At 70.4% G+C, this 57,078-nt stretch carries 49 protein-coding genes (2 of these 49 only partly in view); 24 read left to right on the plus strand and 25 right to left on the minus strand.

The features are described from left to right. Positions 1-30: the start of a hypothetical protein gene (locus tag ABZ906_RS17075; protein WP_361189286.1), read on the minus strand. 507 nt of this gene lie to the left of the window's left edge; the window shows 30 of its 537 coding nt (coding positions 1-30); the start codon lies at positions 28-30; its stop codon lies off the left edge, out of view. Between the two features lie 243 nt (positions 31-273). On the opposite strand from ABZ906_RS17075, the gene ABZ906_RS17080 reads away from it, so the two are divergent. Further along, positions 274-2,163 (plus strand): APC family permease, encoded by a 1,890-nt coding sequence (locus ABZ906_RS17080; RefSeq protein ID WP_361382761.1) that lies wholly within the window; start codon positions 274-276, stop codon positions 2,161-2,163. A 69-nt stretch (positions 2,164-2,232) separates the two neighbouring features. Here the strand turns inward: ABZ906_RS17080 and ABZ906_RS17085 are convergent, their stop codons facing one another. After that, complete coding sequence (locus ABZ906_RS17085) at positions 2,233-2,742, minus strand: DinB family protein (protein ID WP_361382764.1); 510 nt, start codon at positions 2,740-2,742, stop codon at positions 2,233-2,235. Positions 2,743-2,934: 192 nt separating this feature from the next. On the opposite strand from ABZ906_RS17085, the gene ABZ906_RS17090 reads away from it, so the two are divergent. Both ABZ906_RS17090 and ABZ906_RS17095 read left to right on the plus strand, forming a co-directional pair. Next, complete coding sequence (locus ABZ906_RS17090) at positions 2,935-7,377, plus strand: RHS repeat-associated core domain-containing protein (RefSeq protein WP_361382767.1); 4,443 nt, start codon at positions 2,935-2,937, stop codon at positions 7,375-7,377. A 10-nt stretch (positions 7,378-7,387) separates the two neighbouring features. After that, entirely contained in the window at positions 7,388-7,954 is a 567-nt protein-coding gene (locus ABZ906_RS17095) for a hypothetical protein (RefSeq protein WP_361382770.1), read from the plus strand. A gap of 139 nt (positions 7,955-8,093) precedes the next feature. Here the strand turns inward: ABZ906_RS17095 and ppdK are convergent, their stop codons facing one another. From ppdK to ABZ906_RS17125, 6 genes are all read right to left on the minus strand, one after another. Further along, complete coding sequence (ppdK, locus tag ABZ906_RS17100) at positions 8,094-10,787, minus strand: pyruvate, phosphate dikinase (RefSeq protein WP_361189723.1); 2,694 nt, start codon at positions 10,785-10,787, stop codon at positions 8,094-8,096. Between the two features lie 568 nt (positions 10,788-11,355). Then, positions 11,356-12,606 carry an FAD/NAD(P)-binding oxidoreductase gene (locus tag ABZ906_RS17105; RefSeq protein ID WP_361382773.1) on the minus strand — a complete coding sequence of 417 codons (1,251 nt, stop codon included), beginning with the start codon at positions 12,604-12,606 and terminating at the stop codon, positions 11,356-11,358. Positions 12,607-12,612: 6 nt separating this feature from the next. Next, positions 12,613-12,804, minus strand: coding sequence for a ferredoxin (locus tag ABZ906_RS17110; protein WP_361382776.1), 192 nt, complete (start codon positions 12,802-12,804; stop codon positions 12,613-12,615). Positions 12,805-12,842: 38 nt separating this feature from the next. Then, positions 12,843-13,697, minus strand: a complete 855-nt coding sequence (locus tag ABZ906_RS17115; protein WP_361382779.1) for a fumarylacetoacetate hydrolase family protein — start codon at positions 13,695-13,697, stop codon at positions 12,843-12,845. Then, positions 13,694-14,629, minus strand: coding sequence for a catechol 1,2-dioxygenase (locus tag ABZ906_RS17120; RefSeq protein ID WP_361382782.1), 936 nt, complete (start codon positions 14,627-14,629; stop codon positions 13,694-13,696). Before ABZ906_RS17120 ends, ABZ906_RS17115 begins: the two co-directional genes overlap by 4 nt. Then, on the minus strand, positions 14,622-16,145 hold the full coding sequence (locus tag ABZ906_RS17125) for an aldehyde dehydrogenase (RefSeq protein WP_361383254.1): 1,524 nt from the start codon (positions 16,143-16,145) through the stop codon (positions 14,622-14,624). Before ABZ906_RS17125 ends, ABZ906_RS17120 begins: the two co-directional genes overlap by 8 nt. A gap of 186 nt (positions 16,146-16,331) precedes the next feature. On the opposite strand from ABZ906_RS17125, the gene ABZ906_RS17130 reads away from it, so the two are divergent. Further along, positions 16,332-17,861: an aldehyde dehydrogenase gene (locus ABZ906_RS17130; protein WP_361382785.1), complete on the plus strand. Its 1,530-nt coding sequence runs from the start codon at positions 16,332-16,334 to the stop codon at positions 17,859-17,861. Continuing rightward, on the plus strand, positions 17,846-18,688 hold the full coding sequence (locus ABZ906_RS17135) for a gamma-glutamyl-gamma-aminobutyrate hydrolase family protein (RefSeq protein ID WP_361382788.1): 843 nt from the start codon (positions 17,846-17,848) through the stop codon (positions 18,686-18,688). The genes ABZ906_RS17130 and ABZ906_RS17135 overlap by 16 nt, the downstream gene beginning before the upstream one ends. 51 nt (positions 18,689-18,739) lie before the next feature. Here the strand turns inward: ABZ906_RS17135 and ABZ906_RS17140 are convergent, their stop codons facing one another. Beyond that, positions 18,740-19,312: a MarR family winged helix-turn-helix transcriptional regulator gene (locus ABZ906_RS17140; RefSeq protein ID WP_361382791.1), complete on the minus strand. Its 573-nt coding sequence runs from the start codon at positions 19,310-19,312 to the stop codon at positions 18,740-18,742. Positions 19,313-19,571: 259 nt separating this feature from the next. Here ABZ906_RS17140 and ABZ906_RS17145 point away from each other — a divergent pair, with 259 nt between their 5' ends. After that, positions 19,572-21,056: an APC family permease gene (locus ABZ906_RS17145; RefSeq protein WP_361382794.1), complete on the plus strand. Its 1,485-nt coding sequence runs from the start codon at positions 19,572-19,574 to the stop codon at positions 21,054-21,056. Positions 21,057-21,077: 21 nt separating this feature from the next. On the opposite strand, the gene ABZ906_RS17150 is transcribed toward ABZ906_RS17145, so the two are convergent. After that, positions 21,078-21,875 (minus strand): acetoacetate decarboxylase family protein, encoded by a 798-nt coding sequence (locus ABZ906_RS17150; RefSeq protein ID WP_361382797.1) that lies wholly within the window; start codon positions 21,873-21,875, stop codon positions 21,078-21,080. Positions 21,876-22,557: 682 nt separating this feature from the next. On the opposite strand from ABZ906_RS17150, the gene ABZ906_RS17155 reads away from it, so the two are divergent. Together ABZ906_RS17155 and ABZ906_RS17160 are read left to right on the plus strand one after the other, a co-directional pair. After that, the gene (locus ABZ906_RS17155) at positions 22,558-23,856 is read left to right on the plus strand and encodes a glutamine synthetase family protein (RefSeq protein WP_361189720.1); all 1,299 of its coding nucleotides are present in this window, start codon (positions 22,558-22,560) and stop codon (positions 23,854-23,856) included. 39 nt (positions 23,857-23,895) lie between these two features. Then, entirely contained in the window at positions 23,896-25,170 is a 1,275-nt protein-coding gene (locus ABZ906_RS17160) for a cytochrome P450 (RefSeq protein ID WP_361382800.1), read from the plus strand. A gap of 9 nt (positions 25,171-25,179) precedes the next feature. Here ABZ906_RS17160 and dusB read toward each other — a convergent pair whose 3' ends face one another. Then, a complete protein-coding gene (dusB, locus tag ABZ906_RS17165) occupies positions 25,180-26,310 on the minus strand; it encodes a tRNA dihydrouridine synthase DusB (RefSeq protein WP_361382803.1) in 1,131 nt (376 codons plus the stop codon). Positions 26,311-26,359: 49 nt separating this feature from the next. Further along, positions 26,360-27,334: a helix-turn-helix transcriptional regulator gene (locus ABZ906_RS17170; protein WP_361382806.1), complete on the minus strand. Its 975-nt coding sequence runs from the start codon at positions 27,332-27,334 to the stop codon at positions 26,360-26,362. Positions 27,335-27,351: 17 nt separating this feature from the next. Here ABZ906_RS17170 and ABZ906_RS17175 point away from each other — a divergent pair, with 17 nt between their 5' ends. The 3 genes from ABZ906_RS17175 to ABZ906_RS17185 all read left to right on the plus strand — a co-directional run bounded on the left by ABZ906_RS17175 (position 27,352) and on the right by ABZ906_RS17185 (position 31,073). Next, on the plus strand, positions 27,352-28,893 hold the full coding sequence (locus tag ABZ906_RS17175; protein WP_361382809.1) for an MFS transporter: 1,542 nt from the start codon (positions 27,352-27,354) through the stop codon (positions 28,891-28,893). Positions 28,894-29,178: 285 nt separating this feature from the next. Further along, positions 29,179-30,648, plus strand: coding sequence for an MFS transporter (locus ABZ906_RS17180; RefSeq protein WP_361382812.1), 1,470 nt, complete (start codon positions 29,179-29,181; stop codon positions 30,646-30,648). Further along, on the plus strand, positions 30,645-31,073 hold the full coding sequence (locus ABZ906_RS17185; RefSeq protein ID WP_361382815.1) for a protein-tyrosine phosphatase family protein: 429 nt from the start codon (positions 30,645-30,647) through the stop codon (positions 31,071-31,073). The genes ABZ906_RS17180 and ABZ906_RS17185 overlap by 4 nt, the downstream gene beginning before the upstream one ends. A gap of 34 nt (positions 31,074-31,107) precedes the next feature. Here ABZ906_RS17185 and ABZ906_RS17190 read toward each other — a convergent pair whose 3' ends face one another. Beyond that, the gene (locus tag ABZ906_RS17190) at positions 31,108-31,314 is read right to left on the minus strand and encodes a hypothetical protein (protein WP_361189233.1); all 207 of its coding nucleotides are present in this window, start codon (positions 31,312-31,314) and stop codon (positions 31,108-31,110) included. A 96-nt stretch (positions 31,315-31,410) separates the two neighbouring features. Continuing rightward, positions 31,411-32,790 carry a glycine--tRNA ligase gene (locus ABZ906_RS17195; protein WP_361189231.1) on the minus strand — a complete coding sequence of 460 codons (1,380 nt, stop codon included), beginning with the start codon at positions 32,788-32,790 and terminating at the stop codon, positions 31,411-31,413. Positions 32,791-32,958: 168 nt separating this feature from the next. Between ABZ906_RS17195 and ABZ906_RS17200 the strand changes: the two genes are divergently transcribed. From ABZ906_RS17200 to ABZ906_RS17215, 4 genes are all read left to right on the plus strand, one after another. Next, positions 32,959-33,957, plus strand: a complete 999-nt coding sequence (locus ABZ906_RS17200) for a metal ABC transporter substrate-binding protein (protein WP_361382818.1) — start codon at positions 32,959-32,961, stop codon at positions 33,955-33,957. A 32-nt stretch (positions 33,958-33,989) separates the two neighbouring features. Beyond that, complete coding sequence (locus tag ABZ906_RS17205; RefSeq protein WP_361382821.1) at positions 33,990-34,790, plus strand: metal ABC transporter ATP-binding protein; 801 nt, start codon at positions 33,990-33,992, stop codon at positions 34,788-34,790. Between the two features lie 2 nt (positions 34,791-34,792). After that, positions 34,793-35,686, plus strand: coding sequence for a metal ABC transporter permease (locus ABZ906_RS17210; RefSeq protein WP_361383257.1), 894 nt, complete (start codon positions 34,793-34,795; stop codon positions 35,684-35,686). 79 nt (positions 35,687-35,765) lie between these two features. Next, on the plus strand, positions 35,766-36,179 hold the full coding sequence (locus ABZ906_RS17215) for a transcriptional repressor (RefSeq protein ID WP_190081029.1): 414 nt from the start codon (positions 35,766-35,768) through the stop codon (positions 36,177-36,179). A gap of 78 nt (positions 36,180-36,257) precedes the next feature. Here the strand turns inward: ABZ906_RS17215 and ABZ906_RS17220 are convergent, their stop codons facing one another. The 3 genes from ABZ906_RS17220 to ABZ906_RS17230 all read right to left on the minus strand — a co-directional run bounded on the left by ABZ906_RS17220 (position 36,258) and on the right by ABZ906_RS17230 (position 39,424). Further along, positions 36,258-37,079, minus strand: a complete 822-nt coding sequence (locus ABZ906_RS17220; RefSeq protein WP_190081028.1) for an isoprenyl transferase — start codon at positions 37,077-37,079, stop codon at positions 36,258-36,260. Between the two features lie 43 nt (positions 37,080-37,122). Next, a complete protein-coding gene (recO, locus tag ABZ906_RS17225) occupies positions 37,123-37,875 on the minus strand; it encodes a DNA repair protein RecO (protein ID WP_361189220.1) in 753 nt (250 codons plus the stop codon). A gap of 76 nt (positions 37,876-37,951) precedes the next feature. Further along, complete coding sequence (locus tag ABZ906_RS17230; protein WP_361383260.1) at positions 37,952-39,424, minus strand: membrane-associated oxidoreductase; 1,473 nt, start codon at positions 39,422-39,424, stop codon at positions 37,952-37,954. Between the two features lie 107 nt (positions 39,425-39,531). Here ABZ906_RS17230 and ABZ906_RS17235 point away from each other — a divergent pair, with 107 nt between their 5' ends. After that, positions 39,532-40,209: an AIM24 family protein gene (locus ABZ906_RS17235; RefSeq protein ID WP_361189218.1), complete on the plus strand. Its 678-nt coding sequence runs from the start codon at positions 39,532-39,534 to the stop codon at positions 40,207-40,209. Here ABZ906_RS17235 and ABZ906_RS17240 read toward each other — a convergent pair. The 3 genes from ABZ906_RS17240 to ABZ906_RS17250 are packed head-to-tail and all read right to left on the minus strand — an operon-like array spanning position 40,206 to position 41,336. Continuing rightward, positions 40,206-40,835, minus strand: coding sequence for a DUF1266 domain-containing protein (locus tag ABZ906_RS17240; RefSeq protein ID WP_361382824.1), 630 nt, complete (start codon positions 40,833-40,835; stop codon positions 40,206-40,208). The two genes, ABZ906_RS17235 and ABZ906_RS17240, sit on opposite strands and share 4 nt — an antisense overlap. A 16-nt stretch (positions 40,836-40,851) precedes the next feature. Then, positions 40,852-41,088, minus strand: a complete 237-nt coding sequence (locus ABZ906_RS17245; protein ID WP_361189713.1) for a hypothetical protein — start codon at positions 41,086-41,088, stop codon at positions 40,852-40,854. Beyond that, positions 41,085-41,336 carry a hypothetical protein gene (locus ABZ906_RS17250; protein ID WP_361189213.1) on the minus strand — a complete coding sequence of 84 codons (252 nt, stop codon included), beginning with the start codon at positions 41,334-41,336 and terminating at the stop codon, positions 41,085-41,087. The genes ABZ906_RS17245 and ABZ906_RS17250 overlap by 4 nt, the downstream gene beginning before the upstream one ends. 119 nt (positions 41,337-41,455) lie before the next feature. Between ABZ906_RS17250 and ABZ906_RS17255 the strand changes: the two genes are divergently transcribed. Continuing rightward, the gene (locus ABZ906_RS17255) at positions 41,456-42,289 is read left to right on the plus strand and encodes a helix-turn-helix transcriptional regulator (protein ID WP_361382826.1); all 834 of its coding nucleotides are present in this window, start codon (positions 41,456-41,458) and stop codon (positions 42,287-42,289) included. Beyond that, a complete protein-coding gene (locus tag ABZ906_RS17260; protein ID WP_361382829.1) occupies positions 42,271-42,471 on the plus strand; it encodes a DUF397 domain-containing protein in 201 nt (66 codons plus the stop codon). Before ABZ906_RS17255 ends, ABZ906_RS17260 begins: the two co-directional genes overlap by 19 nt. A 2,062-nt stretch (positions 42,472-44,533) precedes the next feature. Here the strand turns inward: ABZ906_RS17260 and ABZ906_RS17265 are convergent. Then, positions 44,534-45,019, minus strand: coding sequence for a GNAT family N-acetyltransferase (locus ABZ906_RS17265; protein ID WP_361382832.1), 486 nt, complete (start codon positions 45,017-45,019; stop codon positions 44,534-44,536). 303 nt (positions 45,020-45,322) lie between these two features. Here ABZ906_RS17265 and ABZ906_RS17270 point away from each other — a divergent pair, with 303 nt between their 5' ends. Further along, the gene (locus ABZ906_RS17270; RefSeq protein ID WP_361382835.1) at positions 45,323-46,342 is read left to right on the plus strand and encodes a nitroreductase/quinone reductase family protein; all 1,020 of its coding nucleotides are present in this window, start codon (positions 45,323-45,325) and stop codon (positions 46,340-46,342) included. 12 nt (positions 46,343-46,354) lie between these two features. Here ABZ906_RS17270 and ABZ906_RS17275 read toward each other — a convergent pair whose 3' ends face one another. Beyond that, positions 46,355-48,232 (minus strand): beta-galactosidase, encoded by a 1,878-nt coding sequence (locus tag ABZ906_RS17275; protein WP_361382838.1) that lies wholly within the window; start codon positions 48,230-48,232, stop codon positions 46,355-46,357. A 59-nt stretch (positions 48,233-48,291) separates the two neighbouring features. Beyond that, the gene (locus ABZ906_RS17280; protein ID WP_361383263.1) at positions 48,292-49,020 is read right to left on the minus strand and encodes a FadR/GntR family transcriptional regulator; all 729 of its coding nucleotides are present in this window, start codon (positions 49,018-49,020) and stop codon (positions 48,292-48,294) included. A 160-nt stretch (positions 49,021-49,180) separates the two neighbouring features. On the opposite strand from ABZ906_RS17280, the gene ABZ906_RS17285 reads away from it, so the two are divergent. The 5 genes from ABZ906_RS17285 to ABZ906_RS17305 are packed head-to-tail and all read left to right on the plus strand — an operon-like array spanning position 49,181 to position 55,798. Further along, on the plus strand, positions 49,181-50,830 hold the full coding sequence (locus ABZ906_RS17285) for an ABC transporter substrate-binding protein (RefSeq protein WP_361382841.1): 1,650 nt from the start codon (positions 49,181-49,183) through the stop codon (positions 50,828-50,830). Between the two features lie 30 nt (positions 50,831-50,860). Then, positions 50,861-51,820, plus strand: a complete 960-nt coding sequence (locus ABZ906_RS17290) for an ABC transporter permease (protein WP_361382844.1) — start codon at positions 50,861-50,863, stop codon at positions 51,818-51,820. After that, the gene (locus ABZ906_RS17295) at positions 51,820-53,820 is read left to right on the plus strand and encodes a dipeptide/oligopeptide/nickel ABC transporter permease/ATP-binding protein (protein WP_361382847.1); all 2,001 of its coding nucleotides are present in this window, start codon (positions 51,820-51,822) and stop codon (positions 53,818-53,820) included. The genes ABZ906_RS17290 and ABZ906_RS17295 overlap by 1 nt, the downstream gene beginning before the upstream one ends. Further along, complete coding sequence (locus ABZ906_RS17300) at positions 53,817-54,863, plus strand: ABC transporter ATP-binding protein (protein WP_361382850.1); 1,047 nt, start codon at positions 53,817-53,819, stop codon at positions 54,861-54,863. Before ABZ906_RS17295 ends, ABZ906_RS17300 begins: the two co-directional genes overlap by 4 nt. Further along, positions 54,860-55,798, plus strand: coding sequence for a dihydrodipicolinate synthase family protein (locus ABZ906_RS17305; protein WP_361382853.1), 939 nt, complete (start codon positions 54,860-54,862; stop codon positions 55,796-55,798). Before ABZ906_RS17300 ends, ABZ906_RS17305 begins: the two co-directional genes overlap by 4 nt. A 55-nt stretch (positions 55,799-55,853) precedes the next feature. Here ABZ906_RS17305 and ABZ906_RS17310 read toward each other — a convergent pair whose 3' ends face one another. Then, complete coding sequence (locus tag ABZ906_RS17310; protein ID WP_361189186.1) at positions 55,854-56,531, minus strand: response regulator transcription factor; 678 nt, start codon at positions 56,529-56,531, stop codon at positions 55,854-55,856. After that, on the minus strand, positions 56,528-57,078 hold the end of the coding sequence (locus tag ABZ906_RS17315) for a histidine kinase (protein WP_361383266.1). It continues 649 nt past the right edge of the window; only the last 551 of its 1,200 coding nucleotides appear in the window; its start codon lies off the right edge, out of view; it ends in the stop codon at positions 56,528-56,530. The genes ABZ906_RS17310 and ABZ906_RS17315 overlap by 4 nt, the downstream gene beginning before the upstream one ends.

A 57,078-nucleotide genomic window follows, 5' to 3' on the forward strand; every position in this document is an offset into this window, starting at 1 on the left:
CCGCACGTCCCCGCGCCTGTCCATTGCCATGTGCGGCACCGTAGGACGGCAGCCGCGCCACGTCACCGGCGTTGACGGCCCGAATACTCCGCCCACGCCTTCCTTTACGTACCGCTGACACTCCGGCGGCACCCGCGGCCCCCGCCCGTCAAAGGGACGTGAAGATCCACCCCGTACGCGCCAAGGAGCCGACAAGGGGGCGCGCGGGCCGTCCGGGTCCCGCCCAGGCTGGGCATCGCTCAAGCGAACGAACCCGCCTGGAGGGGCCCGCCCATGACCACCGTCTCCGCCGTTTCCGAGACCCCGGACCGCCCCGCGGGCACCGGCCGGCCCCCGGGCAGCGGCGCCAGGGCGAGCGCCGAGGAGCGGCACCGGCTGACGGCCGTCCAGGGGCTCGCCGCGCTCTCGCTGGACGCGATGGCCTCGGTGGCCTACGGGCCCGAGGCCATCGTCCTGGTCCTCGCGGCGGCGGGCGGGTACGGACTCGGCTTCACGCTGCCGGTGACCCTGGGCATCGCCGCGCTGCTCGCCGTGCTCGTCGCCTCCTACCGCCAGGTGATCGCCGCCTTCCCCGACGGCGGCGGCAGTTACGCCGCGGCCAAGGCCCGTCTGGGCCGCCGGGCGGGCCTGGTCGCCGCGGCCTCGCTGGTCCTGGACTACGTCCTGAACGTCGCCGTCGCCGTCACCGCGGGCGTCGCGGCGCTCACCTCCGCCTTTCCCGGCCTGTACGGCGACCGGGTGTGGATATGCCTCGCCGTCCTCGGCGTCGTCACGGCGGTCAACCTGCGCGGCATCGTCGACTCGGCGCGTGTCTTCATCGCACCGACCGCCGTGTTCGTGGGCGCGATCCTGACCATGATCGTGGTCGGCCTGTTCCGGGAAGGGCCGGTCAGCACGGCAGCCGCCGAGGGGCACGCGTCGGTCCTCGCGGACAACGCCACGACCGTCGGTGCGCTGCTCCTCCTGAAGGCGTTCGCGTCGGGCTGCTCGGCCCTCACCGGCGTCGAGGCCATCGCCAACGCCGTGCCGTCCTTCCGCGCCCCGCGCGTCAGGCGCGCCCAGCACGCTGAGGTCGCGCTCGGCGCGCTGCTCGGCGTGATGCTGATCGGCCTGTCCGTGCTGATCTCCCGCTTCGGGCTCCAGCCGGTCGAGGGCGTGACGGTACTGGCGCAGCTCGCGGATGCCTCACTCGGTCACAACTGGGCTTTCTACGTCGTGCAGTTCGCGACCATGATCCTCCTCGCGCTCTCCGCCAACACCTCCTTCGGCGGCCTGCCGGTCCTGATGAGTCTGCTCGCCCGCGACAACTACCTCCCGCACGTCTTCGCCCTGAAGGCCGACCGGCAGGTCCACCGGCACGGCGTCCTCGCGCTCGCCGTCGTCTCGGCCGGGCTGCTCGTCTTCTCCGGCGGCGACACGAACACGCTCGTGCCGCTCTTCGCGATCGGCGTCTTCGTCGGCTTCACGCTCTGCCAGACCGGGATGGTCCTGCACTGGCGCGCGGCGGGCAGGCCCGCGAAAGCCCTGCTGAACGGCTTCGGAGCCGTCCTGACCGGCGTCTCGGCGATCGTCGTCACGGCCACCAAGTTCACCGAGGGCGCCTGGCTGATCGTGCTCGCGCTGCCCGCGATCGTGCTCTGCTTCGAGGCCGTGCACCGCGCCTACCGCAGGATCGGCGAGGGCCTGGACCTCGGCCGCGTCCCGGAGACCCCGCACCGCGACCACTCCCTGGTCATCGTCCCCGTCTCGAACCTGTCCCGCCTCACCGGCGAGGCCCTGAACGCCGCGGTGTCGCTCGGCGACGAGGTGCGCGCCGTCACGGTCACCCACCCCGGCGACGAGGACCGGCGCGCCACCGAGGCACTGCGCCGCGACTGGGAGCTGTGGAACCCGGGGGTCGACCTGGTGGAACTGTCCTCGCTGACGCGCGCGGTGGGGCGGCCTGTGTCGGCGTACGTACAGAAGATCTACACGTACCACCCCGCCACCCGCGTCACCGTCCTGATCCCGGAGGTGGAGCCGGCCCACGTCTGGCAGCGGCTGCTCCAGAACCAGCGCGGCGCGGTCCTCGCGCACGCCGTGCGCAGGGACACGGACGCGGTGATCTGCCGCCTGCGATTCCGCCTCACGACGAGCCGGAGCCACTTCCAGCGCCGCCCCTGAGCGGATCGCCGGACGGCGCGGGCCACGAACTCGGGCCACCGACTCAGGCCGCGTGCTCAAGCCACGTACTCAGGCCCCCACCGTCCCGTCGACGCCCTCCCGCAGGAAGTCCGCGTGCCCGTTGTGGCGGCCGTACTCCAGGAGTACGTGCACCATCACCATCCGCAGCGAGACCTCCTCGCCCCATCTCGGCTGATTCCCGGTCAGGTCGAGGGAATCGGCCTTCCGCTCGACGCGGCGCGAGTTCTCCACCTCGGCCTCCCAGGCGGTGAACGCCTCGGCCCTGGTCGACGCGCTCGCGTCGTACGCCGCCTGGAAATCGATCTTGTCGGACCAGACCATGGGCGCGTCGTTGTCCTCGAACACCCGGCGGAACCAGGCGCGCTCGACCTCCGCCATGTGCCGCACGAGAGCGAGCAGCGAAAGCGTGGACGGCGGCATCGACCGCTGCCGCAGCTCCTCGTCGCTCAGCCCCTCGCACTTCATGGCGAGCGTCGCGCGGTGGTAGTCGAGGAAGGCCCGCAACGTGTCGCGCTCGCCTCCGGCATGGGGCGGATCAATGCGGGCGTCACTGGTCATGGGCGGTGCTCCTCGTCCGTGCGTGCAGAGGGAGCCAGTATCCCCATCTGCCGGAGGTGACGGCGCTGTTCGGCGATCAAGATCAGGACCGGGAACAGAAGGCTCGTTATTCTTTCGCTTGACCGGACACCGTCAGCCGAGCTGCCGGTGCGTCCCGGGCGCAAGAGAACGACATAACGGGGGAATGTTTCGGTGTCGAACCGTCCGGCCGACTGGCACATACTCGACTTGGACAAGGATCCAACTCCGGGAGATCCGCACCGGGTTCGGAGCCTCGCCAAGAACTTGCACGACTTCGCCGACGACGTGTCGAAAGTCCTCCGCGACATCAAGGGGATGGCGGGTGAGGACGCCATCCTGACCTGGGCGGGCAAGACCGCCGAGTCGTTCACGGCGGAGTTCGAGGACGCGCCGGGCAAGCTGAAGAAGCTCAAGAAGAGCTACGAGATGGCAGGCGACGCCCTCTCCTCCTACTGGCCCGAGCTCGAACGCTCCCAGGCCATGGCCGACAAGGCCCTCGCCCAGGGCCGCGAGGCGCAGACCAGCCTCTCCGCCGCCCAGTCCCGCCTGACCTCCGCCGACTCCTGGGTGGACCGCGCGGGCAAGGAGGCCGACAAGTACAAGGAAGACAAAGACAGCGGCAAGGACGTTCCCAAGCCGGACCCGGACAAGGTCAAGGCCGCCACCCGTAACGCGAATTCCGCCGAGAAGGCCCAGACGGCGGCCAAGTCGGACGTCACCGCCGCGCAGGGCAACCTCGATGCCGCGAAGAAGATGGCGGAAGACGCCCGCAAGATGCGCGAGAACGCGGCCGGAACAGCGAAGAAGAAGCTCGAAGAGGCCTCCGACGCGGGCATCCAGAACCGTAAGTGGTGGGAAGAGGTCGGCGACTGGGTCACCGACAACTGGGACACCATCGTCGCCGTCTGCAAGGTCGTCGTCGCCGTACTCGGTGTCATCGCGATGATCGTCGGCGGTCCCATCCTCGCCGCGATCGTCCTCGTCGCCGCCCTGGTCGTCCTCGCCGACACCCTCCATAAATACGCCAACGGAGAAGCAGGCCTGCTCGACGTCGCCTTCGCCGCCCTGGACTGCATCCCCGGTATGAAGGGCCTCACCTCCGTCGCCAAGCTCGCCAAGGGCATGAAGGGCCTCAAGTCCGCGGCCCGCGGACTGCGCTCCGCGGGAGGGGGACTCCGCAAGGCTCTCTCGGGCGGCATGAAGAAGCTGGCCGGCAAGGGCAAGTCGGCCAAGGGCCGCTGCAAGAACGGCGACCCCATCGACATGATCTCCGGCGAGATGCTCATGGAGCACAGCGACATCGCTCTGCCGGGGCTGCTCCCGCTCGTTCTTCGGCGCACGCATCTGTCCACGTACCGCTGGGGCCACTGGTACGGCGACTCATGGGCATCGACGCTGGACGAGCGGGTCGAGATCGACGACGAGGGTCTGGTCTACGTCACCGAGGACGGCCAGCTGCTGGCCTACCCCCACCCCGAACCCGGCGGTCAACCGGTGCTGCCCGCCCACGGCCCCCGCTGGCCGCTGAGCATCGACGACGCGGGCACGGTCACGGCCGCCGACCCGTACACCGGCCGCACCCGCCACTTCTCCCCTCGGCCGGACACCGCCGCCGAAGAAGGGCACGCGACCCTGCCCCTGCGAGCCATCACCGACCGCAACGGCAACCGCATCGACATCGACCACGACCCCACCGGCGCGCCCACGGCGATACGCCACACCGGCGGCTACCACCTGAAGGTGGACACCGACGACCACCGCGTCACCGCGCTGCGTCTGCTCGCCCCAGACAGCGACACCCTCGTGGCCGCGTACCGCTACGACGAGGTCGGCAATCTGGCCGAGGTCCACAACTCGTCCGGTCCGAGGCTGCTCCTCGACTACGACGACCGGGCCCGCATCACGTCCTGGACCGACAGCAACGACACCTGGTACCGCTTCACCTACGACGACGAAGACCGCTGCGTCCGCGGCGAGAGCACCGCCGACCACCTGGCCTGCACCATCGACTACCGCCCCGACGAGCAGGAAACCCGCTACACCGACGCCCTCGGCCAGACCACCGTCTACCGCTACAACGACCTCAGCCAGCTCCTGTCCGAGACGGACCCGCTGGGCGGCACCGTCCACACCGAGTGGGACAGCTGGAACAACCTCCTCGTCCGCACCGACGCGCTGGGGCACCGCACCGAGAACACCTGGGACGAGCACGGCAATCTGACCGCGACACGCGCCCCGGACGGCACGTGCGCCAGTGCGGTGTACGACGACCTCCACCTGCCGGTCGAGCTCGTCGGCCCGGACGGCGCCGTCCAGCGCCAGACGTGGGACGAACACGGCAACCGTACGAGCGCGACCGCCCCCGACGGGATGACCCACCACTTCACCCACCACGCCACCGGAGCCGTCGCCACCATCACGGACCCCCTGGGCCACACCACCGAGCTGGCCTGCGACGCGGCGGGCCTGCCGCTGGAGGTCACCGACCCGCTGGGCGCGGTGACCCGCTACGGCCTCGACGCCTTCGGCCGCGCGCACACGATCACGGACCCGACGGGCGCGGCCACGCGCTTCGAGTGGACGGTGGAGGGCAAGTTGGCGCGGCGCACGGAGGCGGACGGGTCGTCGGAGTCGTGGACGTACGACGGCGAGGGCAACTGCGTCTCGCACACGGACGCGATGGGCGCGACCACGACGCACGAGTACACGCACTTCGACCTGATCGCGGCCCGCACGGACCCCGACGGCGCCCGCTACGAGTTCGTCCACGACACCCAGCTCCAGCTCCGCGAGGTCACCGACCCGCAGGGCCTGACCTGGAGTTACGAGTACGACCCGGCGGGTCGTCTGGTGGCGGAGACGGACTTCGACGGCCGTGCGCTGACGTATACCTACGACGCGGCGGGCGGGTTGACGACCCGCACGACGGCCGCGGGAGACCTGATCGCCTTCGAGCGGGACGTGCTCGGCCGGACGGTCACGAAGAACGTGGCGGGCGGGGCGATCACGCGCTACACCTATGACGCGACAGACGCTCTCACCGAGGCGGTCAGCCCGGACGTGACCCTGACCCTGACGAGGGACAGGTCGGGCCGCCTGCTCTCCGAGACGGTCAACGGCCGCACCCTGACCCACACCTACGACGCACTGGGCCGCCGCACCGCCCGCACCACGCCGTCCGGCGCGACGAGCACCTGGACGTACGACGCGGCGGGCAGAGTCACCGAACTGACCGCGTCCGGGCGGCGGCTGGCGTTCAAGCACGACGGGGCGGGCCGGGAACTCACCCGCACGGTCGGCGAAGCCCTGACGCTGTCGAACGTGTACGACGTCGTGGGCCGCCTGTCGAAGCAGGAACTGGTGGGCCCGGCCGGCGCACGCATACAGGACCGTGCCTACACGTACCGTGCGGACGACCATCTGACCGGCGTGGAGGACCGCCTCGGCGGCACCCGGCACTACGACCTGGACGCGGCGGGCCGGGTCACCGCGGTCCGCGCGGCGGGCTGGACGGAGACCTACGCCTACGACGAGGCGGGCAACCAGACCGACGCGTCCTGGCCGTCCCGCATGCCGGGCCAGGAGGCGACGGGCCCCCGCACGTACACCGGCACCCGTATCACCTCGGCGGGCCATGTCCGTTACGAGTACGACACCGCGGGCCGCACCACCCTGCGCCAGAAGACCCGCCTGTCCCGCAAACCCGACACCTGGCACTACGAATGGGACGCGGAGGACCGCCTCACGTCCGTGGTGACCCCCGACGGCACGAGGTGGCGCTACCTGTACGACCCCCTGGGCCGCCGCGTGTCCAAACAGCGCGTGACGGAGCAGGGGGTGGCGGAACAGACCGACTTCACCTGGGACGACATGACGCTCTGCGAACAGACGAGCCACGCCCCCGGCGCACCGGAATCAATGACCCTCACCTGGGACCACGACGGTCTGTGCCCCCTGGCCCAGACCGAGCGCAAACACCTCACCGACGGAGACGTGGACGCCCGCTTCTACGCCATCGTCACCGACCTCGTCGGCACCCCGACCGAACTCCTCGACGAGCACGGCGACATCGCCTGGCGCACCAGAACCACCCTGTGGGGCACCACGGTCTGGAACCGAGCCGCCACCGCCTACACACCCCTGCGCTTCCCCGGCCAGTACTACGACCCCGAGACGGGGCTGCACTACAACTACTTCCGGCACTACGACCCCGAGACCGCCCGCTACCTCACCCCGGACCCGATCGGTCTCGCCGGTGGCTTCGCGCCGCACAACTACGTGCCCAACCCGTTCATGTGGATCGACCCGCTCGGCCTCTCCCTCCTCGACGTCAGCAAGAATGGCGTGAAGATCGTCGTGCACGAGTACGACGTCGACAAGCCGGCGCACGCCCATGTCACCGGTGGCGGCGGTCGCGAGGTCAGAATCGGGGCGAACGGCAAGCCCCTGCACAACCAACCGGAGCTTTCGAGCAAGCAGCGACAGGCGGTGGAGCACTTCAAGCCGCAGATCAGGACCGCCGTCAGGAAGCTCGGCAAGCGGAGCCAGGCGGAGGAGCGGGCCGCGAAGGAACAGCGCGACGCCGCCGACGCCGCCAAGAAGGGCTGCAAGTAGGGATGAAGCGATGACATTGCGTTCTGATGTGGCCGAGTTGCTGGCGGAGGCCGGCATCAACGACGTGGACGTCGACGAAGTCGTCGCGGACGATCACGCCCGGACGTCCGCGTACCTTCGCGTCGTCTCGGCGATCGCTTCCTCGCCGAACCGCGACCGGGACCGGGACCGGGACCGGGCGATCGTGGCCACGATCCTGCGCGACCCCGACGAATCGGGAGCCAAGACGGCGGTGGTCGCCCTCGTGGACGAGATCGCATGGAAGGTGACCGGTCCTGACGAGTTCCGGCAGTGGGCGGACGGACTGCTGCCGGAGATCGAACGGCTCAAGACGGAGTCGTTCCGCGAGTTCATTCGCCAGCGCATCAAGGACTGGCTGTTCTGGCTGTCCGTCGAGGACGGCCACGTGCCGACACCGGACGAGTTGGCAGAGGTCACCGACTGGATGCAGCGCCATCTCGCCGAGTGGTCGAAGTCGCCCGCGGTACTCGCCGTGGTCGCCGAGTCGGCCCGCACCAAAAAGACACGGAACATCGCGAAGAACCGGGCGGGCAGCCGCGAGCTGAGAGCGGAATGAGCCGGTAGCGGCATGCCGAAGGGGCAGCTCCCCCGCACAGGGAGCTGCCCCTTCGTGGTGAACCGGGGCCGTCGTCGCATCGGTGAGGGTCGGGGACACGACGACGGCCCCGGAGTTCGCCCGGTGGCCCTGAGGGGGCCTACCGGTGGTCGCTGCCCGCCGACTCCGAGGCGGCGCGGCCCGCTTCCAGGCGGGCGACCGGGATACGGAACGGGGAGCAGGAGACGTAGTCCAGGCCCACCTCGTGGAAGAAGTGGACGGACTCCGGGTCGCCGCCGTGCTCGCCGCAGACGCCGAGCTTGAGGTCGGGGCGGGTGGCGCGGCCGGCCTTGACCGCGTCCTTGACCAGCTTGCCCACGCCGTCCTTGTCGATGGTCTCGAAGGGCGACACCCCGAAGATGCCCTTCTCCAGGTACGCCGTGAAGAAGCTCGCCTCCACGTCGTCGCGGGAGAAGCCCCAGACGGTCTGCGTGAGGTCGTTCGTGCCGAAGGAGAAGAACTCGGCGGCCTCCGCGATCTGGTCCGCCGTGAGCGCGGCACGCGGCAGCTCGATCATGGTGCCGAGCGCCAGCTTCAGGGCCACGCCGGTGGTCTCCTCGACCTCCGCGATGACCTGCTCGGCCTCCTCGCGGACGATCTCCAGCTCCTGGACGGTGCCGACGAGCGGAATCATGATCTCCGCACGCGGGTCGCCCTTGGCCGTCTTGCGCTCGGCAGCGGCCTCGGCGATGGCCCGTACCTGCATGGTGAACAGGCCGGGGATGACCAGGCCGAGGCGTACGCCGCGCAGGCCCAGCATCGGGTTCTGCTCGTGCAGGCGGTGCACGGCCTGGAGCAGGCGCAGGTCGTTCTCGTTGTTGTCCTTGCGGGACTCGGCGAGGGCGACACGGACGGAGAGCTCGGTGATGTCCGGCAGGAACTCGTGCAGCGGCGGGTCCAGGAGGCGGACGGTGACGGGCAGGCCGTCCATCGCCTCGAAGAGCTCCACGAAGTCGCGCTTCTGGAGCGGAAGCAGCTCCTCCAGGGCCTTCTCGCGCTCCTCGTCCGCGTCGGCGAGGATCAGCCGCTCGACCATCTCGCGGCGCTCGCCGAGGAACATGTGCTCGGTGCGGCACAGGCCGATGCCCTGGGCGCCGAAGCGGCGGGCACGCAGTGCGTCCTCGGCGTTGTCGGCGTTGGCGCGGACACGCAGGCGGCGCACCCGGTCCGCGTACGCCATGATCCGGTGCACGGCGCCGACCAGCTCGTCGGCGTCGTCGGCGCCCGCGTGCATCCGGCCCTCGAAGTACTCGACGACCGGCGAGGGGACCACGGGCACCTCGCCCAGGTAGACCTTGCCCGTCGAGCCGTCGATGGAGACGATGTCGCCCTCCTCGACGACCGCGCCGCTCGCGGAGGTCAGGCGCCGGCGCTTGGTGTCGACCTCGATCTCCTCGGCGCCGCAGACGCAGGTCTTGCCCATGCCGCGGGCGACGACGGCGGCGTGCGAGGTCTTGCCGCCGCGGGAGGTGAGGATGCCCTCGGCCGCGATCATGCCGTCGAGGTCGTCGGGGTTGGTCTCGCGGCGGATGAGGATGACCTTCTCGCCCGAACGCGACCACTTGATGGCGGTGTACGAGTCGAAGACCGCCTTGCCGACCGCGGCACCGGGTGACGCGGCGATGCCCCGGCCGAGCTGCTCGCCCTTCGCGGTCTCGTCGAAGCGCGGGAACATCAGCTGCGCGAGCTGGGCGCCGTTGACGCGCTGGAGCGCCTCGGCCTCGTCGATCAGGCCCTGGTCGACGAGCTGCGTCGCGATGCGGAAGGCGGCACCGGCGGTGCGCTTGCCGACGCGGGTCTGGAGCATCCACAGCTGGCCGCGCTCGATGGTGAACTCGATGTCGCACAGGTCCTTGTAGTGCGTTTCGAGGGTTTCCATGATCTGCATGAGCTGGTCGTACGACTTCTTGTCGATCTGCTCGAGATCGGCGAGCGGGACGGTGTTGCGGATGCCCGCCACGACGTCCTCGCCCTGCGCGTTCTGCAGGTAGTCGCCGTACACGCCCTGGTGGCCGCTGGCCGGGTCGCGGGTGAACGCGACGCCCGTGCCGGAGTCCGGGCCGAGGTTGCCGAAGACCATGGAACAGATGTTGACGGCGGTGCCCAGGTCGCCGGGGATGCGCTCCTGGCGGCGGTAGAGCTTGGCGCGGTCGGTGTTCCACGACTCGAAGACCGAGCGGATCGCGAGGTCCATCTGCTCGCGCGGGTCCTGCGGGAAGTCGCGCCCGGCCTCGGTCTTGACGATCTTCTTGAACTTCGTGACCAGCTTCTTCAGGTCGGCGGCCTCGAGGTCGGTGTCGACCGTGACCTTCTTGGCGGCCTTGGCGGCCTCCAGGGCGTCCTCGAAGAGCTCGCCGTCGACGTCCAGGACGGTCTTGCCGAACATCTGGATGAGGCGGCGGTAGGAGTCCCACGCGAAGCGGTCGTCGCCGGACTGCTTGGCCAGGCCCGTCACCGACTTGTCGGAGAGCCCGATGTTCAGGACGGTGTCCATCATGCCGGGCATGGAGAACTTGGCGCCCGAGCGGACCGAGACGAGCAGCGGGTCGTTGGCCTGACCGAGCTTCTTGCCCATCGTCTTCTCGAGGGCGTCGAGGTGCGCACTCACCTCGTCGCGCAGCTCGACCGGCTCCTCGCCGCTGGCGAGGTAGGTCTTGCAGGCCTCTGTGGTGATCGTGAAGCCCGGAGGGACGGGCAGCCCGAGGTTGGTCATCTCGGCGAGGTTCGCGCCCTTTCCGCCGAGGAGGTCCTTGAGGTTCCTGTTGCCCTCGGTGAAGTCATAAACGAACTTCACGGCCGCATCGCTCGCATCGCTCTCGTCGTTCTGCGCTACGTGGGGAACTTTGTTTTCCGACACGGGTCTCGACTCCTCGAGGACTCGGTGGCTGCCCTGACGGCGAGGAACATACCCAGATCGAAGGCACCTGGGTACGTCCACTTGCGCGTCATACGGCTGTAACCACCCGTCCGCCAGTAGATCGAAAGTAACTGAGCGGTAGCCGGTCCGGAGATTATTCGTTCAACTCTTGAAGACTCCACCCCCGTAGACCCTGCTATTTGCTCAGATGAGCGTGCGATCTTCAGATGTGAGTTCACCTCATGAATGATCGAGCAGTGGCACTGAGTGCCACCCCTTGAAGAAGCGGAGTCGCCCTTGATCCGCTCATCTGAGCGCAACCCCTATCAGGGGTGGCGAGAATCACGCCGTTTGAAGCGGCCGGATGTCAGCATCCGGACGCGGATCGAGACGGATGCGGGGCGACGACCTCCGCCTGAGCGGTGAAGGGCCGCACGCGGCGCGCGGAGCCCTCCGCGCGCCCCCGGCGATGAGCGGAGTGTTCCGGCCAGATCTCCCGCGATCATCAGAACACCGGCGATTTCCGGGCCTCGTCCGGCAGCTCCATCAGCTCCCCCCGATAGCGCGCCGCCAGAGCCGCGGCCCTGGACCCGCCCAGGGACACCACCCCCACCATCCGCTCGCCCCGGTAGTAGCCGTAGACCACATCCCCCTCCCCGGCCCCTCTCCCGTCCCCCGCACCGGGCTCCCCCGCCAGCAGCCGGACCTCGTCCCCCGCCCCCGGCAGCCCGAACGACTGCACCCGCACATCGAACTGATCGCTCCAGAACGACGGCAGCGGCGCGAACGGCGCCAGGCCGTGCTCCCTGCCCCCGAGCCCCGCCACAAGCACCCGCGCCCCGTGCCGCGCGCAGTCCGAAGGCATCGACCAGTGCTCGACCCGCCGCGCGAGCCTCCCGTAGCGGGGGTTCGGGAAGCGCGCCACGTCCCCCACGGCCACCGCGTGCGCGAGCCCCCCGATCCGCAGATGCGCGTCGCACAGGACGCCGTCCGTCAGATCGAGGCCCCCGGCCCCCGGCCCCGCCCGCAGCCACTCCACGTTCGGCAGCGAACCGACCGCCTCGATGACGACATCGGCCGCGCACGCGCTGCCGTCGTCGAGCACCGCGCCCCCGGCCACGAGACCGGCGACGAGCCGCCCCATCCGGAACCGCACCCCCCGCGCCTCGTGGCGCCGTCGCAGCACCCGCCCCGGCTCCGCCCCCACCGCGAGCATCATCGGCTCGGCCTCCGGCGCGACCACCGTCACCTCGCAGCCCGCCTTGCGGGCCGTGGCCGCCACCTCGCAGCCGATGAACCCCGAGCCGATCACCAGGACCCGTACGCCGTCCGCGAGCTCGGTGCGCAGCGCCGCCGAGTCCTCAAGGGTCCTCACGACGTGCCGGGGCGGGCCCCCGGTCAGGGGAAGCCTGCGTGGCCGCACCCCTGTGGCGGCCACCAGGCCCTCGTACCCGTGGACCGAACCGTCGGCCAGGGTCAGCGTGCGCGCGGACAGATCGGCGGACTCGACCGGCGTGCCGAGCCGCCATTCCACGTCGTCGGTGCTGGGGCGCCGGCGCAGGGCCGTGACGGCGGCGGGCGCCTCGCCCGCCAGGACCTCCTTGGACAGCGGGGGCCGGTTGTACGGCAGGTGGGGCTCGTCCCCGTACACCGTGATCGCCCCTTGCCACCCCGCCGCGCGCAGCTGTTCGGCCGCCCGCAGGCCGCCGAGCGACGCCCCCACGACGGCGATGCCCGCCGCTCCCGCCGGTGCCACGGCGGGTCAGCCCTCGACCCGGATGGCCTGGAGCGGGCAGACGTCGGCGGCGTCCTCCACGTCGGCGCGCAGGGCCTCGTCGGGCGTTTCCGCGTACGCGAGACGGCCGTCCTCGTCGATCCTGAAGACGTCGGGCGCGGCGAAGACGCACTGTCCGTGGTCCTGGCAGACGTCCAGATCGACGGTCACCTTGAGCATGTGGAACTCCTTCAGCAGTGGGGGGCGGCAGTGGGGGGTCAGCGGCGGGGAGGCCGCCGGCCGCGGAACTCCCAGTCGCCTCCGAGGGCCGTCGAGACGACCTCCTCGGACTCCGTGGGCTGCGCGCCGACGTCGGCGCGGACGGCCGTGGGGCCGGTGACGATGCGGTTCATGAGGCGGCCCAGGCCCTCGGCCTCGACCTCGACGACGTCTCCCGGCCGGACGGGCCGGGAGTTGGCGGGGGTGCCGGACAGGAGCACGTCGCCCGGCTCCAGCGTGATCGTGCGGGCGATGTCGGCGACGAGATAGTGCATGTCCCACCGCATCTCGTCCGTCGAACCGTCCTGTACGAGCTCGCCGTTGACGTACGTCCGCAGGTATTTGGAGCGGAAGTCCCAGCCGGTGACGAGGCCCGGGCCCAGCGGGCAGAGCGTGTCCGAGCCCTTGACCCGGAGCATCGAACCGGCGTCGGTGTCGCGGAAGTCGTGCAGACCGTAGTCGTTGGCGACGGTGTAGCCCGCGATGTACGCGCCCGCGTCGGCGGGGGCGACGTTGCGGCAGGTGCGGCCGACGACTATGCCGATCTCGCCCTCGTAGTTGAGGTACTTGCAGCCCTCGGGGCGGACGACCGCGCCGCCGTGCGCGTTCAGCGCGGAGACGGGCTTGTGGAAGTAGGTGGGCGCGGGCGGCAGGCTCACGCCGAACTCCTCGACCCTGCTGCGGTGGTTGAGGTGGACGGCGATCACCTTGGAGGGGAGTACGGGAGGGAGGTGGTGTGCCTCGGACGCCTTCACGCGGCGCCCGTCGGCGGCGACCAGCTCGTCCCCTTCCCGCACGACCCGGGTTGTGGCGCCTTCGAGGAGGATGCGGCGGTACTCGACGGTCTTCGTCATGTGAGGGAGGCCTCACTCTCGGTGTGCCGGGCTCGTTCGTGCAGGGGGCCGGTCCAGCCGTCGGCGGGGCGGTCGAACCACAGGTGCATCTGGCCGGTGCCGACGGAGTTCTCGTAGTCGCTGAAGGGGCGGCCGGGTGCGGAGCACCGCTCTTCTCCGAGAGCACCGATCATCATCAGGTAGTGGCCGAAGCGTGCCTCGGGCTTGTGGGTGAGGAATTCCGGCATGGTGCGCAGGACTTGCGCGTGGTCGCCGTCCTCGAGCCATGCGATGCGCTGTTCGTCGGCGGCCCGCGCCTCGGGCGTGCGGATGTGGGACGGCTCGCTCGACTCGTGGGCGCGCAGCTGCCGCAGCGGCCAGAAGGTGTGCGAGAGCGCTCCGGAGGCGATGAGCAGGACCCTGCGGCCGGGCAGTGCGGCGATCCCGTCCGCGAGCGCGCGGCCGAGTCGCAGATGGTCCTCGGTGTCGCCGGTCTGGCAGACGCCGACGGAGAGCCACTTCTTGTCCGGCAGTCCTTCGCCCAGGTACTTCCAGAGGTTGATCGTGGCGTAGTGGACCGGCAGGAACGGGTCGTCGACCGGGGTGATCCAGGTCTCGTGCCGGTCGGCGAACTCCGCCATGGAGGCGGCCAGTTCAGGGTCTCCGGGATAGTCGTACGGCATCCTGCACATGCCGCGCGGCAGCTCCTCCGAGGTGAAGAGGCCGGCGCGGCGCGCGTGCGCGGAGACGACGAACTCGACCGTGGTGGCCCAGTGCGAGTCGAGGACGACGACGGTGTCGTGGTCGACGGTCTCGAAGACCTCTTCGCGCAGTCGCCGCAGTCCGGGGACGAGGCTGATCTCGCGGCCTTCGTTGAGCTCTTTGCGGGTCTCCTCGGGCAGCACGATGGTGGGCACGTGGGCGAGGAGCCCCGCCCCGACGGTCTCACCCATGGCGGGCCCATCCCTTCGGCGCGGTCACGGTGTTCTTCAGGTCGCAGTAGAAGTCGAAGGACCAGTCGCCGCCCTCGCGCCCGATCCCGGAGACGCGTGAGCCGCCGAAGGGCGCGGAAAGGTCGCGTACGAAGAAGCAGTTGACCCAGACCGTGCCGGCGACGAGCCGTGCGCTGATCCGGCGGGCGCGCTCGCGGTCGCCGGTGGCGAGGGTGGCGGCGAGGCCGAAGCGGGTGTCGTCGGCGAGGCGTACGGCCTCGTCCTCGTCGCCGTCGGGGAAGGTCTGGAGGGTGAGGACGGGCCCGAAGACCTCTTCCTGCACGATCTCGGAGTCCTGCGCGACGTCGGTGAGGAGCGTGGGGAGGTAGTAGTTCCCGCCGAGGGCGGTGTTGCGGCCGCCGCCGGTGACGGCCTTCGCGCCCGCGTCCAGGGCGCGCCGCACGAATCCGTCGACGCGCTCGATGTGCCGGGGATGGATGTTGGGCCCGACGCCGGTGGCCTCGTCGCGCGGATCTCCCTGGGTCAACTTCGTGACCCGGTCAAGAAAGTGACCGAGGAACGCATCGCGTACGGACTCCTCGACCAGGATGCGGGTGGCGGCCAGACAGACCTGCCCCGCGTTGTCGAACTGCTCGACGGCGAGATCGGCCGCGAGCTCCAGGTCCGCGTCGGCGAAGACGAGCAGCGGGGACTTGCCGCCCAGTTCGAAACTGCACGGCACGAGGTGCGCGGCCGAGGCGGCGGCGATCCGCCGGGCGGTGGGCACGGACCCGGTGAAGCTGATCCGGCGCACGTCGGGGTCGGCGACAAGGGGCTCGCCCACCTCCGCGCCGTACCCCTGCACCACGTTGAAGACCCCGGCGGGCAGCCCCGCGTCGTGCGCGATGTCCGCGAAGAGCGAGGCGGTCAGCGGGGTCCACTCGGCGGGCTTGAGCACGACGGTATTCCCGGCGGCGAGCGCGGGCGCGATCTTCCAACTGGCCAGCATCAGCGGGGCGTTCCACGGCGTGATGAGCACGGCCGGGCCCGCCGGGTCCCAGCTCACGTGGTTCGTGTGACCCCGGGTCTCGAAGTCGTCGTGGGCGAGGGCGAGGAGGCGGTCGGCGAAGTAGCGGAGGTTGTGGGCGACGCGGGGCATGACGCCGCGGCGGTGGGAGCGCAGGAGCGCGCCGTTGTCGGCGGTCTCGACGGCGGCGAGGTCCTCGGTGCGGGCCTCGACTCCGTCGGCGACGGCGTGCAGGAGCCGGGCGCGCTCGGCGGGCGGGGTGGCGGCCCAGCCGGGAAAGGCCGCGCGGGCGGCGGCCACGGCCGCCCGCGCCTCCGCGGCACCACCGCGGGCGATCTCGGCGAGGGGGGCGCCGTCGATGGGCGAGTGATCGGTGAAGGTGGCGGACGCGGTGGCGGAGGCGGACGCACCCCCGACGGCAGAGGCATCCCCGGCGCGAGAGGCGGAAGCGACGCGCTCTCCGCCGATCCAGTGCCGGGTGTCGACGGGGACTCCGGCGACGGTCGCCATGTGCGAGGGAGGCGGGGAGTGCGGGGGATTCACCGGTGGCGCGGGGGCGGGGGGAGCCATGACGTCCTCCAGTTCGTTTGAACCCAAACAACATTAGGAGCGGCGGCACGACGGGGTCAACCCCTCGATCAGACCGCCCGGTTCGGATACCGTTTGAACTCAAACGAGATCCCCCGGGAGGCCTCCATGCCGGACGACGCCCTGGCCACCAACACCAGCACCAGCACCAGCACCAGCAGCCACCAGGACTGGACACACCGGGCCGAAGCGATCGCGCTCCCCACCCGGCACCGCATCGCGGGCGCCGACGCCGACGGCTCGGGAAGCACGTTCCCCGTCGTCTCGCCGCGTGACGGCCGCACGCTCGCCCTGGTCGCGGACGCGGGTGAGAAGGAGGTGGACCTGGCGGTGGCCGCCGCCCGCCGCGCCTTCGACACGGGCCCCTGGCCGCGCCTCTCCCCCGAGGACCGGGGCCGGACCCTCCAGCGGATCGCCGCTCTCGTCGAAGAGCACCGCTCCGCCCTCGCCCTCACGATCACTCTGGAGAACGGCAAACCCATCACGGAGTCGTACGACATCGAGCTGCGCGCCCTGGCGTACACCTTCCGCTGGTACGGCCAGCTCGCCGACAAGCTGACCGACACCGCCCCGCACACCGAGCCCGGCGCGCTCGCCCTCGTCACGCGCGAACCGTCCGGCGTCGTCGGCGCGGTCGTCCCGTGGAACTTCCCCCTGACCCTGGCCGCCTGGAAGATCGCCCCGGCCTTGGCGGCCGGCTGCACGGTGGTCCTGAAACCCTCCGAACTCACGCCCCTGTCCGCACTGTTGCTCGGCCGGATCGCCGACGAGGCGGGGCTGCCGCCCGGCGCCCTGAACGTCGTCGCGGGCGGCGGCCCGACCGCGGGCCGCGCGCTCGGCAGCCACCCCGACGTGGACGTCATCGCCTTCACCGGCTCCACGGCGGTGGGCCGCCGCTTCCTCCACTACGCGGCCGACTCCAACCTCAAGCGCGTCTGGCTGGAGCTGGGCGGCAAGTCCCCCAACATCATCCTGCCCGACGCCCCCGACCTCGCGACGGCGGCGGCCACCGCCGCCTGGGGCATCTTCTTCAACCAGGGCGAGATGTGCACGGCGCCCTCGCGGCTCCTCGTCCACGAGTCGGTTGCGGAGGAAGTGACGGCGGCGGTCGTGGAGCGGGCCGGGACCCTGCGGGTGGGCGATCCCCTGGACCCCGCCACGGAGATGGGCGCCCTCGCGGGTGCGGCCCGGGCGGACTCCGTCCAGGAGCACGTACGACGGGGCGAGGCGGGCGGCGCGCGGCTGCGCGCCGGTGGCGTACGACGCGAAGTCGTCCCCGGCGGCAGCTACTTCGCGCCGACCGTGTTCGACCGGGTCACCCCGGACATGCCGCTCGCCCGCGAGGAGATCTTCGGCCCGGTCCTCTCCGTCCTCACCTTCGGCTCGCTCGACGAGGCGGTCGCCCTCGCCAACGACACGGAGTACGGGCTCGCGGCCGGCCTGTGGACCTCGGACCTGTCGACCGCGCACACGATGGCGCGGCGCCTGCGGGCCGGGACCGTGTGGGTCAACTGCTACGAGGAGGGCGACATGTCGGTGCCGTTCGGCGGCTACAGGCAGTCGGGGAACGGGCGGGACAAGTCGGTGCACGCCATGGAGAAGTACACGGAGCTGAAGACGACGTGGATCCGGCTTTGAGGCGGCCACGCCCGCTCATCGCCCTGCCGCAGCGCCATGCGGCGTCGACTTCCGCGCTCCGGTACGAGGCGGTGGTGACGGCGCGGGCGCTCGCGGAGGCGGTGTTCCGTGCCGGGGGCGAGCCGTTCATGATGCTGCCGGGCCCGCCGGGCGAGGCGGCGGCCAGGCTCGCGCGCTGTGACGGGCTGCTGCTGCCGGGAGGCGGGGACTTGGCGCCGTGGCGGTACGCGGAGGGCGGGGCGGAAGGCCGCGGGGAAGGCGGCGCGGAGGGCGCTTCCGAGGTGCACGAGGCCGTGTACGACGTGGACGACGCCCAGGACGCGTTCGACCTCGCCCTCGCGCGGTCCGCGCTGGCCTGCGGCCTGCCTCTGCTGGCGGTCTGCCGGGGGTTGCAGGTGGTGAACGTCGCGCTCGGGGGGTCGCTTCGGCAGGACATGGGCGGGGCGGAGGGATCGGGAGCGGGGGGATCGGGGACGGGGGGATCGGGGACGGGGGCGCATCGGCATGTGGTGCACCCCGTGCGGGTGGCGTCCGGTTCCGTGGTGGGGCGTGCGCTGGGCGGCGCGGAGACGGTGTACGTCTCGTGCTTCCACCACCAGTGCGTGGAGGTGATGGGGCGGGGGCTCACGGCCACGGCGTGGGCGGCCGACGGGACGGTGGAAGCGCTCGAACTCCCCTCTGCACAGGGATGGTTCGCCGCGATCCAGTGGCACCCGGAGGACACGGCAGCGTCGGATGCGGCCCAGCAGGGGCTGTTCGGGGCGCTGGTCCGGGCGGCGGTGACCCGAGCGGCGCTGACGGAGGATTTCAGCCCGTCCGGCGTCTGAGGACGAACTCGGCGGAGCCGGTGATCGACGGCGCCAGGAGTCCGGGTCTGCTTACCCCTTGGCGCGGCGCCCGCTGCGGCGAGGCGTCGGCTCCTCGCCGTCAAGAAGCTCCAACCGCCGCTCCTCCCCCCGCTCCTCCGTCTGCACGACGATCTTCCGCAGCAGATCCGCCAGCGTCCTGCACTCCTCGTCCGTCAGACCGTCGGCGACGAACGCCTCCTCCGCGTTGAAGGCGGGGAACACCTTCTCCATCAGCCGCTCCCCCTCCTCGGTCAGCCGCAGCAGCGCGAGCCGCCCGTCGTCCGGGTGGCCCCGGCGTTCCAGGAGCCCGCGCCCCGCCAGCGTGCGGGCGACCCCGGTCAGGGTGCCCTTGGAGATGCCCGCCTCCTCGGCGACGTACCGCGTCTCCATCTCCCCCCAGATCCAGACGACGTAAAGCACCACGAACGACGTCCACGTCAGCTCGGCCCCCCGCAGCACGGAGTTCTCGAAGTGCTGCCGGACGGCCGACGCCGCGCGGTAGATGTTCGAAACGGCGGCCATCTGCTCGTACTTGACGGGGGTGCCGCCGAGCTTGGCCCGGACCGCCTTCTCGGTCTCGCGGATGGTGCGGTAGCCCGTCACGTCCGTATCTCCTCGTTCCTGTGCGTCGCCTGCGCGTTGCCCGCGCGGCGCCCGTGCATTGACCGCGCCGCGCCCGTGCGCCGCCTGCGCCTGGCGCGCCCGCTCGCGTCTGCTGTGGTTCCGGCCGACGGCCACAGTCTGCCAAGACCTCTTGCCGGGGCGCATACGCGTCCGTACCATCAGCGCCACTCGAATTCGTACGGGCTCAAACGATAACGCGTTTCCGCTGGATACGCCCTCCCCTCCCCGGAGTCCCGGTATGGCCATCGATCACCACGGCACGCCCGCGCCCGCGCCGCCCCTCTCCTCCGCCTCCGCACCCGAACGCCGCATCGGCGTCACCGGCATCGTCTTCTTCGTCGTCGCGGCCTCGGCCCCGCTCACCGTGGCCGCGGGCGGCGTACCGCAGTCCCTCGGCGTCACGGGAATCCTCGGCATACCCCTGCTCTACCTCCTCATCGGCGTCGTCCTCGCCCTCTTCAGCGCGGGGTACGCGGCCATGAGCCGGCGCATCACGGGCGCCGGGGCGTTCTACGCGTACACGGCGCAGGGTCTCGGCCGCACCGCCGGTGTCGGCGCGGCCTTCGTCGCGCTGCTCGCGTACAACGCCATGCAGATCGGCATCGCGGGGCTCTTCGGGGCGACGACCGCGCAGTTCATCGACTCCAAGACCGGCGTCGCCATCCCCTGGTGGGCGCTCGTCCTCGCGTGCACGGTCGTGGTGGGAGCGCTCGGGTACCGGCGCGTGGATCTGGGCGTGAAGGTGCTCGCCGTCCTGCTCGTGTTCGAGTTCGGCACCGTGCTCGTCTTCGACGTCGGGCAGTTCGCCGACGCCCCGCAGGGGGTCTCCACCGCACCGCTCACCTGGGGCGCCGCCACGGACGGCGCGCTCGGCGTCGCGCTGTGCTGCGTCTTCGCCGCGTACATGGGGTTCGAGTCGGCGGCGCTCTACAGCGAGGAGTGCCGTGATCCGCGCCGTACGGTGGCGCGCGCCACCTATATCGCCGTCGGGCTCATCGGGGTCTTCTACGCGGCCACCGCCTGGGCCATGATCAGCGGCGCGGGCACCGGGCAGGCCACGAAGGTCGCGGCCGAGCAGGGGCCCGAGATGCTGTTCTTCCTCGGTGACCGGACCAGCGGCCTGGGCCCGGCCTTCTCCGACTTCGCGCAGCTCTTCCTCATCACCAGCCTCCTTGCCGCGCTGCTCTCCTTCCACAACGCCGTTGCCCGGTACGTCCGTTCACTCGGCCGGGAGGGCGTGCTGCCGCGCGGGCTCGGAGTGATCCACCCGCGGCACGGGTCTCCGCACCGGGGATCGCTGCTCCAGACCGCCCTCACGCTCGTCGTCATCGGCGTCTTCGCGCTCGCGGGGCGCGATCCGGTGATGGACGTCTTCACCTGGCTGACCAACCTCGGCGCACTCGGCGTGATCCTGCTGCTGCTCGCCACGTCCGCTTCGGTCATCGCCTACTTCGTCCGCCGGCGCGAGCTGAACGAGTCCAGCGAGCCCCTGTGGAACCGGCTCGTCGCGCCACTCCTGTCGGGTGCCGCGCTCGCCGTCATCTTCTGGCTCGCCCTGACCAACTTCAGCGTCCAGCTGGGAGTTTCGTCCGGCAATCCGCTGCGGTGGATTCTGCCTTCCCTGATCCTCGTCGTCGCCGCGGCGGGGGTGTTGTGGGGGGTGTGGCTGCGGAGGTGCCGTCCGGAGACTTATGCGGGGATCGGGTCGGCGGCGGGGAAGTAGGGCGGGGCTCGTGCTTCGCTTCTACAAGCCCCGCTCCAGCAGCGTCCCGCCGTTCCAGGTCACCCCCACCTGCCGGTAGTACGCGCCGATCGGCTCCTCGATCGTCAGGGCGGCCAGTTCCTCCGTGGGTACGTCGAAGAGGTCGAGTTCGGCCTCGCCCGACCAGGGCTGACCGCCCTCGAAGGAAGCGGCGCCGGATGCGATGAGCTCGTCCAGGGCCAGGCCCTTCCCCTCTATGGCGGGGAGTTGGCGGTGGTGGGCCATGGGGTGGGCGTTGACGAAGCCGTTCGCCTCAGCGGGTTCGCGCAGGGTGACCGTCGCCTGGGCGATGCGGCGGTCGGCGGCGGCGAGGGTGGCCCCGAAGGCGGCGCCCGCCTCGATGCGGGGGGCGGGGCCGAAGGGGTGCGGCCGGGTGAGGTGGATCGAGCCGAGCTTCTTCGGGTAGCCCTGGTGGATGCCGCGGGCCACGGCGAAGTCCTTGTCGACCCAGATGTAGACGCAGCGGGAGTAGGTACGGCCGCGGTAGCCGCACCGCACGACGGCGAAGCACTCCTTGTACTGGGCCCGTACGGGGTCGAGCAGCTCTTCCCTGGAGTCCCCGCAGGACTGCCAGTCGGCCCAGATGAGGGCGACGGCGCCGGGGTCGTCGGGGGCGAGGTCGAGTGGCGCGGGGAGGAGTTCTCGGATCCTGGCGGGGTCCGTGCGGTACTCGACGGTGAGGAGGTCTCCCGAGTAGTGCCAGGGCGGGGCCGGGATGAGCGAGGAGCGGCCCGTCGCGGTCCTGGGCGGGAAGAATCCTTGAACGCGAACTCCGGCCATGAGGCTGCTCCTTCGGACGCGACGAACTTTCCTTGTCGTTTGGGCCCGTACGATAGACCTCTGGGGGTTCTAGCGCTATGGGGGCGGGTGCGGGGCGTTCCGGGTGCGGGTGCGGGTCGGCCGGGTGCGGTGCGGGGCGTTCCGGCTGCGGGTGCGTCCGGGTGCGGTGCGGGTTCGTCTGTGGGTGCGGGGGCGCGCCGGTATGTCCGTCCTCGCCATCCGCCTCTGGTCGCCTGTCTTCTTCGCCTCGGGAGCGCCGCGAACCGTGCTCCGGGCGGAAATACCGACACACCCCCTCCCGTCTCGATGCCGGGTGCGGGCCGTCACCAACCGGGCCGTTCCTACGCCCCGGTCCTACGCCCCGGGTCGAACCCGGCGAGTCGGGCGGGTGGGCGGGAAAGGTCCTACGGGGTCTATGGCGGGGGTGCGCCGATATCCCGCCGGTGGCGCGCACCCCGGCGGGGAGGCTCACCGCGGGGTCCAAGGCATTGGACAGCGGGCCCAGTTGCCCCCAAACCCCCCGTAGGGGCTTGCGCAGCCCCGCGTGGGTTCCTATCGTTTGGTCTCAAACGATAACCGCAGAAAGGCTGGACTCCGGGTGAGTGAAACCAGCGCAACCCCGAGGAACAAGGCCACCCGAGTAGCGGAAACCGTAGAAGCGCTCCGCGCCCAAGGCACCGACGTGATCCGCGTCGTCTACCCGGACCTCCTCGGCGCCGACCGGGGAAGAGACATCCTCGTCACGCATCTGCCGAGCGCCTGCGAACACGGCCTCTCCTTCTGCCGCGCCGTCTACCACACCACCCCCCGCGGAGACGTCGTCCCGGTCACGGGCGGCCTCGACGCCGGGCTCCCGGACGTCGCCGTACGACCGGATCTGTCCACCCTGCAACCGCTGCCCTGGGAGCCCGGCGTCGCCTGGTGCCTGGGTGACACCCTCGACCCCGCGACCGGCGAAGCCGCCCCGGAGTCGCCACGCGCCCTGCTGCGGCGGGTACTAGAGAGCGCCGAGGAGTACGCCGACGGCGCCGTCACCCCGATCGTCGGCCCCGAGCTGGAGTACTTCCTGTGCGAGGCCGACCCCGCGACCCCCTCCGGATGGTCCGTGTACGGCGGCGCCACGGGCAACGTGTACAGCGCGGGCCGGCGCGGCGACCCGGACGGCCACCTCCTGCGCACCCTGCGCACCCTGGGCGACCTCGGCATCGGCGTCATCGCAGGCAACCACGAGTTCGACGGCGGGCAGTTCGAGATCAACCTCGACCACTCCGAAGCCCTGGACGCCGCCGACCGCGCCTTCCGCTTCAAGGCCGCCGTCAAGGAGACGGCCCGCCGCGAGGGACGGCTCGCGACCTTCATGGCCAAGCCGTTCAACGGCCTCGGCGGCTCCGGCTTCCATCTGCACGCCTCGCTCGTCGACGCCGCGGGACACAACGTCTTCGCGGACGCGGGCGCCCCCGACGGCCTCTCCGCCACTGCCCGGCACGCCATCGCCGGACTCCTGCGCCACGCCCCCGCGCTCAGCGCCCTCCTCAACCCCACCATCAACTCGTACAAACGGTTCGGCCCCGACACCCTCGCCCCCTGGCTCATCGACTGGGGCCACGACAACCGCAGCGCCATGCTCCGGATACCGCCCGAGAGGGGCGCGGGAACCCGCCTCGAACTCCGGCTGGGCGACGCCTCCGCCAATCCCTACCTCGCCGTGGCCGGCGCCGTCGCCGCCATCCTCCTCGGCATCCGCGACAAACCGGAGCCGCCCGCGCCCCTGGAGGGCTACGGCTACCAGGAGGACTCCGCCCCCGGCCTCCCCGGCACGCTCGGTGCCGCGCTCGACGCCCTGGAGGCCGACACGGCACTGACCGGGCTCCTGGGCGCGGAGTTCACCGACGCCTTCCTCACGTACAAGCGCAACGAGATCGAGCGCTTCCAGCAGCACGTCACGGAATGGGAGTTCACCGAGTACGCCTTCCTCATCTGACCCTCTCGCCCGACTCCCGAGAACCGAAGGATTACGTCCATGAGTACGGTCACGGGGTCCGCGCCCCTCGCCCTGTCCGACGTCGACCTCGCCGACAACGACAAGTTCACCGACGGCACGCTGCCCTGGCGGATGTTCGACGTGCTGCGCCGCGATGACCCCGTCCACTGGCAGCCCGAGCCCGCGCCCAACTCCGGTTTCTGGGCGATCACCCGGCACGAGGACATCGTGCGCGTGGACCGCGACCCGGAGACCTTCACCTCGACGCGGTTCACCAACCTCGAAGAGGTCGACGAGGACCAGATAGCCCTGCGCCGCTCCCTCCTGGAGACGGACGGCATGCGGCACCGCGCGATGCGGCTGATCCTGCAGAAGCAGTTCACGCCGCGCGCGGTCGCCACGTACGAGACGTTCCTGCGGGGGCTCACCGCCCGCACCCTCGACGCCGCCCTGCCCAAGGGGACCTTCGACTTCGTGCGGGAGGTCTCGGCCGACTTCCCCATCAACGTGCTCGCCCGGATGCTCGACGTCCCCGAGGAGGACACCCAGCAGCTCATCGACTGGGGCAACCGCATCATCGGGAACACCGACCCCGACTACGCCGACGTGCTTCTGGAGAGCGCGGAGAGCGAGCAGTACCGCGATCTGCCCTTCCGCTCCCCCGCCGCGCTCGAAGTCTTCGAGTACGGCAGGAAGCTGGCCGCGAAACGGCGCGGCGGGAGCGGTACGGACCTGGTGAGCACCCTGGTCAACAACTCGCCCAAGGACGGCATCCCGCTCTCCGACACCGACTTCGACAACTACTTCCTGCTGCTCGTCGTCGCGGGCAACGAGACCACCCGGCACGCCATTTCGCACTCCATGCTCGCGCTGATCGACCACCCGGCCGAGCGCGCCAAGCTCACCGCCGATCCCTCGCTCGTGCCGGGCGGCGTCGAGGAGTGCCTGCGCTGGGCATCGCCCGTCTACCACTTCCGGCGCACGGCGACCCGGGACGTGGAACTCGGCGGCAAGCTGATCAAGGAGGGCGACAAGGTCGTGCTGTGGTTCGCCTCGGGGAATCGTGACGAGGACGTCTTCCCCGACCCGTACCGCTTCGACGTCACCCGCCAGAACATCGACCACGTCACCTTCGGCAAGGGCAGCCCGCACTTCTGCCTGGGCAACTCCCTGGCCCGCCTGGAGATGCGGATCATGTTCGAGGAGCTGCTGCCCCGGTTGGCGGACATCCGCCTGGCCGGTGAGGTGCGCCGCGTCCGCTCCAACTTCGTGAACGGGATCAAGGAACTCCCCGTCACGGTGACCCTGGCGTAGGGGCCCGTATCAGCCCCCGGACGTGTCCAGTTCCGCGTCCTCGCTGATGCCCGCGCAGTCGTACGGGTCCTTCAGCCAGCCGTCCGGCAGGACCACGCGGTTGTTGCCCGACGTACGGCCGCGCGGCCCGTCCGCGCCCGTCGGCCACGGCTGGTCGAGGTCCAACTCGCCGAGCCCGTCTTCGAGTTCGGCGAGGGACGAGGTGATCGCGAGGCGCTTGCGCATCTCCGAGCCGACCGCGAAGCCCTTGAGGTACCAGGCGACATGCTTGCGGAAGTCGATGACACCGCGCGCCTCGTCGCCGATCCACTCGCCGAGCAGCGTCGCGTGGCGCAGCATGACCTTCGAGACCTCGCGCAGGTCCGGGGCCTTGGGCGCGCCCGTGCCCTCGAAGGCGGCCACCAGGTCACCGAAGAGCCAGGGGCGGCCGAGGCAGCCGCGGCCCACGACGACGCCGTCGCAGCCGGTCTCCTTCATCATCCGCTGCGCGTCGGCGGCGGACCAGATGTCGCCGTTGCCGAGGACGGGGATCTCGGGGACGTGCTCCTTGAGGCGGGCGATGGCGTCCCAGTCGGCGGTGCCGCCGTAGTGCTGGGCGGCGGTGCGGCCGTGCAGGGCGATCGCCGTGACGCCCTCCTCGACGGCGATGCGGCCCGCGTCGAGGAAGGTGATGTGCTCGTCGTTGATGCCCTTGCGCATCTTCATCGTGACCGGCAGGTCACCCGCCCCCGCGACCGCCTCGCGGAGGATCGCGCGCAGGAGGGGCCTCTTGTACGGGAGCGCGGAGCCGCCGCCCTTGCGGGTGACCTTGGGGACGGGGCAGCCGAAGTTCAGGTCGATGTGATCGGCGAGGTTCTCCTCGGCGATCATGCGGACCGCCTTGCCGACCGTCGCCGGGTCGACGCCGTACAGCTGGATGGACCGGGGCTTCTCGGTCTCGTCGAAGTGGATCAGCTGCATGGTCTTCTCGTTGCGCTCGACCAGGGCGCGCGTGGTGATCATCTCGCTGACGAAGAGGCCCTTGCCCCCGCTGAACTCGCGGCACAGCGTCCGGAACGGCGCGTTCGTGATGCCCGCCATGGGCGCGAGCACGACGGGCGGCCGCACGGCGTGCGGGCCGATCTGAAGCTGGGGCTCCATGGCGCGGGATTCCTCCGGGACGAACGGGGCTGGGACGAGGGCAGACCTCTTATTGTCCCTCATCCGCGGGACTGCCCGTGCGGCTGCCCGTATGACCGCCCGTGCGGCTGCCCGTATGACCGTCCGTACGGCTGCTCGCGGGACTGCCCGCGCCGCTGCCCACACGCCCCGCCTTCACCAAGCGGTACAGCTCCTCCGTGGCCGCCTGCGAGCGGGCGTCCGCCGGGACGTACGTGCCCAGGCGCGGCCCCTCGGCCGGACCGAGCCACAGGCCGTGGTACGTGAAGTGCAGCGGGCCCACGACGGAGTTGTTGAACCGTTTCGACTGGTCGACGGCCTGCATCACCTCATGGCGTTCCCACAGTTCGCAGAAGACCGGTGACGCCTTGCGCATCCTCCTGAGCAGCGTCTTCCACGCCGGGTCCGCGAGATGCCCCGCCATCCGCGCCCGGAACCGCGCCACCATCCGGCGCATCGTCTCGTCCCGGTCCTCCATGGCGGCCTGCCAGGCGGGATGCGTGAAGGTCAGCCACATGCAGTTGCGGTCCTCGGGCGGCAGCACGTCCAGGTCCGCGAGGAGATTTCCGTACGTGGCGTTGTAGGCGAGGATGTCGTAGCGGGCGTTCTGGACGCAGGCGGGGTACGGCTCCAGCTGCGTGACGATCCGCAGCAGGCCCTGCGGGACCGACGCGATCTCGGCGGCCGGGGACGGGTCGGCGGTGCCCGCGAGCTGAAAGAGATGGGCGCGCTCACCGGAGTCGAGCATCAGGGCGCGGGACAGCGCGTCGAGCACCTGGGCCGACACATGGATGGCGCGGCCCTGCTCAAGCCACGTGTACCAGGTGACGCCGACCGTCGAGAGATGCGCGACCTCCTCGCGGCGCAGACCCGGCGTACGGCGGCGGGGGCCGCGCGGCAGGCCCGCCTGCTCCGGCGTGATGCGCTCGCGGCGGCTGCGCAGGAAGTCGGCGAGCTCGCTGCGGCGGATGCGGTCGCCCGTCCGGGCAGGCGCTGCGGTGTCCATGAGGACAGCTTGCCCGGATGCCGACCCTGTTTCCAGGTAGTACAGGTACCAGGATAAAGCGACTCTGGTACCAGGCTGAAAGTTCGACGAGCGTCGTACTCGTGAACCTGACGAACTCCACGGCCCGCGTCCTGAAGCCCGCCCCGGCGGCCCGGTCCGCCACCGCCGGCGAACACCCCGCCCTGACCCCGCTCGGCCTCGTCACCATCCTGCTCGGCGCCGCGCTCCCGATGATCGACTTCTTTATCGTCAACGTCGCCCTGCCCAGCATCGAACACGACCTGCACGCCTCCCCCGCCACCCTGGAGATGGTCGTCGCGGGCTACGCCGTCGCGTACGCGGTGCTGCTCGTGCTCGGCGGGCGGCTCGGCGACACGTACGGTCGCCGCAGGCTCTTCCTCTGGGGTGTCGCCGCCTTCGGCGTGACCTCGCTGGCCTGCGGGCTCGCGCCCGGCGCCTGGTGGCTCGTGGGGGCGCGCGTGGCCCAGGGCGCGGCGTCCGCGCTGATGCTGCCGCAGGTCCTCGCCACCATCCACGCGACGACGCGGGGCGAGCGGCGCTCGAAGGCGGTGGCCCTCTACGGCTCGGTGGGCGGCATCTCCGTCATCCTCGGCCAGGTGCTCGGCGGCGTCCTGGTCTCCGCCGACCTGGCGGGCACCGGCTGGCGCGCGGTGTTCCTGGTGAACGCGCCCGTGGCGGTCGCGGCGCTGCTCTGCGCGGTGCGTTCCGTGCCGGACAGCCGTGCCGGGCAGCCCACCCGCAGCGACATCGGCGGCACGCTGCTGTTCGCCGCGACCCTGATCGCGCTGCTGCTTCCGCTGACCGAGGGCAGGGCCGCGGGCTGGCCCCTGTGGTCGGTGCTGCTCCTGGTCGCCTCGCCGTTCCTGGCGCTTGCCTTCGCCCGCGTGGAGCTGCGGGCCGAACGCACCGGCGGCAGCCCGCTGCTGCCTCCCTCGCTGCTTCGTGAGCCCGGCGTCCGCAGGGGCCTGGCCCTCGGCGTGCCCATCTTCACCGGCTTCGCCGGGTGGATGTTCGTCAGCGCGGTCACGCTCCAGCAGTGGCTCGGCTTCGGCCCGCTCAAGGCCGGTCTGACGCTGATCCCCATGGGCGTCGCGCAGTTCGCGGCCTCGATACTGGCCCCGCGCCTGGTGACGCGGATCGGCAGCCGGGCACTGACGCTGTGCGCGCTGGCCCACGGCTCGGGCCTCGCGCTCCTCGCCCTGACGGTCCTGTGGACGCCGTACGCCTCGCTGACCCCGCTCACCCTCGCTCCCGGCCTGGCCCTGTGCGGCCTCGGGCAGGGCGTGCAGCTCGCTCTCTACTACCGCATCGTGCTCGCCGCGGTACCGGCGGCGAAGGCGGGCGCGGGTAGTGGCCTCGCGGCGACGGTCCAGCAGTCCTGCCTGGCCTTCGGCGTCGCCACCCTCGGCTCGCTTTTCCTGGCGTTGGTTCCGGCGGCGGGGATGCGGGATGCGTTCGCGGTGGTCCTTGGCGTACAGCTGACGGGCCTGATCGCCCTGGCTCTCCTCAGCCTGCGGTTGCCTCGGCGGCTGACGTGACGCGGGGCCGGCCCTTCAGCGGGGGGGGCGGCTGCTCTTGGTGCGGGTGCGCTGTGGTTGCCCGCGCAGTTCCCCGCGCCCCTGACGGGGCCCCGGCCGACCGTCGTCACGTGCGGGTGCGCTGTGGTTGCTCGCGCAGTTCCCCGCGCCCCTGACGGGCGCCCCCGGCCGGTCGTCAGCACGTGCCGGTTCGTCGTGGTTGCTCGCGCCGTTCCCCGCGCCCCTATCGGGGCTCCCTGTCGTCCGTGGACGCAGCTCCCGGTCCGTCGGGATACCGTCGAACACATGCCCCCGCAAGAGCTGACGCACCGCCGACGCATGCTCGTCCTCGCCATCTGCTGCATGAGCCTGCTCATCGTCAGCCTGGACAACACCGTCCTGAACGTCGCTCTGCCGACCATGGCGCGGGAGTTCGACACCAGCATCTCGGGGATGCAGTGGACGATCGACGCCTACACCCTCGTACTCGCCGCGCTCCTCATGCTCGCGGGGTCGACGGCGGACCGCGTCGGACGGCAGAAGATCTTCAAGGTGGGCTTGGTGATCTTCACCGTCGCCTCCGTCGCCTGTTCACTCGCGCCCAATCTGGAGTCCCTGGTCGCCTTCCGCATGGCCCAGGCGGTCGGTGGCTCCATGCTCAACCCGGTCGCGATGTCGATCATCACGAACACCTTCACCGATCCCCGCGAACGGGCCCGCGCCATCGGGGTCTGGGGCGGTGTCGTCGGCATATCCATGGCGGCGGGCCCCATCGTGGGCGGTCTCCTCGTCGACTCCGTCGGCTGGCGCTCCATCTTCTGGATCAACCTGCCGGTCGGCCTCGCGGCCCTGCTCCTCACCATCCGGTACGTCCCCGAGTCCCGCGCCCCCAAGCCCCGCCGCCCCGACCCCGTCGGCCAGCTCCTGGTCATCGCGCTGCTCGGCGCCCTGACGTACGCGATCATCGAGGCCCCGACGGCGGGCTGGACGTCACCGCTGATCATCGCGTTCGCGGGCGCCGCGCTCCTCGCCCTCGCCGGACTGCTCCTCTACGAGCCGCGCCGCCGCGACCCTCTCATCGACCTGCGCTTCTTCCGCTCGGCGCCGTTCAGCGGGGCCACGGTCATCGCGGTCTGCGCCTTCGCCGCGCTCGGCGGCTTTCTGTTCCTCTCCACGCTCTACCTCCAGAACGTACGCGGCCTGAACGCCCTGCACGCGGGCGTGTGGATGCTGCCGATGGCCGCGATGACACTGATCTGCGCCCCGCTGTCGGGCCGCCTGGTCGGCAGCCGCGGCCCGCGTCTGCCCCTGCTGATCGCGGGGGTCTCGATGACCGTCTCGGGCGTCCTGTTCGCCGCCTTCGACGCGGAGACCGAGAACACCACGCTCTTCGTCGGCTACGTACTCTTCGGCCTCGGCTTCGGCTTCGTGAACGCCCCCATCACCAACACCGCCGTCTCCGGAATGCCCCGCTCCCAGGCGGGTGTCGCCGCCGCCGTCGCCTCCACGAGCCGCCAGATCGGCCAGACGCTCGGCGTCGCGGTCATCGGCGCGGTCCTGGCCTCCGGGGTCGGATCCTCGTCGTACGCGGCCGCGTTCACCGGGGCGAGCCGCCCCGCCTGGTGGATCATCGCGGGCTGCGGCCTCGCGGTCCTGCTCCTCGGCGCGCTGACCAGCGGCCGCTGGGCGAGGGAAACGGCACGCCGCACCGCCGAGCGCCTGGCTCCCGGAACGGAGGACCCGGCAGGCCGGCCGAGTACTACTCTCGCGCCATGACCGCGACTTGGGACCCCACAGCATCAGGCGTACTGCGACTGCCCTCGGGCCGCCTCATCCGCGGCCGCGGCCTGCGCCACCCGCTCCCGGAGGGCACGCGGCCCGAGTTCGCGCTGTACCTCCTCGGCAAGGAACCGCCCGCCGTCGCCTGGGAGTCCACGTGGCTGCGCTGGCCCGACTTCCGGCTGCCCGCCGACCGCACGGAGACGGCCGCCGCCCTGCGCGAGGCCTTGGAGCGGTCGGGGACGGAGCGGGTCGAGGTCGCGTGCGGCGGCGGCAAGGGCCGTACGGGGACGGCGCTGGCGTGCATCGCGGTACTCGACGGGGTGCCGGGCGCCGAGGCGGTCTCGTACGTGCGGAAGCACTACGCGCCGCGGGCCGTGGAGACGCCGTGGCAACGGAAGTTCGTGAAGCGCTTCGGCTGACGCCGGGGGCGCCCGTGACGCCGTTCGCGCGGGGTCACGGCACCGAGGGATCCACCGTCGCCTGGTGCTCCTCGGCGAGGTGTTCCTCCGCCTTGAGCCAGGGCAGGAACTGGACCCGCTTGCCCCAGCCGCACGTATCGCACCTCAACTGGCGCTGTACGCCGGACTTCTGCACGTGCACGACATGCTCGCGTCCATGCTGGTCCCATCTGCTGACCTTGCTCGTGGTCATCGAAGGCATGGCGAACAGTGTGCAGCAGAAGCCCCCGGTTCCCTATGCGGAACCGGGGGCTTCTTTCAACCTTCACTCAGCGAGTGCCCCTGCGGGGGTCGGGCGTCAGCAACCCACCAGGCGCGAGGCGAGGTAGCCCTCGATCTGGTCGAGGGAGACGCGCTCCTGCTTCATCGAGTCACGCTCGCGCACCGTGACCGCGTTGTCGTCCAGGGTGTCGAAGTCGACCGTCACGCAGTACGGCGTGCCGATCTCGTCCTGGCGGCGGTAGCGGCGGCCGATGGCGCCCGCGTCGTCGAACTCGATGTTCCAGTTCTGGCGGAGGGCGGTCGCCAGGCCCTTGGCCTTCGGCGAGAGCTCCGGGTTGCGGGAGAGCGGGAGCACCGCGACCTTCACCGGGGCGATGCGGTGGTCGAAGCGCATGACCGTGCGCTTCTCCAGCTTGCCCTTGGCGTTGGGGGCCTCGTCCTCGATGTACGAGTCGAGGAGGAAGGCGAGCATGGTGCGGCCGACACCGGCTGCGGGCTCGATGACGTACGGAGTCCAGCGCTCGCCGGCCTCCTGGTCGAAGTACGAGAGGTCCTGGCCCGAAGCCTTGGAGTGCGCGGAGAGGTCGTAGTCCGTGCGGTTGGCGACGCCCTCGAGCTCGCCCCACTCGCTGCCGCCGAAGCGGAAGCGGTACTCGATGTCAGCGGTGCGCTTGGAGTAGTGGGAGAGCTTCTCCTTCGGGTGCTCGAACCACCGCATGTTCTCCTCGCGCAGGCCCAGGCCGGTGTACCAGTTCCAGCGCTGCTCCATCCAGTACTCCTGCCACTTCTCGTCCTCGCCCGGCTTGACGAAGAACTCCATCTCCATCTGCTCGAACTCGCGGGTCCGGAAGATGAAGTTGCCGGGCGTGATCTCGTTGCGGAAGGACTTGCCCATCTGCGCGATGCCGAACGGCGGCTTCTTGCGCGAAGTCTGCTGGACCTGGGCGAAGTTGGTGAAGATGCCCTGCGCGGTCTCGGGACGCAGGTAGGCGACGGAGCCGCTGTCCTGCGTCGGGCCGAGGTGCGTGGAGAGCATGCCGGAGAACTGCTTGGGCTCGGTGAACTGGCCCTTGGTACCGCAGTTGGGGCAGTTGACGTCGGCGAGGCTCTCCGGCGGGCGGCCGTGCTTGGCCTCGTAGGCCTCTTCCAGGTGGTCGGCGCGGTGCCGCTTGTGACAGGAGAGGCACTCGGTCAACGGGTCGGAGAACGTCGCGACGTGACCCGAGGCCTGCCAGACCTCCGTGGCCAGGATCACCGACGAGTCGATACCGACGACGTCCTCGCGCGAAGTGACCATGTAGCGCCACCACTGGCGCTTGAGGTTCTCCTTGAGCTCGACGCCGAGCGGCCCGTAATCCCAGGCGGCACGCTGGCCGCCATAGATCTCACTGCACGGGTAAACAAAGCCACGGCGCTTGCTCAGGCTGACGATGCTGTCGATCTTGTCGGCGGCCACGGTGCTCTCTTCATTACGACGGTGGGCGAAGCGAATGACTCAGGTTACCGGCGGCATTACCCCCGTAATCAAATCGGTTCCGGTCGAGCTCCCCCGGGGGCCTCCGGGCGAGCTCCCCCGCGGACCGCTAGTTGACAATCGTTTCCAGATTTGTTGAAAATGAGTGTCATGAACGTACGTCGCCTCATACCCACCGCCGCCGTCGCCTCCGCCACGGTTCTCGGCCTCACGGCCCTCTCCGCCTGCTCCTCCTCAAGCGCCGCGGACAAGAACGGCGACGGCAAGCTGAACGTGACGGCGTCGTTCTACCCCATGCAGTACCTCGCGCAGGAGATCGGCGGCGAGCACGTCTCCGTCGACACCCTGACCAAGCCGGGCGTCGAGCCGCACGACCTGGAGCTCAGCCCGAAGCAGACCGCCTATCTCGGCGAATCGGACTTCATCCTCTACCTCAAGGGCATCCAGCCCGCCGTCGACGACGCCATCGGCCAGTCCGGCGTGAAGAACACCGTGGATGCCGCGACCCTCACCAAGCTGGAGAAGCACGGCTCCGGGGTCGGCCACGACCACGGCGGCGAAGAGCACTCCGACGAGCACGCCGACGAGCACGCCGAAGAGGAAGAGCACGGCCACGAGAGCGAGGCCGGCGCCGACCCGCACATCTGGCTCGACCCGGTGAAGTACGCCGAGGTCGCCGAGGGCGTCGGCAAGGCCCTCGAAAAGGCCGACCCCGACCACGCGGCGGACTACAAGAAGAACACGAAGGCCCTGGTCAAGAAGTTGGACGGGCTGAACACGAAGTTCGAGGACGGCCTGAAGAACGCCAAGTCCAAGACCTTCATCACCACGCACTCCGCCTTCGGCTACCTCGCCGAGCGCTACGGCCTGGAGCAGGAGAGCATCGCGGGCGTCGACCCCGAGTCGGACCCGAGCCCCGCCCGCATCAAGGAGCTCCAGGACATCGCCAAGGAGGACAGGGTCTCCACGGTGTTCTTCGAGACCCTCGCCAGCGACAAGACCGCCAAGACCCTCGCGAACGACGCGGGCCTCAAGACGGACGTCCTCGACCCCCTCGAGGGAATTACGGACAAGTCCAAGGGCGATGACTACATCGGGGTCATGGAGTCCAACCTCGCCGCGCTGCAGAAGGCTCTCGGCGCGAAGTGAACGAACGGCAAGCAGCATCGGAGGCGCACGCCATGGAAGCCACGGACGCAGCGGGGACCGCCCCGCCCGTCATATCCGTGCGGGCGGCCACGGCCACCCTCGGCGCGCGCCCCGTGCTGCGCGGCATCGACCTCACCGTCAACTCCGGTGAGGTCGTCGCCCTGCTCGGCGCCAACGGCTCGGGCAAGTCCACCGCCGTGCGCTCCGTGATCGGCCAAGTCCCCCTCACCGGCGGCGACATAAGCCTCTTCGGGACCCCCCTCAAGCGCTTCAGGCAGTGGGCCCGCGTCGGCTACGTCCCGCAGCGCACCACGGCCGCCAGCGGCGTCCCCGCGACGATCCGCGAGGTTGTCTCGTCGGGCCGCCTCTCGCGCACGAAGCTCACGAGGCTGGGCTGGACGACGAAGGCGGACCGCGCGGCGGTCGACCGGGCCATCGGGCTCGTCGGCCTCGCCGACCGCGCCAAGGACTCCGTGAGCGCCCTCTCCGGCGGCCAGCACCAGCGCGTACTCATCGCCCGTGCGCTCGCCTCCGAGCCCGAGCTGCTGATCATGGACGAGCCCATGGCGGGCGTCGACCTGGCGAGCCAGGAGATCCTCGCGCAGACCCTGCGCGAGCAGGTCGCGGCCGGTACGACGGTCCTGCTCGTGCTGCACGAGCTCGGCGCCCTGGAGCCGCTGATCGACCGCGCGGTCGTCCTGCGCGACGGCTGCGTGACGCACGACGGCCCGCCGCCCAAGGCCACAGGACAGCACGCCCTGCCCGGCCACGACCACGTACATCCGCACTCGGCCGACGAGCACGAGCCGATCCGCACGGGACTGCTGACCTGATGATGGAAATCTTCCAGACCGAATTCATGCAGCGGGCGCTGATCGCCGCCGTCCTCGTCGGCATCACGGCCCCCGCCATCGGCATCTACCTCGTCCAGCGCCGCCAGGCCCTGATGGGCGACGGCATCGGCCACATCGCCATGACGGGCGTCGGCCTCGGCTTCCTGCTCAACTCCAGCCCCGTCTGGATGGCCACGCTGGTCTCGATCGTCGGCGCGGTGACCATGGAGCTGATCAGGGCGTACGGCAAGACGCGCGGCGACATCGCCCTCGCGATGCTCTTCTACGGCGGCATGGCGGGCGGTGTCCTGCTGATCAACCTCTCGGACACCGGCTCGAACGCGAACCTCTCCTCGTACCTCTTCGGCTCGCTCTCGACGGTCTCGGACTCCGACGTCACGGCGATCTGCCTGCTCGCGGCCTTTGTGGTCCTCGTCACGATCGGCCTGCGCAAGCAGCTGTTCGCGGTGAGCCAGGACGAGGAGTTCGCCCGGGTCACGGGACTTCCGGTGCGCGCCCTCAACCTCCTCATCGCGGTCACGGCCGCGGTGACGGTCACCGTCGCGATGCGTGTCGTGGGCCTGCTCCTGGTGAGCGCGCTGATGGTGGTGCCGGTCGCGGCGGCCCAGCAGATCACCCGCTCGTTCAAGGTGACGTTCGTCCTGTCGGTGGTCATCGGCACCGCCGTGACCCTCTCCGGGACGATCACCTCGTACTACCAGGACGTGCCGCCCGGGGCGACCATCGTCCTCATGGCGATCGGCGTCTTCGTGGTCCTGACGGCGCTCGCGACTCCCCTGGCCAGGCGCCGGGCACGGGCGGCGACCGCCGCGGACGCGACCTGCACGGCGGACGTTCCCGGCGCGCGGCGCCCGGCGGACGAGGTCACCGTCTGAGAGCGAGCTGGCACAATGGCCCCACGGGATATGACAGATGTGCGGGCGATCGTGCGAGTGATCAGTTGAGGAGGCACCTGTGACAACAGCTGCGGGACCCCCGGTACGAGGCCGATCCACCCGGCAGCGCGCCGCGGTGGCGGCGGCCCTGGGCGAGGTGGACGAGTTCCGCAGTGCGCAGGACCTGCACGACATGCTCAAGCACAAAGGCGACTCGGTGGGCCTGACGACGGTCTACCGCACGCTCCAGTCCCTCGCCGACGCGGGCGAGGTCGACGTGCTGCGCACCGACGAGGGCGAGTCCGTCTACCGCCGCTGCTCCACCGGCGACCACCACCATCACCTGGTCTGCCGGGTGTGCGGCAAGGCGGTCGAGGTCGAGGGCCCCGCGGTCGAGAAGTGGGCCGAGGCGATCGCCTCCGAGCACGGGTACGTGAACGTGGCGCACACGGTCGAGATCTTCGGCACGTGCGCGGAGTGCGCGCAGAAGTGACCTGAACGCACCGCGGGCCCGCACCGGATTCGGTGCGGGCCCGCGGTGCGTTCGCAGTGCGTCCGCGGTGCGCGTGCGTCAGCTGTTCGCGATCTCTTCCTCGTTCGGGATCGCCCCGCCGAACCGGCGGTCGCGCCCGGCGTACTCCAGGCAGGCGCGCCACAGGTCGCGCCGGTCGAAGTCGGGCCACAGGACGTCCTGGAAGACCATCTCGGCGTAACTGGACTGCCAGATGAGGTAGTTGGACGTGCGCTGCTCGCCGCTCGGGCGCAGGAACAGGTCCACGTCCGGCATGTCCGGGTAGTACATGTACTTGGCGAAGGTCTTCTCGTTCACCTTCGACGGGTCGAGCCTGCCCGCGGCGACATCGCGCGCGATGGCCTGCGCGGCGTCCGCGATCTCGGCGCGCCCGCCGTAGTTGACGCAGAAGTACAGGGTCATCGCGTCGTTGTCGACGGTCTGCTCCTGGGCGATCTGGAGCTCCTGGACGACCGACTTCCACATCTTGGGCATGCGCCCCACCCAGCGGATACGGATGCCGAGCTCGTTCATCTCGTCCCGCCGGCGCCGGATGACGTCGCGGTTGAAGTTCATCAGGAAGCGGACCTCGTCGGGCGAGCGCTTCCAGTTCTCGGTGGAGAAGGCGTACAGGGAGAGGTTCTTGACGCCCATCTCCAGGCAGCCCTTGAGTACGTCCAGGACGACGCCCTCGCCCACCTTGTGCCCCTCGGTGCGCGGCAGCCCCCGCTCCTTGGCCCAGCGGCCGTTGCCGTCCATGACGCACGCCACATGCTGCGGCACCAGCTCGCCGGGGATCTTGGGCGGCCGGGCGCCCGAGGGGTGCGGCTCGGGGACCTTGTACTCACGGCGGGACCGTCCGAGGATTCCGCGTCGTGCCATGGGGGGCTCTCTCCTACCTAGCTGATCTCTGTACGTGACGTGCTTACGTGGTCTTCTCTACGTACCGCAATGAGCGGAGCCCGCGCTCCAAGTGCCAGTGCAGATAGGCGGAAACAAGCCCGCTGCCCTCCCTGACATGCCGTGCCTCGCACGCGTCCGCCGTCTCCCAGTCTCCGGTGAGCAGCGCGCCGAGCAGGCCGATGGCTTCCAACGAGGGTACGACGCTGCCGGGGACCCGGCAGTCGACGCAGACGGAGCCGCCCGCGGCCACGGAGAAGAAGCGGTTGGGGCCCGGCATTCCGCACTTCGCGCAGGAGTCGAAGCTGGGCGCGTATCCGTTCACGGCGAGGGAGCGCAGGAGGAACGCGTCGAGGATGAGATGCGGCTCGTGCTCGCCGTTGGCGAGGGTCCGCAGGCCGCCCACGAGCAGCAGATACTGCTGCACCGCGGGCTCGCCCTCATGGTCGGTGAAGCGCTCGGCGGTCTCCAGCATGGCCGTGCCCGCCGTGTAGCGCGCGTAGTCCGTGACGATCCCGCCACCGTACGGAGCGATGGTCTCACTCTGCGTGCACAACGGAAGTCCGCGGCCGATGAGTTCGCTGCCGCGCGCGAAGAACTGCACGTCGACGTGGGAGAAGGGTTCGAGCCGCGCCCCGAACTTGGACTTCGTGCGCCGCACGCCACGGGCGACGGCGCGGACCCGGCCGTGACTGCGCGTGAGCAGCGTGATGATGCGGTCCGCCTCACCCAGCTTCTGGGTGCGCAGCACGATGCCGTCATCACGGAACAGACTCATGGGCCCCATTCTCGCGTACGGGTCCGACAGCCGTGGCCGGGGTCACCGAACACCACTCCGGAACGGGCGACCGCCCCTACTGGCGGCTGATCGCCCGTGTGACGCCCGCCGCGATCGTCGTGGCCAGGGTCCAGCCGGTGACGATCAGCGCGTACGACAGCGTCTGGTACGCCCCTTCCGCGGCATACGCCTGCTCCTGGCCGAAGCCGATGATGGGGAGCAGCAGGTCCAGTGTGTAGAAGAACGGGTCGAAGTCGGGCGCTTCGTCCGGCTTCAGCGCGCGCGGGTGGTGCACCGCGTACGTGACCGATCCGATCAGGAGCAGCGAGAACAGCCAGACCGCCGCGCGCGTCGGGCGGAAGCCGTAGCCGACGGTGACGTCCTGGAGGTAGCCCCACGCCCTGGCGTACGACGGCAGCGTCGCGCGGTGGCGGCGCTCCTTGGCGAGCTGGACGCTGCGGGCCGCCGCCGCGTCACCGCCCCGGCGGTAGGCCGCGGTGAGCTGCTCGTACGCGTACGGGATATAGCCGTCGGTGTCCCGCTCAAGGACCTGGAGCCTGCGTTCGGCGGGTTCGTGCGGGCCGAGCCGCGTATAGGCCAGGCCGTCCAGGCGCACCTGGCTCGGCCAGGACTCCGGGGTGATGTGCAGCAGGTCGAACTGGGCGCCCCGCAGCGTGATGGCCCCCGCCACCGGGGGCGCGTCCTTCAGCCAGAACGACCCGGCGGTCACCCCACTGGCCCGCAGCGCCGTACCGCCCGGGTTCGAGAGGCGCGCGCCCTCCAGGTTGAGCTGTCCCGGTATGCGGGCGCCCCGCAGATTGACCCGCCCGGACGCGGTCAGCCGTGCCGCGTTCAGATCCGCGCCCGCGTTGAGGGTCGACGCGTGCAGGGCGGTGCCGCCGGGGTTGCTGAGCACGGCGTCGTCGAGGGTGATGTTCCCGGCGACGACCGCGCCCTCCAGGCGGACGAGACCGTGCGCGACCAGGCCTCCGTCGGCCTGGAGGTCGTCGTCGATGATGACGCGGTTGAGCGCGAGGACGGGCTCGTCCAGCCGCACGCCCGCCTCCCCCAGTTCCGCGTGATCGAAGAAGACCGCGCCCGAGATCCGCGCGCCGCCGAGCCGCACGGGCCCCCTGATCCGGCACCGGGTCATGCGCAGCGAGCCGTCGACGCGCAGGGCGATGGCCTGCAGCCCCGGCAGCACGGAGCGGCCCAGGTTCAGCTGCCGCAGCCGCGCCCCGTACAGATCGGGCACCTCGTCGAAGTAGCAGGCCCACAGGTGGATCGGCGCCGCGACGTCGACGTACTGGAGGTCGAGCCTGCCGGTGATCCTCGCGCCGGTGAGCCGCAGCAGCGGGGTCTCGCCGGTCTCGCGCGGCCCTTCGAGGAGCAGCAGGCGGAGCACCTCGGCGCGCACGGTCCGCTCGGGCCCCCACTGGGCCCCGGAATCGGCCTCGGCGCCGTCCGCCGGCCGGAGGTCGACGGTCCGGCCGCGCGCGTACGCCTGCCACACGCGCCGTTCGACGGCCGTCAGCTCGATGCTCTCCACCGCCGCGACGATGACGCGCACTGCCGGGGGGTGTCAACTGCCTTTCCGCGCGCCCCCGTTGCCTCCCGACCCCTGACTGAACCGCCCAGACCTGACAATATGCGCGCATGAAGAGTGAGCTGTTCTCCACGGAGTACATGGCGCAGCAGTCCGTCGCCCCCGGGATGACCCTGCAGAACGCCAAGTCCATCAAGTACGCGGTCAACGGTGAGATGCACGCGCGGCAGGGCGCGATGATCGCCTACCGCGGCGACCTGCAGTTCGAGCGCAAGGGCCAGGGCGTGGGCGGCATGCTCAAGCGGGCGGTGACCGGCGAGGGCCTGCCGCTCATGGCGGTGCGCGGGCAGGGCGAGGCGTGGTTCGCGAACGAGGCGCAGAACTGCTTCATCGTCGACATCGAGCCGGGCGACGTCCTCACCGTCAACGGCCGCAACGTCCTGTGCTTCGACGCGACCCTCTCGTACGAGATCAAGACGGTGAAGGGCGCGGGCAAGACGGGCGGCGGCCTCTTCAACAGTGTCTTCACGGGGACCGGGCAGCTCGGCCTGGTCTGCGACGGCAACCCGCTGGTGATCCCGGTCTCGCCCCAGCAGCCGGTGTACGTCGACACGGACGCGGTGGTCGGCTGGACCGCGAACCTGGACACGTCCCTGCACCGCTCGCAGTCCATCGGCTCGATGATCAGGGGTGGTTCCGGGGAGGCGGTGCAGCTGATGCTGCGGGGCGAGGGGTACGTCATCGTGCGCCCGAGCGAGGCGACCGCGCAGAAGCCGCAGCAGCACTAACGCCGACGGCCGGGGCGGGCCTGATCCGGGTGGCTGATCGCTTCCCAGGGGGCGAGGATCCACGGGCTGGTCCGGTTCGCCGGGTCGAGGAGGGCGCGGAGGTGGGCGTCGGAAACGGCCTGGGGCGCGGGAAAGTCCTGGTCCTCGGTGCCTTGCAGGCTCTCCCGCCAGACCTGCCTGCCGAGGAGGTAGTGGCCGGCGTACTCCTGCCAGGAGCCGTACGTCCCCGCGACCGTCGGCACGACGTTCTTGAGCCGGGCCCAGGTGTCGGCCTCGCTCAGCATCCCGCAGGCGAAGCCGCGCCGTGAGATGTCGACGTAGAGCGCGATGTCCCAGGCCAGGGGCGCCACGCCGAGCCTCCGCTGGGCCATGGCGCGATAACCGGTGCTCGCAAGCCCGCTCAGGCGCCCGAGCAGCTGCTCGGGCGCGGTGATCTCCCACTGCTCGGCCAGCCACTTCTCGGCCTTGCGGTCATCGATACGGGTGAACGGATACAGGGTCGTGCGGGACGCGTCCTTGTCCCGGCTGACCGGCGCGCTCAGCGACACCATCCAGAGCTGGTGCATGGTGAGCGGCGCCGGGTACTTCGACTCGACCTTCGGCTTGCTCCACTTCCATATGGCCATGCGCCCGCACCTTACGTCACGGGACTTCACCCCGGCTGCGTGCGTTCACATAGGCGGTGGCGGCGCTGAGCCGCTCCGAATCGGTGGCGGTCCTGAGCGCGTCCGGCGTGCAGTCCCACTCCCGTCCGCCGCCGAAGGGGCGGAGCTGGACGTAGGGCCCTTCGTGCCCCATGACCCTGCCGACCTGCCCGGTACGGGTGTCCACGGCGTAGGCGCCGACGGGAAGGCCCCGGGGCCCGGGATCACGGTTCAGGTCCACTTTGGATCCTCGCCTTCGACGCCGGCGCCGCGTAGCAGCGCGACGGTGAGGCGTGCGGCCGTATCAACGGAACATCCGCCCAATTCGATGCGTGGGCAGGGGGCTTCGCGGGCCCTGGATGTGGGGTCGATCCGCAATGACGGAAGAATAATTCCGGCCCTCGCGAGTGTGGAACGCAATTCCTTCACGGTGTCCTCCGCTTCTTCGACGCATAGCGCCGAGTGCCGCCTGCTTTCAGTCATGACGTGGCCTCCCCTTTCCCATCGGATTTCACGCTTCGTGTCTCGATGATGACGGGTCCGGCCTACACTCGGCAGGAGTCTGCGCCCTACAACTGCGGCGCAGCGGAGGGTGGTTGGCCATGGCCAATGGTTCACGTCAAGCAGCCTGGGAGTTCTTCGGCGCAGAGCTGAAACGCCGCCGAGAGGACGCCGGTTTCACCCAGTCGGCACTGGGGGTACAGGTATTTGTTTCCGGCGGCTACATCGGCCAATTCGAACAGGCCATTCGGAAACCACAGTTGGATGTCGCCCAGAGGCTGGACGAGGTCTTACAAACCGGGGGCTTTTTCGAGCGGATGTGGCGCAAGCTGATCGACGACAGGCGGTACGCGGATTACTTCGCGTCGGTCGTGGAGTTGGAGCGGCTGGCGACGCGAATCTGCGAGTTCGCGCCCACAGTGATTCCAGGGCTTCTGCAGACCGCCGCGTACGCGAGCGCGGTCACAATCGCAGCCAACCCCTTCGTGACCGACGCGTACGTGGAGGAGAAGGTGGCTGCCCGACTGGAGCGGGCTCGCATCCTCAACGACGCTACAAGGCCCGAGTATTGGACACTGCTGCACGAAAACGTGCTGTACATCCCGGTGGGCGGACCGACCGTCATGGCGCAGCAGCTCGAACACGTCGCCGCGCTGATGCGAGAACGACAGGTGGTGATGGCCGTGCTTCCGTACGACGCGGGAGCGCAAGCCGCGATGGCCGGGGATTTGCGGCTCATGGAGTTCGAGGACGCACCCCCAACCGCCTATACAGAGACGTCCTTTTCGGGAACTCTGATCGACGAACCAGCAGTGGTCGCACGGACAAGACGCGCATACGATCTACTCAGGGTCGCCGCGCTGTCGCCGGAGGCGTCCCTGGCCCTGGTCGAATCGGCGGCTAAGGACTACAGACGATGCGCGAGTACGACCTGAGCAACGCCCGCTGGCGCAAGAGCAGCCACAGCAACGGCGAAGGCGGCAACTGCGTCGAGGTGGCCGACGGGGTTCCCGGTGTTGTGCCGGTACGGGACAGCAAGAACCCCCAGGGTCCTGCCCTGCTCATCGGCGCCGAGGCGTGGTCCGCGTTTGTCGCGGACGTCCGCACGATCAACTGACCCGGCGGCTGAATCAGTTACCGGGGCCGTCCGGTTCTCGCGAGATTGGCGGTTCCGGGCCGGGCGTAAAGGGCGCTCCGCTGCGCTACGCGTCGGCTGCGCCGATTCCGCTGCGCTCCACCCTTGACACCCGCCCCTCCACCGCGCGAGGGAAGACGACCGGACGGCCCGGGAGCGGGACTCTCGACCAGGGACGGCCCGTCCTCCGGTCGTCTTGTCGAGTGCGGACTGGTTCGTTTGGGGTGACCGGCAGAGGGTGAGGGGCGCGCGGCCGCTCCGGGGAATGGGCACCGGTCTCGTCAAGCGTCCGCCGACCAGTTCGTCGGGGGTGACCGGGAGAGGTATCGGGGGTGGGAGGGGCAATGGGGCGCGGAGTCGGCGGTCCCTGTCGGCGGGAGGGAAGTGGCGTCCGGCGGCAAGGCGGGGAAGGGCGGCCGATTGGGCCGGTCGGAGGGCGGATTGCAGGAAAGTCCCACGCGATGGGCCGCTGAGGGTGATGGGGGCGGGACTTTCGTGCAATCGGCCTGGAGGGCCGGGGGGGGTAGAGGACCTACTTGGCAAAGTTGCGTTTCGGGGTGAGAGGGGCGCGCAGCGAGCGCGATGCGCCCACCCGGGCCCAGGTGTTCGCCCGCAGGCTGCCTCGGCGATGTGCGACCGGCTTGGAGGGGGGCGGGGGAGGACCTACTTGGCAAAGTTGCGTTCGGAGGGGATGGGGGCGTGCGGCGAGCGCGATGCGCCCTCGCGGGCCCAGGCGTTCGTCCGCAGGCTGACTTGGCGATGTGCAATCGGCCCGGAGGGCAGGGGTGGAGGACCTACTTGGCAAAGTTGCGTTTCGGGATGAGGGGGGCGCGCAGCGAGCGCGATGCGCCCGCCCAAGCTCAAGTGTTCGCCCGCAGGCTGCCTTGGGGAGCGGACGGGGCCGATGTCGACGGCGAGCACCGGTGGCGAGGCCGTGTCCCGCAGCACGCGACGGGTACCGACAAGATCTTGCAGACCTCTCGCAACCTCTCTGACCAGCGCGTCGGCGCAGGAAAGACCGCTGCGGCAACCGCTGCCACACCACGCGGCAAGGCACCGCCCACGACGGCACACAGACAAAGACCGCACCGGACAAACCGCGCCATCACCCCCAACAACCCAACCAGCCCCAACAGTCCCGACAGCCCAGGTAGCTGGTCACCGACCGCGCAGCCGTCCCACCGCCCACCGTCTGATGGACGGTCACGGACCCCGCGACCGCCGACCGTGAAGGCCGGTCACCGACCGCGCGGCCGTCCCACCGCCGACCGTCTGATGGCCGGTCACGGACCCCGCGACCGCCGACCGTCTGAAGGCTGGTCGCCGACCGTCCGACCACAGGCCGCCGTCAGCCGTCAGCCCAACGAGGCCGCTCCACACCCACCGCAACCGGGCCCCCAGCGCCCAGCCCCCAGCCTGGGGCCCCACCCCGTAAGCCTGTGGCTCCACCCCACAACCCTCAGGGCCCACCCCGTACCCCTGGGCAGGCGCACCCCGTAATACGCGCGCCCCCTTCCCCTCCGAACACAACTTTGCCAAGTAGGTCCTCCCCCCCCAAGGGCCTCCGAGCCGATTGCACGAAAGTCCCGCCCCCCATCCCCCCAGCGGCCCACCTCGTGGGATTTCCTGCAATCCGCCCTGCGACCGGTCCAACGGGCCGCCCTTCCCCGCCCCGGCCGCCGATCCCGGTCACCCCCGACGAACTGGTCGGCGGACGCTTGACGAGACCGGTGCCCATCCCCGGAGCGACCGCGCACCTCACCCTCTGACGGTCGCCCCAAACGAACCAGTCCGCACTCGACAAGACGACCGGAGGGCGGGCCTCCCCTGGTCGAGAGTCCCGCCCCCGGGCCGTCCGGTCGTCTTCCCTCGCGCGGTGGAGGGACGGGAGTCAAGGGTGGAGCGAAGCGGAATCGGCGCAGCCGACGCGTAGCGCAGCGGAGCGCCCTTTACACCCGGCCCGGAACCGCCAATCTCGCGAGAACCGGACGGCCCCGGCAACAACACCAACGCAGGACCAGAAAAGCCCCGCCGCCCCCGCACCTCAAAGCTCCCGGAAGTACCGAGCCTCCATCCGCCCCTCGGGCAGCAGCGCCACCTCTCCCATCAGGCTGAACCCCGTACGCTCAAGCACCGCCCGCGACCCCGCGTTGTCCGCGTCCGTCGCCGCCCGCAGGGCAGTCAGCCCGTAGTTCGCGGCAGCGACCCCGCATAGCTGCCGTACGGCATCCGTGGCGAGCCCGCGTCCCGTCGCGCCCTCGGCGATGCGATAGCCGAGTTCGGCCTCGCCGTCCGCCACGTCGACGAGGTTGACCCGCCCCAGGACAGCCCCCTCCGCGTCGACCAGGACGTGGAAGTGGCAGGTCCCGGCGGCCTGTTCCGCGAGGAGCGCCACGTGCCGGGTGTCGAACTCGGCGAAGTACGCGTCGCCTCGGTCGGGGACGGACTTGGCGAAGTACTCCCGGTTCTCGTGCTCGAAAGCGAATAGGGCGGGGGCGTGATCGGGCCGCAGGCGCTGGAGTTCGGGCATGGGCGAACGCTAGCTCGCCGCGTTGACAGGCGAACGCCCGATGCATGTAATAGGGGCGGTGCCGCGTGGCGCCGACCAATGAGCAGTGGGCCGGTCGGCGATCGGGCGAGCGCCCTTCACCAAGGGATCCGCCATGAGTTCATACTCCGCGCCCTGCACATGACGTAGCGCCTGCCTCCGCACGTCATTCCCTCTCTCACTTCACACATCCCGGCAGCGTTGCCGCACGTACGTATGCCGCATGCCATACGCCGCATGCCGTCCGTGCGCCATGCCCACATCTTCCGGAGACTCAGAATCCGTATGCCCGCGAACCGTATGCCCGCGAACCGTGAATCCACGAACCGTGAATCCGCGAACCGTGAATCCGCGAACCGTACGCCCGCGTCTTTCAATGAATCCGTCATCGAGGAGTTTCGTGCCAACGGCGGCAAAGTCGGCGGCCCCTTCGAAGGCGGGGACCTGCTTCTGCTGACGACCACCGGCGCGAAGTCGGGAACCCCGAGGACCACACCCCTCGGTTACGTCCGCCACGGCGATTCGCTCCTGATCGTGGGGTCCAACCTCGGCGGACCCCGGCACCCCGACTGGTACCGCAATCTCCTCGCCCACCCCGTGGTGAGCGTGGAGATCGGGAGTCGGGAGTTCGAGGCTCTCGCAGTGCCTACCGAGGGGGGCCGGCGCGAGGAGTTGTTCGAGCATGTGGTGCAGGCCGAGCCCGGGTACGGCGAGTACCAGGCCCGGACCGAACGGCTCCTGCCGGTCGTCGTGCTGGAGCGCGCCGAGCCGGACGGCTGGGAGCCGCCCCGCGAGATCCGCACCCTCGCCGACAAGCTCATGGAGGTCCACACCTGGTTGCGGGACCAGTTGCGGCAGGTGCGAGCGGAGGTCGAGGCCCATTTCGCCGCGCGCGCGGCTCACGATGCCGCAGGTGACGGCGAGCCGCCGGCCCCCGGCCTCGGGCTGCAGATCCGGCAGCGGTGCCTGGCGTTCTGCCAGGCGCTGGAGTTCCACCACGTCAGCGAGGACGCGCACTTGTTCCCAGGGATCGCCCAGTACCACCCGCATCTGAGCGAGGTCTTCGACCGCCTCAGCAAGGAACACCGCACGGTCGCCCGCATCCAGAACGACCTGGTCACCCTCCTGTCCGGAATCGCCATCGCCCACCCGCAGCGCTTCCGCACCGAACTGGAGGAAATGTCCACCGAACTGAACGCCCACCTCGACTACGAGGAAGACTCAATCCTCCCCCTCCTGACCGACGTCCCCTGGCCTCCGAGCCCGGCTACCGCTGCCGCGCCGGAAAGTACTGACGTGGAGTGAGCCCCGGGGACATCAGCCGCGGATGACCTCCACCGAGTAGTCCCGTGGGTCCATTCGGATGTGGAGGTGCTTTCCCTCCGTCGTGATTCGTGTTCTCGCCTGGACTCCCTCCGGGAGGTTCGGGAGGGCCGGGGTTACCCCGGATTCCGCTCGGACTCTGTCCATCAGCTTTCGCATTTCCTGCGGGGTGGGGCGGGTGGGGAGGTACCAGGCTGTTCCCTTGCCGTAGGGGTGGCGGGTCGCCGTCGGGGTGCCGTCGGGGGACGTGGTCACCGGTTGCGCGCCCTCCAGGTGGAGCTCTTCCGACCAGGTGCCGTCCGGGTGCGGGGCGAACTCCTCCACCCGGAGGCCCAGGAGCTCGCGGAAGGGGGCCGGGTAGCCGCCGAGGTGGACGCGGTCGTGTTCGTCCGTGATTCCGGAGAAGTAGGACATGACCAGGGTGCCGCCCGCTCGGACGTAGGCGCAGATCCGTTCCGCGGTCTCTTTTGATACCGAGTAAAGGTTGGGGATCAGGAGCAGGCGGTACTCGGTCCAGGTTCCGTCTGCCGGGACTACGTCGCAGGCCACCGACGCGTCGTACAGCGGCTTGTGGTGGGCCAAGGCCGTCTCCAGGAGCGTGATGTCCGCGCTCGGGTGCGCGTCCAGTTCCAGGGCCCACCAGTTCGGCCAGTCCAGGAGCAGCGCCGCCTGCGCCCGCTCGGGGCGGGAGCCGAGGAGTTCCGGGTATCGGGCCAGCTCCGCGCCCAGCTCCGTCACCTCACGGAAGATCCGGGTGTCCGCTCCCCCGTGCGGCACCATCGCCGAGTGGAACTTCTCCGCTCCCCCGCGCGACTGCCGCCACTGGAAGAACAGCACCGAGTCCGCGCCGTGCGCCACCGCCTGCCAGCTGTCCAGGCGCATCCGGCCCGGCGGCTTCCTGCCGTTGCGCTCGCGCCAGTTCACCGCTCCCGGCGCCTGCTCCAGGAGCAGCCAGGGCTGCCCGCCCTTCAGGCCACGCATGACGTCGTACGAGAACGCCGTCCGCCGGAGCGAATCCGGATCGTGCGGGTCCGGATACGAGTCGTACGCCACCACGTCCAGGTGCGGGGCCCACGCGAAGAGGTCAAGGGTCTTCGCCACCGGGACGAAGTTCGTCGTCACCGGGATGTGGGGGGTGATGCGGGTGAGGGTCTCCTTCTCCGCCAGGTAGCACTTCAGGAGTTCGTCCGACGAGAAGCGCCAGTAGTCAAGCTGCTGGGCCGGGTTGCGGAAGGAGGGGGCCTTGCGCGGGGTGTGGATCTCCTCGAACGTGGCGTATCGCTGCGACCAGAAGTCCGTCGACCATGCCTCGTTGAGCGCCGCCACCGTCCCGTACCGCTCGCGCAGCCACGTACGGAACGCCGCCGTCGACACCTCGCAGTGGCAGTGGCGCGAGATGTGGCAGCCGTATTCGTTGCCGATGTGCCAGAACGCCAGCGCCGGGTGCGTGCCGTAGCGCGTGGCCAGGCGTTCCGCGAGGCGTACGGCGTGGCGGCGGTAGACCGGGCTCGACGGGCACCAGTGCTGGCGCGAGCCGGGGTGCAGGCGCGTGCCGTCCTCCAAGACCGGCAGGGTCTCCGGGTGGAGGCGGGTCAGCCACGGCGGCGGGGACGCCGTCATCGTGGCGAGGCTGACCGCCACGCCCGCCTCGGCCAGGCGGTCCATGTGGCCGTCCAGCCAGGTGAAGTCGTACGAGCCGGGGGCCGGTTCCGTCTTCGCCCAGGAGAAGATGCCGAGCGTCACGAGGTTCACCCCCGCCTCGCGCATCAGCTCGGAGTCCTCGGCGTGGACTTCGGGGCCCCACTGCTCGGGGTTGTAGTCACCCCCGTACCCCAGCGACGACACTCGGTCATAAAAGTGACTCAGTCTCATCCCACGCCCCGTCGTCCTCATCCCGTGCCCCGTGATCCTCGTCCCGCGCCCCGTCATCCTCAGCCCACACCCCTCGCACCCTGCTCGGACCGCGCCGCGATCCCCCGGAAGTGATCCGCCATCGCCCGCTGGGCCCGCTCCACGTCCCGCGCCCGCAGCGCCGTCACGATGTCCCGGTGCCTGCGCACCGTCACGTCCGGCGCCGGGTCACGCGCCCAACCCCGCGCCCCCGCCACCCGGTTGAAGACGTTCCAGAAGGCGCCGAGAAGCTGCGGCACCAGCTCGTTGCCCAGCGAGCGGTACAGCGTCTCGTGGAACTCGCGGTCCAGCTCCGGGAAGGCCGAGCCCCCGCCCGCCGACTCCTCCATCTTCAGCACCAGGGACTCCAGCCGGCTCAGCTCCTCGTCCGTGAGCCGCACCGCCACCCGGCGCACCAGGCCCTCCTCAAGGACCTCCCGCACCTGAAGGATCTCCGCCAACGCATGCGTGTCGTCACCCAGTTGGACCAGCGCGCGGAAAGTGAGTCCGTCGGCCAGCGGCGTCAGCGACGCCTGGCCCACATACGTCCCGTAGCCGTGTCTGATCTCCACTATGTCCAGGGCCTGGAGGGCTTTGAGCGCCTCGCGCACCGAGTTCCTGCTGACCCCCAGCTCTTCCATCAGCTCGGCCTCGGTGGGCAGCAAAGCGCCCGGCCGCAGCCTTCTGTCGAGGATCAACTGCATGATGGCGCGCTGGACTTGGCTGCCCACACGCCGTGCACGGACTGGCTCCTGAGGCATGCGGCACATCGTAGGCACGGATGACATCCCACGTCCCACCTCCGGGCCAACATCGTTTGCGGGCAGCCGGATTCGGATCCGTGCGCGATCTCTTGACCGGCCTTCGCGGCGCTCTTATGGTCACCACGCCACTACGACGTAGGACGTGGGATCTCTCAAGGGAGACACAGTGAGCGACGACAAGACCCGCATCGGCCCCGCCGGACCCGCCCCCGACCGCCGGTCCTTCCTCAAGTACACCGGTGCGCTGGGCGCGGCCGCCGCCATCACCACCACGCTCTCCGCCTGCTCGTCGGGGCCCGAGTCCACGAACGAGGCCGGAGGGGGCGGCGGCAAGGGCGGCGACTCCACGCTCACCGCCGTCATCGGCTATGGAAACGACGGCAGTTGGGACCCGACGCAGACCGCGTCCGCCTTCGCGATGGCCGGCAACGAACACATCTACGAGGGGCTCCTCAACACCGACCCCATCACCCGCGAGCCGTACGCCGCGCTCGCCACGGAGATCCCCGCCGACGACAAGGCGACCACCTGGAAGTTCACGCTGCGGCCCGGCGCCAAGTGGCACGACGGGAAGCCCGTCACCGCCGATGACGTCGTTTTCGTCTTCGACCGGATCCTGGATCCGAAGACGCAGACCCTGGCCAAGGGCTTCTTCGAGAGCTGGCTGAAGGGGGTCAAGAAGGTCGACGCGACCTCCGTCGAGCTCACCCTGAAGTTCCCCTTCCCGGACGGCCTCGCCCGGCTCTCCCTCGCCAAGATCATGCCGAAGCACGTCTTCTCCAAGCCCGGCGCCTGGGACGAGGCGACCAAGGGCAAGGCGATCGGCTCGGGACCGTACAAGCAGGCGTCGCACCACCCGAAGTCGAACACCACCTTCGAGGCGTTCGGCGACTACAACGGCCCGCGCAAGGCCGCCTTCAAGAAGATGAACTGGCTGACCATCGTGGACGCGGCGCCCCGCGTCGCGAAGATCTCCGGCGGCAGCGCGGACTCGGAGATCTCGGACAACATCCCCTACGCCAACATCGAGCAGCTGACCAAGGGCGGGCTCACCGTCGAGGGCGGGGCGGGGATGAACAACCTGTTCCTGATGTTCAACACCGCGCACAAGCCCTTCGACGACGTACGCGTACGCCAGGCCCTGCACTACGCCATCGACACCGAGAAGATGATCGAGGTCGCGCTCAAGGGCCACGGCAAGGCGTCGACCTCGTTCCTCAACGAATCGAACCCCTCCTACCGGCCCGCGAAGACGGTCTACGCGTACGACCCGAAGAAGGCGAAGGCGCTCCTGAAGGAGGCCGGGGTCAAGGATCTGTCGATCAACCTCATGGCGGTGAACGTGAGTTGGATCGTCGACTGTCTGCCGACGATCAAGGCCTCGTGGGACGCGATCGGCGTCAAGACGACCCTGGACCCGCAGGAGACCACGGCCGTCTTCACCAAGATGGACCAGAAGAAGGACTACCAGATCGTCGCGGCCGCATCGAACCCCAACCAGTTCGGCATCGAGGCCGACCTGATCATGCATTACAACTACGGCCCCGAGAACCTGTGGATGGGCTACGCCCGCTGGGCGGACGACTCCGTCGCCAAGAAGCTGTTCAAGGACATGGACCAGGCGACGCGCGAGCCGGACGCGGCCAGGAAGAAGGCCATGGTCCAGGACTACATCGACACCGTCGCCGAACAGGCGGTGATCTACCCGGTGGTGCACAACGAGCTGATGACCGCCTGGGACCCGAAGAAGCTCACCGGCATCAAGGCCCAGCCCTACCCCGGCATCAATCTGCTCCAGGCCAAGTGGGCCGACTAGCCCCCGCCAGATCATCGGGAGTCGTACGACGTGACCGCGATCCTCAGAATCCTGGCCCGCCGCCTCGCCCTGCTCGTCCCGCTGCTGCTCGGCATCGTCCTGTTCGTCTTTCTCGTGATGCGGTTCTCGGACATCGATCCGGCGTCGGCGTTCTTCCAGGGCGCCAATCCGACACCGGAGCAGCTGCACGAGTTCCGTGAGGAGAACGGCCTGCTCGATCCGCTGCCGGTGCGCTATGTCGCCTTCGTCGGCGATCTGGTCCAGGGCGACATGGGCATCAGCGTGCTCACCCGCTCACCGGTGGTGGACCAGGTGACCACCGCGCTTCCGCTCACCCTCCAGCTGACCTTCATGGGACTCGGCATCGCCGTGGTCATCTCAGCTCTGCTGGGCGTGACCGCGGCGATCTACCGCGACCGGCTGCCCGACCAGCTCATCCGCGTCATCTCGCTGACCGGAGTGGCGGCGCCCGGCTTCTGGCTGGCGCTGCTCATGATCCAGTACCTGGCGGTGGAGGCGGGCTGGTTCCCGACCGGCGGTTACGTGAACCCCGGCGACTCCTTCACCGGCTGGCTCAAGACGATGACGCTCCCCGCCCTCGCGCTCTCCCTGCCCGTGGCCGCCGGGCTCACCCGCATCATCCGTACGGCCGTGGTCGAGGAGCTCGACAAGGACTACGTACGGACGGCCATCGGCAGCGGCCTGCCGCCGGTCGTGGTCGTCGGCCGCAACGTCCTGCGCAACGCCCTCATCAATCCGCTGACCGTGCTCGGCCTGCGCGTCGGCTATCTGCTGGGCGGCGCGGTCGTCATCGAGACGATCTTCTCGCTGCCCGGCATGGGGAAGCTGATGATCGACGCCGTGAAGAACGGCGACCCGGCCGTCGTGCAGGGGGTCGTCATCACGACGGCCGTCGGGTTCGTGGTCGTGAACCTGGTCCTCGACATCCTCCATCTGCTGGTCAATCCGCGTCTGAGAGGGGCCGCCTGATGATCATGTCTCGCAAGGCCGCGACCGAGCGGCTCGCGCGGCCAGGCATCCGGCTGCGGTCACTGAGCCGCCTTCCGCTGCTCTCCCGCATCGCGGTGGGCGTCGTCGGCGTGGTCGTCCTGGTGGCGCTCTTCGCGCCGCTGCTCGCCCCGCACGACCCGCTCGACCAGCAGCCGCAGGTGGACGGCACGGGACATCCGTCGGCCGAGCACTGGATGGGGCAGGACAGCCTCGGCAGGGACATCCTCAGCCGGCTGATGTACGGGGCGCGCTGGTCCCTGGCGATCGGGCTCGGGGCGACGCTGCTCGCCCTGCTCGTCGGCGCGGTGCTCGGCGCGATCGCGGCGACCTCGCGCAAGGCGGTCGACGAGTCGCTGATGCGGTGCCTGGACATCGTCATGGCGTTCCCCGGAATCGCGCTCGCGGCCGTGCTCGTGGCGGTCTTCGGAGGCGGCATCACCGTCCTGATCTGCGCCATCGCGTTCCTGTTCACGCCGCCGATCGCGCGGGTCGTACGCGCGAACGTGATGGATCAGTACGGCGAGGACTACGTGGTCGCCGAACGCATCGTGGGCGCCCGCACCCCGCACATCCTGGTCAAGCACGTGGCCATCAACTGCGCCGCGCCGATCCTGGTGTTCTGCACGGTGCAGGTCGCCGAGGCCATCGTCTTCGAGGCCTCGCTGTCCTTCATCGGCGCGGGCGTACGGCCTCCGGACCCGTCCTGGGGCAGCGTCATCGCCGACGGCAAGAACATGGTGCTGCTCGGCGGCTGGTGGGCGACGGTCTTCCCCGGCCTCCTGATGCTGGTCACGGTCCTGGCCCTGAACATCCTCTCCGAGGGCGTCTCGGACGCGTGGGCGGCGCCCGCGACGCGCGACATGCCGGGCGCGGCCCGCACAGAGGACCGCGTGGACCGTCTCGAGGCGCCGGAGCCGGGCAGCGGCAAGGTCCTGGAGCTGCCGGGCCTGACGGAGGCGGCCCGGCGGCTGCGCTCGCGCGCACGCCCCCTGCCTCAGGGAGAGCCGGTCCTTGACGTCTCCGACCTCGCGATCGGTTTCGACGCCCGGCACGGCGGCGTCGACATCGTCGACGGCATCAGTTTCCACGTACGGCCCGGTGAAGTCCTGGGCCTGGTGGGCGAATCGGGCTGCGGCAAATCACTGACCGCGCTGACGGTGATGGGCCTGGAGCCCAAGGGCGCCCGGATCAGCGGCAAGGTGACGTTCGACGGCGAGCAGCTGCTCGGGATGCCGATGCGCGCCCGCAGGCGGCTCCTGGGTCACGACATGGCGATGATCTACCAGGACGCCCTGTCGTCGCTGAACCCCGCGATGACGGTCCGCGCCCAGCTCAAGCAGGTCGTACGAAGAGGGGGGCGCCGCACGTCGGTCGAACTCCTCGAACTGGTCGGCCTCGACCCGGACCGCACCCTGCGCAGCTACCCGCACGAGCTCTCCGGCGGCCAGCGCCAGCGCGTCCTGATCGCGATGGCGCTCTCCCGCGACCCGAAGCTGATCGTCGCGGACGAGCCGACGACGGCTCTGGACGTCACGGTGCAGGCGCAGGTCATCCAGCTCCTCCTGCGGCTGCGCGAGGAGCTCGGCTTCGCCCTGATCCTCGTCTCGCACGACCTGGCCCTGGTCGCGGACGTCACCGACCGGGTGGTGGTGATGTACGGGGGCCAGATCGTCGAGACGGGCGTGACGGCGGACCTCGTCGAGGCGCCCTCGCACCACTACACGCGCGGCCTGCTCGGCTCGGTGCTTTCGCTCGAATCGGCGGCGGAACGCCTGACCCAGATCAAGGGCGTCGTGCCCTCTCCGGCCGACTTCCCCGCGGGCTGCCGTTTCGCGGACCGCTGCCCGCTCGCGAGCGAGGTCTGCCGCACGACGGCGCCCGGACTCGTCGGCCCGTCAGGGCACTCCGTCGCCTGCCACCACCCGGCGGAGCAGCCGCCGGGAGTGCCGGAACCCAGAGGAAGCGAGGCCCTCAAGTGACGACCTCCGCGGAAGACCTGATCGCCCTCTCGGACGCGCACGTCGTGCACCGGGCACGCTCGGGCGGCCTGCTCTCGCGTGACCGGGTGTACGCCCTGACCGGCGCCGATCTGACCATCGCGCCCGGCGAGACCGTGGGCGTGGTGGGCGAGTCGGGCTGCGGCAAGTCGACGCTCGCGAAGGTACTCGTGGGCGTCCAGCGCCCCACGGCCGGCACGGTGTCGTTCCGGGGGCAGGACCTGTGGTCGATGCGGCCCGCCGAGCGGCGGGCCGCGATCGGCAGGAACACCGGCATGATCTTCCAGGACCCGTCGACGGCACTGAACCGCAGGCTGACGGTGCGCCAGATCCTCCGCGACCCCCTGGATGTCCACAGGATGGGGACAACGGCCCAACGCGACCAGCGGGTGCGCGAGTTGATGTCGCTGGTGGGCCTCCCCAAAGTCCTGGCGGACGGGCTGCCCGGCCAGCTGTCGGGCGGGCAGCGCCAGCGGGTGGCGATCGCACGGGCGCTGGCGCTCGAACCGGATCTCGTGGTGGCCGACGAGCCGACGAGCGCGCTCGACGTCTCCGTGCGCGCCCAGATCCTCAACCTCCTCCTGGACCTGAAGGAACGGCTCGGTCTGGCCCTGGTGTTCGTCTCGCACGACATCCAGACCGTACGCAGGATGAGCGACCGGGTCATCACGATGTACCTGGGCAGAATCGTGGAGGAGTCCCCGGCCCAGGAGATCCTGGACCGGGCACGCCACCCCTACACACGCGCGTTGTTCTCCGCGACGCCCGGACTCCTGGACCCCATCGACCCGATCCCGCTCGTCGGCCCCGTGCCGTCGGCCACCCGGCCGCCGAGCGGCTGCCCGTTCCGTACGAGGTGCTGGAAGGCGGACGAAGCGTGCGCCGCCGCCATGCCCGACTTCGCGTCGACGGAAGGGTCAGGACACCGCTACCGCTGCCACCACCCCGTGCGGGACGGCCAGTCCACGCGCGAGCTAGTGATCCAGTCCGCCGCCACGGACGCGAGCCCCAGGGAGAATCCATGACCATGCCCACCCCGCTGACCGGTGTCGTACCGCCCGTCTGCACTCCCCTGACACCGGAGCGCGAGGTGGACACGGCATCCCTGGTGCGGCTGGTCGACCACCTCGCCTCGGGCGGGGTGGACGGCCTGTTCGTGCTCGGTTCGTCGTCGGAGACGGCGTACCTGACGGACGGGCAGCGGAAGGTCGTGATCGACACGGTGGTCGGTCACGTGGGCGGCCAACTCCCCGTCCTCGCGGGGGCGATCGACATGACGACGCCACGGGTCCTCGACCAGGTCCGCGCGGTGACGGCCGCCGGGGCGGACGGGGTGGTGGTGACGGCCCCCTTCTACACGCGCACGCACCCGGCGGAGGTGGCGCGGCACTTCCGCCTGGTGGCGGCGGGCTCTCCGGTACCGGTCTTCGCGTACGACCTCCCTGTCTCGGTCCACTCCAAACTGACCGCGGAGCTGGTCCTGGACCTCGCCGCGGAGGGGGTCATCGCCGGGTTGAAGGACTCCAGCGGGGACGAGGGGAACTTCCGCGATGTGGTGCTCGGGGCGCGGGGGAGGGCGGATGTGTCGGGGTTCAGCGTCCTGACGGGGTCGGAGACGATGGTGGACGCGGCGCTGGGGTTGGGTGCGGACGGGGTGGTTCCGGGGCTGGGGAACGTGGACCCGGAGGGGTACGCGCGGCTCTATCGCCACTGCCGGGAGGGCGAGTGGGCGATGGCCAGGGCCGAGCAGGAGCGGCTGTGCGGGCTGTTCGGGATGGTGCGGGTGGGGGCCGCGGCGGGGCGGATGGGGGGTAGTTCGTCGGCGCTGGGGGCGTTCAAGGCGGCGCTCTGCCTTCGGGGGGTGATTGCCTGTGCGGCGACCGCTGAGCCACAGGTGCCGTTGTCCTCCGGGGAGGTCGAGCGGGTGGGCAAGTTCTTGGCGGGGGCGGGGTTGTTGTAGGGGCGGCCCCTGCGGGGATTGCCCCGCAAGGATTGCCCCGCAGGGATTGCCCCTGCTACCTCGCCCCCTCCACCCCCGGCCGCACCAACCCCGACTCGTACGCCACGATCACCAGCTGAGCCCGATCCCGCGAGCCCAACTTCCCCATGATCCGGCTGACATGGGTCTTCGCGGTCAAAGGGCTCAGCCCGAGCATCTCCGCGATCTCAGAATTGTTCAGGCCCCGCGCCACCAGCGAAAGCACCTGCCGCTCCCGCTCCGAAAGCCCCTCGGGACCCCCCTCCCCCGCCGCCGGAGGCTCCGGCGCGCGCAGGACGCGGGCGATCAGCCGGGACGTGGGCCCGGGCGAGAGCAGCGCGTCCCCCGCCGCCACCGTACGGATCGCCTCAAGGAGTTCCGCCGGCTTCGTGTCCTTCACCAGGAACCCCGAAGCCCCGGCGCGCAACGCGTCGACGACATGCTCGTCCGTGTCGTACGTCGTCAGCATCAGGACCTTCACCCCGGCCAGGTCCTCGTCCCGCGCGAGCAGCCGCGTCGCCTCGATCCCGTTCAGGTCCGGCATCCGGATGTCCATGACGATGAGATCGGCCCGCTCCGAGCGGGCGAGTTCGACCGCCGCCCGCCCTGTCCCCGCCTGCCCCACCACCTCCATGTCCGGCGCCGACTCGACCAGCATCGCGAACGCCGCCCGTACCAGCGTCTGGTCATCGGCAAGCAGCACACGAATCGTCACGACACACTCCCCCCGGCCGCCAGCGGCAGCACAGCCGACACTTCGAACCCTCCGCCATCGCGGCGCCCCGCCTCCAGCGTTCCCCCCACGCTCCGGGCCCGCTCCCGCATCCCCACGAGCCCGAACCCCGGCGTGTGCGCGGGGTCGTCGGCCGCGCGGCCGTCGTCCGTGACGCTCACCCGCAGCGCCGCGTCCGCCACGCCTATCCCCACCCGGATGGTGATCCCGGGGCCGCCGTGCCGCACCGCGTTGGTCAGCGCCTCCTGCACGATCCGGTAGGCCGCCGCACCCACGGCGGGCGGCGCATCGGCGTCCCGTACGGTCAGTTCGACCGAGGCTCCCGACGTACGCGCCGCCGCCGCGAGGTCGGCGAGACCGTCGAGCCCCGGCAGCGGACCCCGCGTCTCGTCGGCCTCCGGCCCCTCGGGGCCCGGCCCGGCCGCCCGCAGCACCTGGAGCGTGGCCCGGAGTTCCCCGCGCGCCGACCGGCAGGTGTCGGCGATGTCGTCCAGTGCCTTCGCGACCGCGGCCCTGTCGAGCCGCTCCG

Source organism: Streptomyces sp. NPDC046925, from assembly GCF_040644915.1.
Lineage (GTDB): Bacteria > Actinomycetota > Actinomycetes > Streptomycetales > Streptomycetaceae > Streptomyces.

Excerpts from the sequence above, each read along its gene's own strand:
- ABZ906_RS17080 (WP_361382761.1), top strand. The coding sequence starts at position 274 with ATGACCACCGTCTCCGCCGTTTCCGAGACCCCGGACCGCCCCGCGGGC.
- ABZ906_RS17085 (WP_361382764.1), bottom strand. The coding sequence starts at position 2,742 with ATGACCAGTGACGCCCGCATTGATCCGCCCCATGCCGGAGGCGAGCGC.
- ABZ906_RS17095 (WP_361382770.1), top strand. The coding sequence starts at position 7,388 with ATGACATTGCGTTCTGATGTGGCCGAGTTGCTGGCGGAGGCCGGCATC.
- ABZ906_RS17110 (WP_361382776.1), bottom strand. The coding sequence starts at position 12,804 with ATGCTCAAGGTGACCGTCGATCTGGACGTCTGCCAGGACCACGGACAG.
- ABZ906_RS17115 (WP_361382779.1), bottom strand. The coding sequence starts at position 13,697 with ATGACGAAGACCGTCGAGTACCGCCGCATCCTCCTCGAAGGCGCCACA.
- ABZ906_RS17120 (WP_361382782.1), bottom strand. The coding sequence starts at position 14,629 with ATGGGTGAGACCGTCGGGGCGGGGCTCCTCGCCCACGTGCCCACCATC.
- ABZ906_RS17125 (WP_361383254.1), bottom strand. The coding sequence starts at position 16,145 with ATGGCGACCGTCGCCGGAGTCCCCGTCGACACCCGGCACTGGATCGGC.
- ABZ906_RS17130 (WP_361382785.1), top strand. The coding sequence starts at position 16,332 with ATGCCGGACGACGCCCTGGCCACCAACACCAGCACCAGCACCAGCACC.
- ABZ906_RS17145 (WP_361382794.1), top strand. The coding sequence starts at position 19,572 with ATGGCCATCGATCACCACGGCACGCCCGCGCCCGCGCCGCCCCTCTCC.
- ABZ906_RS17150 (WP_361382797.1), bottom strand. The coding sequence starts at position 21,875 with ATGGCCGGAGTTCGCGTTCAAGGATTCTTCCCGCCCAGGACCGCGACG.
- ABZ906_RS17160 (WP_361382800.1), top strand. The coding sequence starts at position 23,896 with ATGAGTACGGTCACGGGGTCCGCGCCCCTCGCCCTGTCCGACGTCGAC.
- dusB (WP_361382803.1), bottom strand. The coding sequence starts at position 26,310 with ATGGAGCCCCAGCTTCAGATCGGCCCGCACGCCGTGCGGCCGCCCGTC.
- ABZ906_RS17170 (WP_361382806.1), bottom strand. The coding sequence starts at position 27,334 with ATGGACACCGCAGCGCCTGCCCGGACGGGCGACCGCATCCGCCGCAGC.
- ABZ906_RS17175 (WP_361382809.1), top strand. The coding sequence starts at position 27,352 with ATGCCGACCCTGTTTCCAGGTAGTACAGGTACCAGGATAAAGCGACTC.
- ABZ906_RS17180 (WP_361382812.1), top strand. The coding sequence starts at position 29,179 with ATGCCCCCGCAAGAGCTGACGCACCGCCGACGCATGCTCGTCCTCGCC.
- ABZ906_RS17185 (WP_361382815.1), top strand. The coding sequence starts at position 30,645 with ATGACCGCGACTTGGGACCCCACAGCATCAGGCGTACTGCGACTGCCC.
- ABZ906_RS17190 (WP_361189233.1), bottom strand. The coding sequence starts at position 31,314 with ATGCCTTCGATGACCACGAGCAAGGTCAGCAGATGGGACCAGCATGGA.
- ABZ906_RS17200 (WP_361382818.1), top strand. The coding sequence starts at position 32,959 with ATGAACGTACGTCGCCTCATACCCACCGCCGCCGTCGCCTCCGCCACG.
- ABZ906_RS17205 (WP_361382821.1), top strand. The coding sequence starts at position 33,990 with ATGGAAGCCACGGACGCAGCGGGGACCGCCCCGCCCGTCATATCCGTG.
- ABZ906_RS17210 (WP_361383257.1), top strand. The coding sequence starts at position 34,793 with ATGGAAATCTTCCAGACCGAATTCATGCAGCGGGCGCTGATCGCCGCC.
- ABZ906_RS17220 (WP_190081028.1), bottom strand. The coding sequence starts at position 37,079 with ATGGCACGACGCGGAATCCTCGGACGGTCCCGCCGTGAGTACAAGGTC.
- recO (WP_361189220.1), bottom strand. The coding sequence starts at position 37,875 with ATGAGTCTGTTCCGTGATGACGGCATCGTGCTGCGCACCCAGAAGCTG.
- ABZ906_RS17235 (WP_361189218.1), top strand. The coding sequence starts at position 39,532 with ATGAAGAGTGAGCTGTTCTCCACGGAGTACATGGCGCAGCAGTCCGTC.
- ABZ906_RS17240 (WP_361382824.1), bottom strand. The coding sequence starts at position 40,835 with ATGGCCATATGGAAGTGGAGCAAGCCGAAGGTCGAGTCGAAGTACCCG.
- ABZ906_RS17250 (WP_361189213.1), bottom strand. The coding sequence starts at position 41,336 with ATGACTGAAAGCAGGCGGCACTCGGCGCTATGCGTCGAAGAAGCGGAG.
- ABZ906_RS17255 (WP_361382826.1), top strand. The coding sequence starts at position 41,456 with ATGGCCAATGGTTCACGTCAAGCAGCCTGGGAGTTCTTCGGCGCAGAG.
- ABZ906_RS17260 (WP_361382829.1), top strand. The coding sequence starts at position 42,271 with ATGCGCGAGTACGACCTGAGCAACGCCCGCTGGCGCAAGAGCAGCCAC.
- ABZ906_RS17265 (WP_361382832.1), bottom strand. The coding sequence starts at position 45,019 with ATGCCCGAACTCCAGCGCCTGCGGCCCGATCACGCCCCCGCCCTATTC.
- ABZ906_RS17270 (WP_361382835.1), top strand. The coding sequence starts at position 45,323 with ATGCCCGCGAACCGTATGCCCGCGAACCGTGAATCCACGAACCGTGAA.
- ABZ906_RS17275 (WP_361382838.1), bottom strand. The coding sequence starts at position 48,232 with ATGAGACTGAGTCACTTTTATGACCGAGTGTCGTCGCTGGGGTACGGG.
- ABZ906_RS17280 (WP_361383263.1), bottom strand. The coding sequence starts at position 49,020 with ATGTGCCGCATGCCTCAGGAGCCAGTCCGTGCACGGCGTGTGGGCAGC.
- ABZ906_RS17295 (WP_361382847.1), top strand. The coding sequence starts at position 51,820 with ATGATCATGTCTCGCAAGGCCGCGACCGAGCGGCTCGCGCGGCCAGGC.
- ABZ906_RS17305 (WP_361382853.1), top strand. The coding sequence starts at position 54,860 with ATGACCATGCCCACCCCGCTGACCGGTGTCGTACCGCCCGTCTGCACT.